This is a genomic window from Microlunatus aurantiacus, assembly GCF_039536605.1.
Classification (GTDB): Bacteria; Actinomycetota; Actinomycetes; order Propionibacteriales; family Propionibacteriaceae; genus Microlunatus; species Microlunatus aurantiacus.
The window spans coordinates 569452-625628 of sequence record NZ_BAAAYX010000002.1 but is presented as its reverse complement, the minus strand read 5'-3'; the positions used below and the strand labels follow the sequence as shown (position 1 = coordinate 625628).

Annotated in this window: 54 protein-coding genes, 2 tRNA genes and 1 pseudogene (2 of these 57 only partly in view); 23 read left to right on the top strand and 34 right to left on the bottom strand. The window is 71.7% G+C overall.

Annotated elements, in window-relative coordinates; genetic code table 11:
• The 4 genes from ABD714_RS03065 to ABD714_RS03050 form a co-directional block, all read left to right on the top strand.
• A protein-coding gene (locus ABD714_RS03065) for a lysoplasmalogenase (RefSeq protein ID WP_344810791.1) crosses the window boundary here: on the top strand, window positions 1-574 show its 3' portion. The gene continues 92 nt to the left of window position 1, outside the view; 574 of the gene's 666 nt are visible here — the last part of the coding sequence; its start codon lies off the left edge, out of view; the stop codon is at window positions 572-574.
• A 5-nt stretch (window positions 575-579) separates the two neighbouring features.
• Window positions 580-1467 (top strand): aldo/keto reductase, encoded by an 888-nt coding sequence (locus ABD714_RS03060; protein ID WP_344810790.1) that lies wholly within the window; start codon window positions 580-582, stop codon window positions 1465-1467.
• Window positions 1468-1473: 6 nt separating this feature from the next.
• Window positions 1474-3078, top strand: coding sequence for a phytoene desaturase family protein (locus ABD714_RS03055; protein ID WP_344810789.1), 1605 nt, complete (start codon window positions 1474-1476; stop codon window positions 3076-3078).
• Window positions 3079-3149: 71 nt separating this feature from the next.
• A tRNA-Lys gene (locus tag ABD714_RS03050) sits at window positions 3150-3225 on the top strand.
• Between the two features lie 69 nt (window positions 3226-3294).
• Here ABD714_RS03050 and ABD714_RS03045 read toward each other — a convergent pair.
• A complete protein-coding gene (locus ABD714_RS03045) occupies window positions 3295-3759 on the bottom strand; it encodes an SRPBCC family protein (RefSeq protein ID WP_344810788.1) in 465 nt (154 codons plus the stop codon).
• 111 nt (window positions 3760-3870) lie between these two features.
• Between ABD714_RS03045 and ABD714_RS03040 the strand changes: the two genes are divergently transcribed.
• Together ABD714_RS03040 and ABD714_RS03035 are read left to right on the top strand one after the other, a co-directional pair.
• On the top strand, window positions 3871-4881 hold the full coding sequence (locus tag ABD714_RS03040; RefSeq protein ID WP_344810787.1) for an aldo/keto reductase family protein: 1011 nt from the start codon (window positions 3871-3873) through the stop codon (window positions 4879-4881).
• Window positions 4882-5004: 123 nt separating this feature from the next.
• Entirely contained in the window at window positions 5005-5634 is a 630-nt protein-coding gene (locus ABD714_RS03035; RefSeq protein WP_344810786.1) for an IMPACT family protein, read from the top strand.
• Between the two features lie 134 nt (window positions 5635-5768).
• On the opposite strand, the gene ABD714_RS03030 is transcribed toward ABD714_RS03035, so the two are convergent.
• From ABD714_RS03030 to murI, 14 genes are all read right to left on the bottom strand, one after another.
• Window positions 5769-6689, bottom strand: coding sequence for a carbohydrate ABC transporter permease (locus ABD714_RS03030; protein ID WP_425562326.1), 921 nt, complete (start codon window positions 6687-6689; stop codon window positions 5769-5771).
• Entirely contained in the window at window positions 6689-7768 is a 1080-nt protein-coding gene (locus ABD714_RS03025; RefSeq protein ID WP_344810785.1) for a carbohydrate ABC transporter permease, read from the bottom strand. The genes ABD714_RS03030 and ABD714_RS03025 overlap by 1 nt, the downstream gene beginning before the upstream one ends.
• 93 nt (window positions 7769-7861) lie before the next feature.
• Window positions 7862-9172 carry an ABC transporter substrate-binding protein gene (locus tag ABD714_RS03020; protein ID WP_344810784.1) on the bottom strand — a complete coding sequence of 437 codons (1311 nt, stop codon included), beginning with the start codon at window positions 9170-9172 and terminating at the stop codon, window positions 7862-7864.
• Window positions 9173-9406: 234 nt separating this feature from the next.
• Window positions 9407-9745 carry a GroES family chaperonin gene (locus ABD714_RS03015; RefSeq protein ID WP_344810783.1) on the bottom strand — a complete coding sequence of 113 codons (339 nt, stop codon included), beginning with the start codon at window positions 9743-9745 and terminating at the stop codon, window positions 9407-9409.
• A gap of 25 nt (window positions 9746-9770) precedes the next feature.
• Window positions 9771-10085: a DUF3618 domain-containing protein gene (locus tag ABD714_RS03010; protein ID WP_344810782.1), complete on the bottom strand. Its 315-nt coding sequence runs from the start codon at window positions 10083-10085 to the stop codon at window positions 9771-9773.
• A 95-nt stretch (window positions 10086-10180) separates the two neighbouring features.
• Window positions 10181-10262 (bottom strand) — tRNA-Leu (locus ABD714_RS03005).
• Window positions 10263-10302: 40 nt separating this feature from the next.
• Complete coding sequence (locus ABD714_RS03000; protein WP_344810781.1) at window positions 10303-10782, bottom strand: peroxiredoxin; 480 nt, start codon at window positions 10780-10782, stop codon at window positions 10303-10305.
• Between the two features lie 185 nt (window positions 10783-10967).
• On the bottom strand, window positions 10968-11759 hold the full coding sequence (aqpZ, locus tag ABD714_RS02995) for an aquaporin Z (protein WP_344810780.1): 792 nt from the start codon (window positions 11757-11759) through the stop codon (window positions 10968-10970).
• Between the two features lie 104 nt (window positions 11760-11863).
• The gene (locus ABD714_RS02990; protein WP_344810779.1) at window positions 11864-12370 is read right to left on the bottom strand and encodes a dihydrofolate reductase; all 507 of its coding nucleotides are present in this window, start codon (window positions 12368-12370) and stop codon (window positions 11864-11866) included.
• Between the two features lie 4 nt (window positions 12371-12374).
• The gene (locus ABD714_RS02985; protein WP_344810778.1) at window positions 12375-13196 is read right to left on the bottom strand and encodes a thymidylate synthase; all 822 of its coding nucleotides are present in this window, start codon (window positions 13194-13196) and stop codon (window positions 12375-12377) included.
• Window positions 13193-13831, bottom strand: coding sequence for an RdgB/HAM1 family non-canonical purine NTP pyrophosphatase (rdgB, locus tag ABD714_RS02980; RefSeq protein ID WP_344810777.1), 639 nt, complete (start codon window positions 13829-13831; stop codon window positions 13193-13195). The genes ABD714_RS02985 and rdgB overlap by 4 nt, the downstream gene beginning before the upstream one ends.
• A 24-nt stretch (window positions 13832-13855) precedes the next feature.
• The gene (rph, locus tag ABD714_RS02975; RefSeq protein ID WP_344811269.1) at window positions 13856-14587 is read right to left on the bottom strand and encodes a ribonuclease PH; all 732 of its coding nucleotides are present in this window, start codon (window positions 14585-14587) and stop codon (window positions 13856-13858) included.
• Between the two features lie 56 nt (window positions 14588-14643).
• Window positions 14644-15432, bottom strand: a complete 789-nt coding sequence (locus ABD714_RS02970; RefSeq protein ID WP_344810776.1) for an MBL fold metallo-hydrolase — start codon at window positions 15430-15432, stop codon at window positions 14644-14646.
• 27 nt (window positions 15433-15459) lie between these two features.
• Complete coding sequence (murI, locus tag ABD714_RS02965) at window positions 15460-16290, bottom strand: glutamate racemase (RefSeq protein ID WP_344810775.1); 831 nt, start codon at window positions 16288-16290, stop codon at window positions 15460-15462.
• A 71-nt stretch (window positions 16291-16361) separates the two neighbouring features.
• Between murI and ABD714_RS02960 the strand changes: the two genes are divergently transcribed.
• Both ABD714_RS02960 and ABD714_RS02955 read left to right on the top strand, forming a co-directional pair.
• Complete coding sequence (locus ABD714_RS02960) at window positions 16362-16946, top strand: TIGR03086 family metal-binding protein (protein WP_344810774.1); 585 nt, start codon at window positions 16362-16364, stop codon at window positions 16944-16946.
• A 23-nt stretch (window positions 16947-16969) separates the two neighbouring features.
• Window positions 16970-18124: an alkaline phosphatase family protein gene (locus ABD714_RS02955; protein WP_344810773.1), complete on the top strand. Its 1155-nt coding sequence runs from the start codon at window positions 16970-16972 to the stop codon at window positions 18122-18124.
• A 27-nt stretch (window positions 18125-18151) separates the two neighbouring features.
• Here the strand turns inward: ABD714_RS02955 and ABD714_RS02950 are convergent, their stop codons facing one another.
• From ABD714_RS02950 to clpS, 5 genes are all read right to left on the bottom strand, one after another.
• Window positions 18152-19099 (bottom strand): PLP-dependent cysteine synthase family protein, encoded by a 948-nt coding sequence (locus ABD714_RS02950; protein WP_344810772.1) that lies wholly within the window; start codon window positions 19097-19099, stop codon window positions 18152-18154.
• A gap of 27 nt (window positions 19100-19126) precedes the next feature.
• Window positions 19127-19399 (bottom strand): MoaD/ThiS family protein, encoded by a 273-nt coding sequence (locus ABD714_RS02945; protein ID WP_344810771.1) that lies wholly within the window; start codon window positions 19397-19399, stop codon window positions 19127-19129.
• Between the two features lie 91 nt (window positions 19400-19490).
• A complete protein-coding gene (locus ABD714_RS02940; RefSeq protein WP_344810770.1) occupies window positions 19491-19931 on the bottom strand; it encodes a M67 family metallopeptidase in 441 nt (146 codons plus the stop codon).
• A 189-nt stretch (window positions 19932-20120) separates the two neighbouring features.
• The gene (locus ABD714_RS02935; RefSeq protein WP_344810769.1) at window positions 20121-20693 is read right to left on the bottom strand and encodes a DUF2017 domain-containing protein; all 573 of its coding nucleotides are present in this window, start codon (window positions 20691-20693) and stop codon (window positions 20121-20123) included.
• Between the two features lie 28 nt (window positions 20694-20721).
• Window positions 20722-21048, bottom strand: a complete 327-nt coding sequence (gene clpS, locus ABD714_RS02930) for an ATP-dependent Clp protease adapter ClpS (RefSeq protein ID WP_344810768.1) — start codon at window positions 21046-21048, stop codon at window positions 20722-20724.
• 55 nt (window positions 21049-21103) lie between these two features.
• On the opposite strand from clpS, the gene ABD714_RS02925 reads away from it, so the two are divergent.
• The 4 genes from ABD714_RS02925 to ABD714_RS02910 all read left to right on the top strand — a co-directional run bounded on the left by ABD714_RS02925 (window position 21104) and on the right by ABD714_RS02910 (window position 24953).
• The gene (locus tag ABD714_RS02925; protein ID WP_344810767.1) at window positions 21104-22474 is read left to right on the top strand and encodes a nicotinate phosphoribosyltransferase; all 1371 of its coding nucleotides are present in this window, start codon (window positions 21104-21106) and stop codon (window positions 22472-22474) included.
• Window positions 22475-22481: 7 nt separating this feature from the next.
• Window positions 22482-23060 carry an isochorismatase family protein gene (locus tag ABD714_RS02920; RefSeq protein WP_344810766.1) on the top strand — a complete coding sequence of 193 codons (579 nt, stop codon included), beginning with the start codon at window positions 22482-22484 and terminating at the stop codon, window positions 23058-23060.
• 146 nt (window positions 23061-23206) lie between these two features.
• Complete coding sequence (locus ABD714_RS02915) at window positions 23207-24025, top strand: SAM-dependent methyltransferase (RefSeq protein ID WP_344810765.1); 819 nt, start codon at window positions 23207-23209, stop codon at window positions 24023-24025.
• Window positions 24026-24074: 49 nt separating this feature from the next.
• Entirely contained in the window at window positions 24075-24953 is an 879-nt protein-coding gene (locus ABD714_RS02910; protein WP_344810764.1) for an oxidoreductase, read from the top strand.
• A 13-nt stretch (window positions 24954-24966) separates the two neighbouring features.
• Here the strand turns inward: ABD714_RS02910 and ABD714_RS02905 are convergent, their stop codons facing one another.
• Entirely contained in the window at window positions 24967-26163 is a 1197-nt protein-coding gene (locus ABD714_RS02905) for a homogentisate 1,2-dioxygenase (RefSeq protein ID WP_344810763.1), read from the bottom strand.
• Between the two features lie 65 nt (window positions 26164-26228).
• On the opposite strand from ABD714_RS02905, the gene ABD714_RS02900 reads away from it, so the two are divergent.
• The gene (locus ABD714_RS02900; protein ID WP_344810762.1) at window positions 26229-26741 is read left to right on the top strand and encodes a hypothetical protein; all 513 of its coding nucleotides are present in this window, start codon (window positions 26229-26231) and stop codon (window positions 26739-26741) included.
• 6 nt (window positions 26742-26747) lie between these two features.
• On the opposite strand, the gene ABD714_RS02895 is transcribed toward ABD714_RS02900, so the two are convergent.
• Complete coding sequence (locus tag ABD714_RS02895) at window positions 26748-27131, bottom strand: MmcQ/YjbR family DNA-binding protein (protein ID WP_344810761.1); 384 nt, start codon at window positions 27129-27131, stop codon at window positions 26748-26750.
• Window positions 27132-27148: 17 nt separating this feature from the next.
• On the opposite strand from ABD714_RS02895, the gene ABD714_RS02890 reads away from it, so the two are divergent.
• Together ABD714_RS02890 and fahA are read left to right on the top strand one after the other, a co-directional pair.
• The gene (locus ABD714_RS02890) at window positions 27149-28051 is read left to right on the top strand and encodes a hypothetical protein (RefSeq protein ID WP_344810760.1); all 903 of its coding nucleotides are present in this window, start codon (window positions 27149-27151) and stop codon (window positions 28049-28051) included.
• Window positions 28048-29250: a fumarylacetoacetase gene (fahA, locus tag ABD714_RS02885; RefSeq protein ID WP_344810759.1), complete on the top strand. Its 1203-nt coding sequence runs from the start codon at window positions 28048-28050 to the stop codon at window positions 29248-29250. The genes ABD714_RS02890 and fahA overlap by 4 nt, the downstream gene beginning before the upstream one ends.
• 45 nt (window positions 29251-29295) lie before the next feature.
• Here fahA and ABD714_RS02880 read toward each other — a convergent pair whose 3' ends face one another.
• Together ABD714_RS02880 and hppD are read right to left on the bottom strand one after the other, a co-directional pair.
• A complete protein-coding gene (locus tag ABD714_RS02880) occupies window positions 29296-30177 on the bottom strand; it encodes an RDD family protein (protein ID WP_344810758.1) in 882 nt (293 codons plus the stop codon).
• Between the two features lie 22 nt (window positions 30178-30199).
• Window positions 30200-31405: a 4-hydroxyphenylpyruvate dioxygenase gene (gene hppD / locus ABD714_RS02875; RefSeq protein ID WP_344810757.1), complete on the bottom strand. Its 1206-nt coding sequence runs from the start codon at window positions 31403-31405 to the stop codon at window positions 30200-30202.
• Window positions 31406-31508: 103 nt separating this feature from the next.
• Between hppD and ABD714_RS02870 the strand changes: the two genes are divergently transcribed.
• Together ABD714_RS02870 and ABD714_RS23020 are read left to right on the top strand one after the other, a co-directional pair.
• On the top strand, window positions 31509-32003 hold the full coding sequence (locus ABD714_RS02870) for an Lrp/AsnC family transcriptional regulator (RefSeq protein ID WP_344810756.1): 495 nt from the start codon (window positions 31509-31511) through the stop codon (window positions 32001-32003).
• Window positions 32000-33042, top strand: a pseudogene (locus ABD714_RS23020) (serine/threonine-protein kinase). Before ABD714_RS02870 ends, ABD714_RS23020 begins: the two are co-directional and overlap by 4 nt.
• A gap of 3 nt (window positions 33043-33045) precedes the next feature.
• Here ABD714_RS23020 and ABD714_RS02855 read toward each other — a convergent pair.
• Both ABD714_RS02855 and ABD714_RS02850 read right to left on the bottom strand, forming a co-directional pair.
• Entirely contained in the window at window positions 33046-34809 is a 1764-nt protein-coding gene (locus tag ABD714_RS02855; RefSeq protein WP_425562325.1) for a DEAD/DEAH box helicase, read from the bottom strand.
• A gap of 63 nt (window positions 34810-34872) precedes the next feature.
• Entirely contained in the window at window positions 34873-36291 is a 1419-nt protein-coding gene (locus tag ABD714_RS02850) for an MFS transporter (protein ID WP_344810753.1), read from the bottom strand.
• A 206-nt stretch (window positions 36292-36497) separates the two neighbouring features.
• Between ABD714_RS02850 and ABD714_RS02845 the strand changes: the two genes are divergently transcribed.
• On the top strand, window positions 36498-36827 hold the full coding sequence (locus ABD714_RS02845; protein ID WP_344810752.1) for a DUF3039 domain-containing protein: 330 nt from the start codon (window positions 36498-36500) through the stop codon (window positions 36825-36827).
• Between the two features lie 36 nt (window positions 36828-36863).
• Here the strand turns inward: ABD714_RS02845 and ABD714_RS02840 are convergent, their stop codons facing one another.
• On the bottom strand, window positions 36864-37655 hold the full coding sequence (locus tag ABD714_RS02840) for a hypothetical protein (protein WP_344810751.1): 792 nt from the start codon (window positions 37653-37655) through the stop codon (window positions 36864-36866).
• Window positions 37656-37752: 97 nt separating this feature from the next.
• Between ABD714_RS02840 and ABD714_RS02835 the strand changes: the two genes are divergently transcribed.
• On the top strand, window positions 37753-38265 hold the full coding sequence (locus tag ABD714_RS02835; protein WP_344810750.1) for a SixA phosphatase family protein: 513 nt from the start codon (window positions 37753-37755) through the stop codon (window positions 38263-38265).
• A 102-nt stretch (window positions 38266-38367) separates the two neighbouring features.
• On the opposite strand, the gene ABD714_RS02830 is transcribed toward ABD714_RS02835, so the two are convergent.
• The 5 genes from ABD714_RS02830 to ahcY all read right to left on the bottom strand — a co-directional run bounded on the left by ABD714_RS02830 (window position 38368) and on the right by ahcY (window position 47955).
• Window positions 38368-39243, bottom strand: coding sequence for a DUF559 domain-containing protein (locus ABD714_RS02830; RefSeq protein ID WP_344810749.1), 876 nt, complete (start codon window positions 39241-39243; stop codon window positions 38368-38370).
• 179 nt (window positions 39244-39422) lie between these two features.
• A complete protein-coding gene (locus tag ABD714_RS02825; RefSeq protein ID WP_344810748.1) occupies window positions 39423-40310 on the bottom strand; it encodes a transglutaminase family protein in 888 nt (295 codons plus the stop codon).
• Window positions 40307-42931 (bottom strand): circularly permuted type 2 ATP-grasp protein, encoded by a 2625-nt coding sequence (locus ABD714_RS02820; RefSeq protein ID WP_344810747.1) that lies wholly within the window; start codon window positions 42929-42931, stop codon window positions 40307-40309. The genes ABD714_RS02825 and ABD714_RS02820 overlap by 4 nt, the downstream gene beginning before the upstream one ends.
• Window positions 42928-46284 carry a transglutaminase family protein gene (locus ABD714_RS02815; RefSeq protein ID WP_344810746.1) on the bottom strand — a complete coding sequence of 1119 codons (3357 nt, stop codon included), beginning with the start codon at window positions 46282-46284 and terminating at the stop codon, window positions 42928-42930. Before ABD714_RS02815 ends, ABD714_RS02820 begins: the two co-directional genes overlap by 4 nt.
• Window positions 46285-46488: 204 nt before the next feature.
• Window positions 46489-47955: an adenosylhomocysteinase gene (gene ahcY / locus ABD714_RS02810; RefSeq protein WP_344810745.1), complete on the bottom strand. Its 1467-nt coding sequence runs from the start codon at window positions 47953-47955 to the stop codon at window positions 46489-46491.
• Window positions 47956-48367: 412 nt separating this feature from the next.
• Here ahcY and ABD714_RS02805 point away from each other — a divergent pair, with 412 nt between their 5' ends.
• Entirely contained in the window at window positions 48368-49900 is a 1533-nt protein-coding gene (locus tag ABD714_RS02805) for a protein kinase domain-containing protein (protein WP_344810744.1), read from the top strand.
• A gap of 31 nt (window positions 49901-49931) precedes the next feature.
• On the opposite strand, the gene ABD714_RS02800 is transcribed toward ABD714_RS02805, so the two are convergent.
• On the bottom strand, window positions 49932-50603 hold the full coding sequence (locus ABD714_RS02800; RefSeq protein WP_344810743.1) for a phosphatase PAP2 family protein: 672 nt from the start codon (window positions 50601-50603) through the stop codon (window positions 49932-49934).
• Between the two features lie 83 nt (window positions 50604-50686).
• The gene (locus ABD714_RS02795) at window positions 50687-51709 is read right to left on the bottom strand and encodes an aldo/keto reductase (RefSeq protein WP_344810742.1); all 1023 of its coding nucleotides are present in this window, start codon (window positions 51707-51709) and stop codon (window positions 50687-50689) included.
• Window positions 51710-51828: 119 nt separating this feature from the next.
• Between ABD714_RS02795 and ABD714_RS02790 the strand changes: the two genes are divergently transcribed.
• The 3 genes in view from ABD714_RS02790 to ABD714_RS02780 are tightly spaced (at most 4 nt apart) and all read left to right on the top strand, a layout consistent with a single transcriptional unit that may run on beyond the window.
• Window positions 51829-54006 carry a peptidase S8 gene (locus tag ABD714_RS02790; RefSeq protein WP_344810741.1) on the top strand — a complete coding sequence of 726 codons (2178 nt, stop codon included), beginning with the start codon at window positions 51829-51831 and terminating at the stop codon, window positions 54004-54006.
• Between the two features lie 4 nt (window positions 54007-54010).
• Window positions 54011-55108 carry a phosphotransferase gene (locus ABD714_RS02785; protein ID WP_344810740.1) on the top strand — a complete coding sequence of 366 codons (1098 nt, stop codon included), beginning with the start codon at window positions 54011-54013 and terminating at the stop codon, window positions 55106-55108.
• Window positions 55096-56177 carry the 5' portion of a T3SS effector HopA1 family protein gene (locus tag ABD714_RS02780; protein ID WP_344810739.1) on the top strand. The gene runs 34 nt beyond the window's last position, so 1082 of the gene's 1116 nt are visible here — the first part of the coding sequence; its start codon is at window positions 55096-55098; its stop codon lies off the right edge, out of view. Before ABD714_RS02785 ends, ABD714_RS02780 begins: the two co-directional genes overlap by 13 nt.

Below are 56177 nucleotides of genomic sequence, written 5' to 3'. Positions count from 1 at the left end.
GGTCGCCCTGGGCTGCCGGGTGCTGCTGATGCCGCTGCTCGCCTGGCTCGTGTGGGTCACCGTCCCGGTCCGGACCCGGCTGGTGATCTTGCTCCTGATCGCCCTCGGTTTCTCCTGGCTGGGCGATCTCAGCTCGGCGGTGCTGATCAAGATCGCCTTCTTCCTGGTGGCCCAGATCGTCTACGTGGTGGCGTTCCGGCCGTACTGGCGGCAGAGCCTGATCTCGCGTCCAGCGCTGGCGGTCGCGTACGGCACCGCCCTGTCCGCCCTGGTCGCGCTGGTCGCCTCGGCGGCCGGTCCGCTGACGGTGCCGGTCGGGGTCTACGGCGCCAGCCTGGCCGTGATGGCGGTGCTGGCCACCGGAGTGGGCCGCCTCACCGGTCTGGGCGGCGTGCTGTTCCTGGTCTCCGACCTCGTGCTCGCGGTGGAGCTCTTCGTCGCGCCGGGCGTGCTCCCGTACGCGCTGTTCGCGAACATGGCGCTCTACCTCCCGGCGCAGCTGCTGATCACGCTCGGGGTGCTCCGCCGGGTCGCCACAGAGGTCGGACCGCCGGTGCCCGACCGGGTAGCGTGACGCGCATGCAGACCCGCACCCTCGGCCCCTTCACCGTCTCCGCCATCGGGCTCGGCGGGATGCCGATGTCGATGAACGACGACAACGTCTTCCCCAGCGAGACCGACGCCATCGCCACGATCCACGCCGCCCTCGACGCCGGCGTCACCTTCATCGACACCGCCGACATCTACGCCCCGTCGTGGGACACGATGGGCCACAACGAGGTGCTCATCGGCAAGGCGCTGAAGGCCTACGGCGGCAGCCTGGACGGCGTGGTGGTCGGCACCAAGGGCGGCATCACCCGGGGTGAGGGCGAGACCTGGGGCCGGGACGGTTCACTGGCCTACCTGCGATCGGCGGTGGAGAAGTCGCTGCGCAACCTCGGCGTCGAGCAGATCGATCTCTACCAGTGGCACCGCCCGGACCGCTGGCAGGTCTACGGCGAGGTCATCGGCCACTTCAAGACCCTGCAGGACGAAGGGCTGATCAAGGCCATCGGCATCTCCAACGCCAACGTGGAAGAGATCCAGGTGGCGATCGACGTCCTCGGCGAGGGTGGCCTCACCAGCGTCCAGAACGAGTTCTCGCCGCGGTTCCGCTGCAGCACCGACGAGCTCGAGCTCTGCGGTGAGCACGGGGTGGCCTTCCTGCCCTGGAGCCCGCTGGGCGGCACCGGTGGCGGCGGCCGCGAGGTGGGCCAGCGGTTCGGCACCTTCGGCGAGATCGCCGCCGACCACGGCGTGAGCCCGCAGCAGGTGGTGCTGGCCTGGGAGCTCGCGCTGGGTGAGCACGTCATCCCGATCCCCGGCGCGCGCCGGCCGGCGTCCATCACCGACTCGGCCCAGGCGACCCACCTGGTGCTGAGCGCCGAGGAGATCGAGCGCTGCTCGGCCACTCCCGGCACCCACTGACCGACGATGAGCTCCGCGCCGCCGACGGTCGCCGGCCCGGCCCCGGACCATGATCGGGACCGGGCTCCGGACACGGACGTGCTGGTCGTCGGCGGCGGTCACAACGGCCTCGTGGCGGCCGCCTACCTCGCCCGGGCCGGGGTCGCCGTCACCGTCCTGGAAGCCGGGGACCGCTTCGGCGGAGCCGTGGCGAGCGCCCGGCTCTTCGCGGGGGTGGACGTCAGCCTGTCCCGGTTCTCGTACCTGGTCTCCCTGCTGCCGCAGCAGATCATCGACGACCTCGGTCTGGACCTCGAGCTGCGGTCGCGGCGGATCGCCTCCTACACCCCGACCGCCGACGGCGGGTTGTTGATCGAGCGTCAGCCGGGTGAGGCGACGCGAGCGTCCTTCGCCGCCGGACCGGGTTTGGCGGCGTACGCGGCGTTCCAGGCGCTGGAGGCCGACCTGCACCGGTTCGCCACCGCGCTGGCCCCGACCCTGACCGCCCCCCTCCCCCGGGCCGCTGACGTCCGCGCGGCCGTCGGCGACCAGCTGTGGAGTGACCTGGTGGAGCGGCCGATCGGCGAGCTGGTCGAGCGCACGGTCACCGATGACCATCTCCGCGGCATCGTGCTGACCGACGCTCTGATCGGCACCTTCGCCGGCGCGCACTCCCCCGAGCTGGCCCAGAACCGCTGCTTCCTGTACCACGTGATCGGCAACGGCACCGGCGAGTGGAAGGTGCCGGTCGGCGGGATGGGCACCGTGGCGGTGGCGCTGGAGTCGGCCGCCCGGGCGGCGGGGGCCGCGCTCCGGACCGGTGCGGAGGTCGTCGCGGTCGAACCGCACGACGGGGGCGTGACCGTGCGGTTGGCCGACGGCGAGCACCTCACCGCCCGGACGGTGCTGGCGAACTGCGCCCCGGCCACGCTGGCCGGCCTGCTCGGTGGCGCCGCTGCCCGACCCGAGGGTGCCCAGGTCAAGATCAACATCGTGCTCCGTCGACTGCCGGCGTTCCGGTCCGGGATCGACCCCGCCACCGGGTTCGCCGGAACCCTGCACCTGCACCAGTCCTACCGCGAGCTCGAGGAGGCGTACGCGTCCGCGGCGGCCGGCCGGACCCCCCACCCGCTGCCCTGTGAGAGCTACTGCCACTCGCTGACCGACCCGTCGATCGTCTCTCCCGCCCTCCGCGAGCAGGGGTACCACACGCTGACGATCTTCGGGCTGCACACCCCGGCCCGGTTGTTCGACCATGATCACGACGCCGTCCGGGACCAGGTCCTCCGGGCCGCGCTGACCTCGCTGGAGTCGGTGCTGGCCGAGCCGCTGGACGACTGCATCGCCCGTGATGCGCACGGCGAGCCCTGCATCGAGGTGATGAGCCCGCAGGACGTCGAGCGCGAGGCACGACTGCCCGGCGGCCAGATCTTCCACGGCGATCTCGACTGGCCCTGGCTGGCCGACGACGAGGAGGCCGGCACCCCCGCTCGGCGCTGGGGGGTCGCCACGTCACACCCGGCGATCCTGCTGTGCGGCTCGGGCGCCCGACGCGGCGGCGCGGTGAGCGGTCTGGGCGGACACAACGCCGCCATGGCCGTGCTGGAAGCGAGGGACCGAGCTGAGGCGTGACCACGGTCACCACAGCGAGACCGGAACGGATTTCGTGGACCGGTGCGGGCTTTGCTAATGTTTCTCTTCGCGCGCCGCTAGCTCAATTGGCAGAGCAGCTGACTCTTAATCAGCGGGTTGGGGGTTCGATTCCCTCGCGGCGCACCATCCAGAACCACGCAACCGCCGAGCCACAGGCTCGGCGGTTTCGCGTTTCCCGGGTACGCGCTCGACGACTCAGCCGCTGACGGCCGCCGCGAGCTGGGCCAGGGAGCCCTCGAGCTCGTCCTTGCTCACCAGCGGGAACGAGATCGTCTTGAGCAGCTGCTTGTCGGTGACCGCTGACCAGTCGTAGGTCAGCGACACGTCCGTCTGGTCGGGCCCGGTCGGCGTCAGCTCGTAGACCCACTGCCACCCGGGCGGCTCCTGACCGGCGGGAGCGGTCTGCCAGGCCAGCAGCTGGTTGGGCTGGAAGCCCGTCACGTGGTTGTCGGTCTGGTACTCCCCGCCCATGTGGTCCCCGGCCATGTTCATCCGGAAGCTGTCACCCACCCCGCTGATCCGCTGCGGGTGGTCGGCCGAGCGGACGAAGCCGGAGCCGTCGAACTCCGCATGGCGGTCGGGGTTGGTCAGCAGGTCGAACACCTGCGCCGGGGCGACGTCGATGCTGCGCTGGACGGTGATGGAGGTGTCGTCGGTCATGCTTGACAACGTACACACCTCAGCCCCGCCGTCTCCGCCCTCCGCGGTGGCCGCAGCCGGGCACACCGGCCGGCGAGTTGCGTGAGAACGTTCACGGAGTAGGTTGAAACGATGCACTTTCGTTATCTCGGCAACTCCGGACTCAAGATCTCGGAGATCACCTACGGCAACTGGCTGACGCACGGCTCGCAGCTGGAGAACGAGCAGGCCACGGCCTGCGTCCACGCCGCGCTCGACGCCGGCATCAGCACCTTCGACACCGCCGACGTCTACGCCAACACCAAGGCCGAGACGGTTCTCGGCGAGGCGCTCCAGGGCCAGCGTCGCGAGTCGCTGGAGATCTTCACCAAGGTCTTCGGTCCGACCGGGCCCAAGGGTCACAACGACGTCGGCCTGTCCCGCAAGCACATCATGGAGTCGGCCACCGCCTCGCTGCGCCGCCTGCAGACCGACTACATCGACCTCTACCAGGCCCACCGGTACGACTACGAGACGCCGCTGGAAGAGACCATGCAGGCGTTCGCCGACCTGGTCCGGCAGGGCAAGGTGCTCTACGTCGGCGTCAGCGAGTGGACCGCCCAGCAGCTGCGGGACGGCGCAGCCCTGGCCAAGGACCTCGGTTTCCAGCTGATCTCCAACCAGCCGCAGTACTCCGCGCTCTGGCGGGTCATCGAGGCCGACGTGGTGCCGACCAGCCGCGAGCTGGGGATCTCCCAGGTCGTCTGGTCCCCGATCGCCCAGGGCGTCCTCACCGGCAAGTACGTGCCGGGCCAGGCGCTGCCGGAGGGGTCCCGGGCCACCGACGACAAGGGCGGCGCGGACATGATCTCCCGCTGGCTGCGCGACGACGTGCTGGAGCGGGTGCAGCAGCTGAAGCCGCTCGCCGCCGACGCGGGTCTGTCGATGGCGGCCCTGGCTGTGGCCTGGGTGCTGCAGAACGACAACGTCGCCACCGCGATCATCGGTGCCTCGCGCCCGGAGCAGGTGCACGACAACGTCGCTGCGGCCGGGGTGACCCTCCCCGCGGAGCTGCTGAGCAAGATCGACGAGGTGCTGGACCCGGTGATCGAGCGCGACCCCGCTCGGACCGAGGACAGCTCGCCGAAGACCCGCGAGGTCTGACCCACCACCCCGGCTGACGCCCCCTTTCACCTGCTCACGCCCCCCTTGCGAAGGGGGCGTGACGACGTGAAAGGGGGCGTCAGCCGGTTTCTGGGGCGGGGTGCACCGGCTAGCCTGCAGGCCGTGGAGTCCTACCTCGTGCCGGCCCGCGAGGCGACGGCGGAGCTCGAGGTGAAGCGGTCCCGGTTCCGGTGCCGGCTCGTCCGGGTCGAGACCGACGAGGCCGCCCGGGCGGTGATCGCCGAGGAGCGCGGCACGCACGGCACCGCGGGACACCACTGCTCCGCCTTCGTCCTCGGCCCCACCGCGACCACCGTGCGCAGCAGCGACGACGGCGAGCCGTCCGGCACCGCGGGACCGCCCATCCTCGACGCCCTGCGCGGGGCCGGTCTGAGTGACGTCGTCGCGGTGGTCAGCCGCTGGTTCGGGGGGACGCTGCTCGGCACCGGCGGACTCGTGCAGGCGTACGGTGACGCCACCCGAGCCGGGCTGGAGCTGGCCGGACGGCGGCGCCGCGAGCTCCGTCACCGACTGGAGGTCACAGTCGACTTCGGGGCAGCGGGGCGGTTGGAGGACCTGTTGCGCCGCGAGGCCGCCGGCGTCGAGGTGGACTACCACTCCACGCACGCGACCCTCCGAGCCGCCGCTCCCGCCCGGTCGCTGGACCGGCTGCAAGCCATGATCATGACCGCGACCGGTGGCACCGCCGAGCTCCGCGCGCTCGATCCGCGCTGGGTCGACCTCACGCGCTGACGCCGGACCATCCGGACGCGAACGGGGCCGCCCGGAGGTGACCAGGGCCGCCCGGGACGCGAACGGGCCGCCCGGACGTGACCAGGGGCGGCACCCTGGTGGGTACCGCCCCTGAGCAAGGTGCTACGCGTGCGCTACTTCACGCCACCGGCCGTCAGACCGGCGACGATGCGGCGCTGGAAGATCAGCACCGCCAGCAGCAGCGGCACGGTGACGATCACACCGGCGGCCATGATGGTGCCGTACGGGGTGTCGAAGCCGGTCGTGCCGGTGAACTTGCTGATCGCCACCGTCGCCGTCTGGATCCGGGGATCGGGAGCGAAGGTCAAGGCGATCAGGAACTCGTTCCAGGCCGCGATGAACGTGATGATCGCGGTCGTGAACACACCGGGAGCAGCCAGCGGGATGATCACCTTGCGGAACGCCTGTCCCGGGGTGCACCCGTCGACCATCGCCGCCTGCTCGAGCTCGACCGGCAGCTGCCGGAAGAACGCGGTCAGGTTCCACACCGCCAGGGGCAGCGCGAAGGACAGCGAGGGCACGATCAGCGCCTGGTAGGTGTTGATCCAGTACGGGAACCAGCCGAACGGCGGGGTCGAGCTGAACATCTTCAGCAGCGGGATCAGCAACGTGATGCCGGGGAACATCGAGCAGGCGATGATGACGCCGAGCACGATGGCCTTACCCCGGAACGCCAGCCGGGCCAGCGCGTACGAGGCGACCATGCCGATGATCAGGGTCAGGATCGTGGTCGTCCCGGCGACGATCACCGAGTTGAGCAGGGCCCGCCCGAAGTTGTTGCTGCCCGCGAAGACGCCGATGAAGTTCTGCACCGACGGCGGGTTGGGCAGGAACTCCGTGCTCCGACCCTCGGTGGGCTGCCGGAAGGCGCTGACGATCATCCAGTAGAACGGGAGGATGCAGTAGATCACGATCACTGCCATCCCGACGTAGGAGGCAATCATCCCGATCCGGGCCTTGTTGCTCTGCTTCGGATGGGCGAGCTTGGCGACCTCGTCGGCGGAGGTGTGCTCCTCCACGGTGGTGGTGGACATCAGTGGTTCCCCCCCGTCATCTCGAGCGTGGCGGCTGAGCCGGCGCGCTCCTCGCTGTCGACGCTGCGGCCCTTGCGCTTCTTCTTCTTCTTCTTCGGGGGCGCGTTGTCACCCACGACGTCGGCGCCGAGCAGCTTCACGAACAGGTAGGCGATCAACATGATGTAGAGGAACAGGATGATCGAGTACGCCGAGGCCTGTCCGTAGCGTTGCTGCAGCGCCTCCTGGTAGGCGAAGATCGACAGCGTCTCCACGTAGTACTTGCCCTGACCGACCATGCCCCAGGGCAGGTCGAACATCCGCATGGTGTCGAGAGTGCGGAAGAGCACCGCCACCACCAGGGTCGGCTTGACCATCGGCAGCGTGATCCGGGTGAACTGCTGCCATGCCGTGGCACCGTCCACCTTGGCCGCCTCGTAGACCTCCGCCGGAATCGTCTGCAGACCCGCCAGGGTCAGCAGGCCGATGAACGGGGCGGTCTTCCACACGTCGGCGATGACCACGGCCCAGAAGGCGGGGTTGTCGTCGGCGAGCCAGAGGATCTGGGTGCCCAGCACCCGGTTCATCACCCCGGCCTCGTCGAAGATCAGCTTCCACATCAGTGCCGAGACGATCGTCGGGATCGCCCACGGGACGAGGATGCCGGCCCGGACCACACCGCGGCCCTTGAAGGCCTTGGACATGATCAGCGCCATCGCCACGCCCAGCACGGTCTCCAGCAGCACGCAGACGACCGTGAACAGGGAGGTGTTGATGAAGGCGTTCCAGAACCGGTCCATCGAGCCATAGGCCCCGACCACCTGGTTCTGGCCGCCGAAGATGGCGGTGTAGTTCTGCAGACCGACGAACTGCTCGCCGCCACCCACCAGACCGGTGACCGGGTCGACGCCGTCGTTGACCCGGAAGAACGACTCCCGGATGGACAGGATGATCGGGATGCCGACGACGACGAGGATCACCAGCAGGGTCGGCGACAGCAGGATCCCGGCCAGGCGTCCCTGGCCGTCGCTGAGGGCGTTCTTCCGCCTCTTCGGCGGCACTCCAGACGACTTGTTCTCAACAGCAGTGGCTGTTGCCATTCCTCCCTACCTCTCTCCTGAGTCGCGTCCAGCGCAGGGCGGGCGAGCTGCCCACCACTGCGCTGGACGCGACAACGGAACGGATCAGACGAGCTACTTGATCAGGCCCTCGAGCTTGGTCTGCAGCTCGGACAGGGCGGCGTCACTGGTCGTCTGCCCCTGCAGGGCCCCGTACGCAGAGTCCTGGATGGCCAGGGTCACGTCGCCGTACTTGACGGCCACCGGCCGCGGCTGAGCGGTCTCGATCGACTTCAGCAGGATCGGCATGTAGGCGAACTTCTTGGTGACGTCGGCATCGGTGTACAGAGCGGTCCGGGTGGGGGCCGCCGAGGTGGCGATGACGTTCGACTTCTGGATGTCCTGCGAGGTCCACCACTTGATGAAGTCGGTTGCGGTGCCCTTGTTCTTGGCGTACTTGCTGATCGCCATGTTGTGGCCACCGAGGCTGGAGACACCGGCGCCGGACTCACCCGGCAGCGGCGCCACGTCGAACTTGCCGACGATCTTGGACGAGCCGTCGTCCTTGCTGGCCAGCGAGTACACGTACGGCCAGTTGCGGTGGAAGATCAGGTTGCCGTCCTGGAACGCCTGGCGACCCTGCTCCTCCTGCCAGGTGATCGCACCCTTGGGGATGGTGCCGTCCTTGAACCAGTTGACCATCCGGTCCAGCCCCGCCTTGGCCTCCGGGGTGTTGACGTTGGCCTTGCCGTCCTCACCGACGATGACACCACCGGCGGAGTTGACGTTCTCGGCGAAGTTCACCGTGAGGCCCTCGTACTTGTTGTACTGGCCGGCGAAGCAGTTGAGCTTGGAGTCGTTCTCGCCCTGCTTGATCTTGTCGCAGGCGGACTTCAGCTCGTCCCACGTGGCCGGAGCCTGCAGGTCGTACTTCTCCAGCAGGTCCTTGCGGTAGTACAGCAGACCGCCGTCGGAGGAGGCCGGGTAGGCGTACAGCTTGTTGAAGTACTTGGCGGTGTTCACCGTGGCCGGCAGGAAGTCGTCGGTCGGGAACTTGTCGGCGGGCAGCTCGTCGACGATCTGGTTGGCCGCGAACTCCGCCGTCCACACGACGTCGACGCTCAGCACGGTCATCTTGTCGGACTTGATCTGCGCGTTCTGCAGCATCTGGGCGCGCTGCTGGTCGGCATTGTCCGGGAGCTCCTGGAGCGTGACCTTCTCGTCCGGGTGCTCGGAGTTCCACTGAGCGATCAGCTTCGGGACGTTGCCCGAGGTGTCCTTGCCCTGGACGTAGGTGATCGGGCCCTTCTGGTCGTACGCCGCGTCGGCGGAAGCGCCGCCGCCCGGCGTCGTCTCGCTGCTGCCACCACAGGCGGCCACCGCCAGGAGGGCGGTCAGGGAGCCGGCCGCGATCGCGATCCGGCGCGCACGTCGTGCGAAAGCCATGCATGCCTCACTTCGTTGTCGTGACACCGATGTCTGTGGGTGCCGTCGGGTCACAGTAGGCGTCAAGCAACACGAACGTAATAGAACCCACAGGTGGCGTTAAGGATTGTTATAGAGGGCTAGCACACCGAACCGGTTCAGGGAAAGAGCGCTCTCAGCCGGGGGAACGTTCACAATTCGTGCAAGCGCTGGTGCACAGATCTTTCGGTCGGCGGTGTTACCTCGCAGGTCCGGTCACAGGTAGAGACCGGTCTGACCGTCGGGCAGACCCTCGGTCGCCACGGCGTGCAGATCGCGCTCCCGGAGCAGCACGTAGTCCTTGCCCCGGACTTCCACCTCGGCCCGGTCGTCGGGGTCGAACAGCACCCGGTCCCCCACCGAGACACTCCGGACGTTGGCTCCCGCCGCCACCACCGAGGCCCAGCCGAGCCGCTTGCCGATCGCCACCGTGGCGGGGATGACGATGCCGCCGCCACTGCGGCGCTCACCGGACTCGCCATCGGTCGAGACCAGGACCCGGTCGTGGAGCATCCGGATGGGGAGCGCGGCCGAGCCCTCGGTGGCGGTGCTCATCGGATCGACCTCGGGCTCACAGCGTTCAGCTCCGGCCGCGGCGGACGAGCCCGCGCACGACGGCCAGGAACACCAGACCACCCACCACCGCGCCGGCCACCGCCAGCACCCGGTTGCTCCGCAGGTCACCCCGGGCGTTGAAGACCAACGCCTTGGCGGCGTCCACCTCGTTGCCGACGAACTGCTTCACGCTGTCGATCTGACGCTGCTTGATCCGGTTGGGGTGGACCGTGTCGATGAGGTCCTCCGCAGAATGCGCCAGCCGGAGCCGGGCAGCGGCCAGGTCGGCCTCGATCTGCTCGGGCGTCCTGGTCGGCTGGGTGCTCTCGTTCGAAGCCACGTCTCTCCTCGTCATCGGAACTCGCCCTCAGGGTATTGCAGTGTGGTCGGCACGCGCTCCTCCCTCCGCGCTCGGCCGGTCGTCGGGATGTTCGGTGCCGAAGGAGGGACTCGAACCCTCACACCCGAAGGCACAGGAACCTAAATCCTGCGTGTCTGCCAGTTCCACCACTCCGGCCGGATCCGGCGCCCGCCGCCCGGGGGCGGGAGCGTCGGTCTCAGATCTTGAGGTCGCGCTTGAGCTTGTCGACGTGGCCCGACGCCTTGACGTTGTACTGCGCCACAGCCACCGTGCCGGTGCCGTCATCGGCCACGTCGACCACGAAGGTGGACCGGATGACTCCTTCGACGAGCTTGCCGTAGAGCATCTTGCTGCCGAAGGCCCCGTACGCGGTCAGGGTCTCCTTGTCCGGGTCGGCCAGCAGCGGGAAGGCCACGGACTGGGCCGTCTTGAACTGGGCGAGCTTGTCGGGGCTGTCGGGCGAGATGCCGACGACGGCCAGCCCGGCGGAGTCCAGGTCGTCGACGGCCGCCGTGAAGTCGATGGCCTGCGTGGTGCAGCCCGGGGTCATCGCCGCCGGGTAGAAGTAGACGATCACCTTGCCACCCGCGTAGTCGGCCAGGGAGACCTGGTTGCCGTCGGCGTCGGTCAAGGTGAAGGCGGGGGCGACATCGCCGGGTCCCAGTCGATCGGTCATGATCACCACCCTATCCAGACTCCGGCCGGCAGCGATCCCGCCGGGACCCGCCGGGCGTCACCGGTCACGGCCCGGAACACAGGGGAACAGACCCGGAGCACGAAGCGCAGGAGCACAGCAGCCGAGGGCTGCTGTGCTCCTGAGGTGCTGGCGGAGGACGACCCGGAAGGTCGCCGTCTCCGGGATCAGTCGGTGGCGGGCTTCGCGGTGCCGACGCCCGGGTTGTTGCCGACGCCCTCGTCGACCGCGTTCGTGGCGGCGGTGATCGTGGCGTAGGTCGCACCGGCGATCGCCGCACCGATGATCGGGGCCACGATGAACAGCCAGACCTGGCTGAGGGCCGCACCGCCGGCGAACCAGGCGACACCGAGCGAACGAGCCGGGTTGACCGACGTGTTGGTCACCGGGATGGACACGAGGTGGATCAGGGTCAGGCCCAGGCCGATGGCGATCGGGGCGAAGCCCTTGGGCGCCCGGTCGTCGGTCGCCCCCAGGATGATGTAGAGGAAGACAGCGGTCAGCACGACCTCGACCACCAGGCAGGCCACCAGCGAGTAGCCACCCGGGGACCGGTCGCCGTAGCCGTTGGTGGCGAACCCGCTCTCCACCGCGCTGAAGCCGGGCTTGCCGCTGGCGACCAGCAGCAGCACGGCGCCGGCGGCGGTGGCCGCGACGATCTGGGTGACGATGTAGGGAGCCAGCAGCTTCGGGTCGAACCGCTTGGCGATGGCGAGACCGATGGACACGGCCGGGTTGAAGTGGCCGCCGGACACGTGCCCGAAGGCGAACGCCCCGGTCAGCACCGTGAGGCCGAAGGCCAGGGCCACACCGACGAACCCGATGCCGAGCTGGACGTTGTCGGCGTCACCGCTGAGGAACTTGGCGGCCAGCACGGCGGACCCGCAACCGCCGAAGACGAGCCAGAAGGTGCCGAGAGCCTCGGCGCCGAGCTTGGCGCTCAGCGGGGTGTCGTTCATGGGAACAGTTCTCCTCGAGCAGGTCCGCCCACCGCGGACCGTTCGGCAGGAGACTATGACCGCCGCTCAGGAAGCCCCGATCCACCACTCCGCAAGAACCCGCACTATCCCGTTCGTCGTCGAAATGTGACAAAGGCGAAACCCTGCCGCTCTTCGCGGGCCGTCTCGACCCACTCGGGGCCGATGTCGGGGAACCGGACGTCCCCCTCGGGCTCCGCGGCCACCTCGGTGATCTCCAGCGTGTCCAGCCGGTCCCAGGCGGCGGCGTAGACCTGGCCGCCGCCGGCCACGAAGATCTTGCTCGGCGCCGTCTGTGCCGCCTGCGCGAAGGCGGTGGGCAGATCCGTTGCCACGGTGACGCCGTCGGCTCGCCACCCCGGATCGCGGCTGATCACCACGGTGGTCCGACCCGGCAGCGGCCGGCCGATCGAGTCGTACGTCTTGCGGCCCATGATCAGCACGTGGCCCATCGTGATCGCCTTGAACCGGGCCCAGTCCTCGCCGATCCGCCAGGGGATGTCGTTCCCCGCGCCGATCACGCCGTTCCGCGCGACCGCGGCGATCCCGATCACCTCCGGCCGGTCCACGCCGGCCCCCCTCGGCTCGCTCATTGCCTCAGACCGCGATCGGGGCCTTGATGCCCGGGTGGGGGTCGTAGTTCTCGATCACGACGTGCTCGAGACCGAAACCGTCGATCTCGGTGACGGCGGGGTCCAGCCGCAAGACAGGCAGCGGCCGGGGCTCGCGCTCCAGCTGCCGCCGGGCCTGGTCCAGGTGGTTGAGATAGAGGTGGGCGTCACCCAGGGTGTGGACGAAGTCGCCGACCGCCAGGTCGCACACCTGGGCGACCAGGTGGGTCAGCAGCGCGTACGAGGCGATGTTGAACGGGACACCCAGGAAGATGTCGGCCGACCGCTGGTAGAGCTGGCAGGACAGCCGTCCGCGCTGGTCGTCGCTGCCGGCCGGGGCCGGTGCGACGTAGAACTGGAACATGGTGTGGCAGGGCGGCAGCGCCATCTGCTCCAGGTCCCCGACGTTCCAGGCGCTGACCAGGTGCCGGCGCGAGTCCGGGTTGGACTTGAGTCCGGCGATCACGGCGGCGATCTGGTCGACGTGGCCGTCGTCCGGAGTCGGCCAGGAACGCCACTGGTAGCCGTAGATCGGACCCAGCTCGCCGGAGTCGTCGGCCCACTCGTCCCAGATCGTGACGCCCTGCTCGTGCAACCACGCGACGTTGGTCGACCCCTGCAGGAACCACAGCAGCTCGGCCACCACCGAGCGGACGTGCACCTTCTTGGTGGTCAGCAGCGGGAAGCCCTCGGACAGGTCGAAGCGCATCTGGTAGCCGAAGACGCTCCGGGTGCCGGTGCCGGTGCGGTCGGCCTTCTCCACCCCGTGGTCGATCACGTGCTGCAGCAGATCCAGGTACGTCTTCACGGGTGGGTCCTTCCGGTGGTGTCGCCGGCGCCGAGCCAGCCCTGCAGGTCGAGAAGGATCGCCCGGACCGCGCGACCCCGGTGGCTGATCGCGTCCTTGGCCGCGGGATCGAGCTCGGCGGTCGTCCGCTCCTGCCCGTCGGGCACGAACAGCGGGTCGTAGCCGAACCCGTTGTCTCCCCGTGGGGCGGTCAGCAGGCGCCCGTCGACCACGCCGTGGCGCACGACCCGCCGACCGTCCGGGGCCACCATCGCCATCGCGCAGACGAACTGCGCCGTCCGGTGCGGATCGGGGACGTCGTCCAGCTGGCGGAGCAGCAACGCGTTGTTGTCGGCGTCGGTCGAGCCCGGTCCGGCCCAGCGGGCCGAACGCACACCAGGCATCCCGTTGAGCCGGTCGACCGCGATCCCGGAGTCGTCGGCGAGCGCGATCCGGCCGGTCCGCGTCACTGCGGCACGAGCCTTGATCAAGGCGTTGCCCTCGAAGGTCGTCTCGGTCTCGGCCGGCTCGGGGTAGTCGGGCAGGTCGGCCAGACCCAGCACGGTCACGGGCAGGTCGGCCGCCTCGACCAGCCGCCGGAGCTCGGCGAGCTTCTTGCCGTTGTGGGTGGCCAGCACCACCTCGGTCGTCGTCATCGGTCTCCCCGGTCCACGCGCCGGTCAGCCGGCGAGGGCGGCCTGCTGGAGCCGGGTGAGCTCCGCGCAGCCGGCGGCCCCCAGGTCCAGCAGCCGGTCGAGGGTGGCCCGGTCGAACGGTCGGCCCTCAGCGGTGCCCTGCACCTCGATGAACTCCCCGGTGCCGCTCATCACGACGTTCATGTCGGTGTCGGCGCCGGAGTCCTCGGTGTAGCAGAGGTCCAGCAGAGGTGTGCCGCCCACGACCCCGACCGACACCGCGGCCACCGAGCCGGTCAGCGGGTCGCCGGCCAGCAGGTTGCGGCGGCGCAGCCACTCGACCGCGTCGTGCAGCGCGACGTAGGCGCCGGTGATGGAAGCCGTGCGGGTGCCGCCGTCGGCCTGCAGCACGTCGCAGTCCAGCACGATGGTGTTCTCCCCGAGGGCGCGGTAGTCGATCACCGCGCGGAGGCTGCGGCCGATCAGCCGGCTGATCTCGTGCGTGCGACCGCCGATCCGGCCCTTGACCGACTCACGGTCGGAGCGGGTGTTGGTCGCGCGCGGCAGCATCGCGTACTCGCTGGTGACCCAGCCGAGGCCCGAGCCCTTGCGCCAGCGCGGCACGCCCTCGGTCACGCTGGCGGCCACCAGCACCCGGGTCGACCCGTACGACACCAGGACCGAGCCCTCGGCCTGCTCCAGCCACCCCCGGGTGAAGCTCACCGGTCGCAGCTCGTCGTCCCGGCGCCCGTCGGCCCGTCCCCCCGACCGCTCGATCGTCCCCGCCTGATCCGCCGTGCCCGCCTGGTGTCCTGTGCTCACAGGGCGCAACCTTAGGCGCTCGCGCCGACAGTCCAGCGCACGCCGGGCGCCGCGAGCTCGACCGGGCGGCGGGTGACCCGGCGGGCTTCGTCCCGTACCTGCTCGGGGTCGTGCCACGGCGGGATGTGGGTCAGCACCAGCACGCCGACCCCGGCGGCGTCGGCCACGGCGGCGGCGTCGGCCCCGGTCAGGTGCAGGTCGCGGGGGTTGTCCGCCGCGCCGAGGAAGGCGGCTTCGGACAGCAGCAGGTCGGCTCCGCGGGCGAGCTCGGCCAGCACCGGTGTGGGCCCGGTGTCGCCGGTGTAGACCAGGCTGCCGCCGCCGGGGGTGTTCTCGTCGACCCGGAGCGCGTACGCCTCCACCGGGTGCGCCACCCGGGCCACGGTGACGGTGAAGGGTCCGACGGTCTGCTCCGCGGCCCAGACCCGGTGCTCGAACCACTCCGCGATGGACAGCCCCGGCTCGGTGGCGCCGTCCACCTCGTACGCGCGCTGCAGCCGTTCGGGGGTGCCGCCCGGCCCGTAGAGGGGGATCCGTCGCCAGGGTGCGGTCGGGGCGTAGCGGCCGGCGACGTACAGACCGCAGACGTCCACGCAGTGGTCGGGGTGCAGGTGGCTGAGCGCCACGGCGTCGAGATCGGCCGGGTCGAGGTAGCGGTAGAGCGCACCGAACGAACCGGGACCGAGATCGAGCAGCAGGGAGAAGATCCGGCCCTCGTACGGCGCCTGGACGAGGTAGCTGGAGGCCGGCGAGACCGGTCCCGACACCGAGCCGCTGGCCCCGACGATCGTGAGCTGCACGGGCACGACTCTAGACAGCAGGCGGTGTCAGGGCCGGGGGGTGGCGGCGAACTGGTCCACCGAGGAGATCAGCTCCTCCCCCATCAGCCGGCGCCCGATGCCGGCGAAGGCCTCGGGATGACCGGTCGTCCAGAACCGGTGCGTCGCCTCGCGGGGCCGGTCCCGGCCGAGGCCCCGGCGGGTCAGGGTGGCGTACACGTCCTTGGCGCACTCGTCGGCGCTGGAGACCAGGGTGACCCGGTCGCCCAGGACGTAGGACAGGACGCCGGCGAGCAGCGGGTAGTGGGTGCAGCCCAGGATCAGGGTGTCGATGTCGGCGTCGCGCAACGGCTGCAGGTACTCCTGGGCGCAGGCCAGCAGCTCGGGGCCACCGGTGGTGCCGGCCTCGACGAACCCGACGAACCGCGGGCAGGCCCGGGTCAGCACCTCGACCTGCGGGGCGGCGGTGAAGGCGTCGTCGTAGGCCTGGGAGGTCGCGGTCGCGGTCGTGCAGATCACCCCCACTGGACCCCCGCGGGTGGCGGCCACGGCCCGGCGGACGGCGGGCCTGATCACCTCGACGACGGGCACGTCGTAGCGCTCCCGGGCGTCGGCCAGCACCGCCGCGCTGGCGGAGTTGCAGGCGATCACCAGCATCTTGACACCCTGGTCGACCAGGTGGTCCAGGCACTCCAGGGCGAACTCGCGGACGTCGGCGATCCGCTGGTCCCCGTACGGCGCGCGGGCCGTGTCACCCAGGTAGACCACGTCCTCGTACGGCAGCTGGTCGATCACCGCGCGGGCCACCGTCAACCCACCGAAGCCGGAGTCGAAGATGCCGATCGGGGCCGCGGCGCGGTCCGGGTCTGGCTGGGTCACGGCGGGACAGCCTACGCACCCGGGTGACCGAGGTGGCAGGCTGGCGCTGCCGTCGACGAGGAGCGCTACCCATGACCCTGGACCTGACCCAGCCCGCCGAGCAGATCGCGAGGCTCGCCGCCGGCGTGACCGACGACCAGCTGGGCGACCCCACCCCCTGTCCGGAGATGACGGTCGGCACGCTCCTGGCCCACCTGGCCGGTCTGGCCGAGGCCTTCACCGATGCCGCCGCGAAGGTGTCCGGGCCGACCACCGGCACGCCCCCGACCGCAGCGACCCCGGTGCTGCCGGACGACTGGCGGACGCTGATCCCGGCCCGGCTGGAGGCGCTGGTCACGGCCTGGCGGCAGCCGGCGGCCTGGGCGGGCGAGACCACCGTCGGCGGCGTGACCATGCCGGCCACCGACATCGGCTACGTGGCCAACAACGAGCTGGTCGTCCACGGCTGGGACCTGGCCTCGGCCACGGACCAGCCGTTCGAGGTCGCGGAGGCCAACCTGGACGCGTCCTGGGTGATGGTGTTCAACACCCCTGACGACCCGGACGCCCGGGCCGGTCTCTTCGGCCCCCGGCTGCCGGTCGCGGAGAGCGCGCCGCTGCTGGACCGGGTCCTGGCCGGAGCCGGCCGCGATCCGTACTGGTCGCCAGGAGCCTGAGGCCGCACCCGGCCGGGGGCAGCATGAGGACCACCGGAGTCGCCGTCCTCACGAGCGTCGTCCTGCTCGTGGGCGGCGCGGCCTGCAGTCCTGCGGGGGACGACGCCCCGTGGCCACCGTCGACCCCGGCACCGTCCGCCACCAGCACCCCGGCACCGTCCGCCACCAGCACCCCGGCACCGTCCGCCACCAGCGCGCCGGCCCAGCCGTCGGCAGCCCCCGGGTCGCCGACCGTCGGCCACGTCGTCGCCATCTCCGTCGACGGGCTCAATCCGCGAGCGATCACCGAGCTCGGGCCGTCGGGCACCCCGACCTTCCACCGGCTGATGCGGGACGGCGCCTGCACGCTGGACGCACGCACCGAGCGCGAGCAGACGCGCACCCTGCCCAACCACACCGGCATGCTCACCAGCCGACGGATCGAGGCCGGCCGGGGCGGGCACGGGGTCACGTACAACACCGACAGCAGCACGCGGACGGTGCACGAGTCGGCCGGTGAGTACGTCTCCAGCGTGTTCGACGTCGTCCACGACCACGGCGGTTCGACCGCGCTGTTCGCCACCAAGACGAAGTTCGCCCTCTACCGACGCACCTGGAACACCAACGGCGGTCGCGATCGCGTCGGCGCCGACGACGGCACGGAGAAGATCGACCGGTTCGTGGTCGACACCGACGACGCCCGGCTGGTCGCGAGGCTGAACACCTACCTGCGGGACCGGCCCGGCGAGTTCACCTTCCTGCACATCGCCCTACCCGACGTGGTCGGCCACGACGAGGGGTTCATGAGCGATCGGTATCTGACCGGCGTGCGGGCGACCGACGAGCTCGTCGGCACCGTGATCGACACCATCGCCGGACAACCCGACCTGCAGCGCGACACCGTCGTCCTCCTCACCGCCGACCACGGCGGCGACGGTCTCTCGCACTCCGACCAGACCAAGATCGCCAACTACCAGATCCCGTTCTGTGCCTGGGGTCCGGGAGTCCCGGCGGGCCGCGACCTGTATGCGATGAACGACACCCGCCGCAGCCCCGGCACCGCGCGCACCACCTACGACGGTCCGCAGCCCATCCGCAACGGGGATCTGGGGAACCTCGCCACGGACGTGCTCGGTCTGCCGGAGATCCCCGGCTCGGAGCTCGACGCCGACCACGATCTCGTGATCTTCGGCAGCTGACCTGCGATCAGCCGGTGGCTTACGGCCCTATGCCCAGACCTGGCCGTCCAGGAAGTCCTCGGCGGAGTCCAGATCGGCGGTGTACGCGCCGGTGGACAGGTACTTCCAGCCGCCGTCGCAGATGATCAGGGCGATGTCGGCCGTCTGGCCCGCCTTGGCCGCGCGGACGCCCTGGGCGAGCGCGGCGTGCACGATGGCACCGGTGGACAGACCCGCGAAGATGCCCTCCCGGTCGAGCAGTTCGCGGACCCGGCGGACCGCGTCGCGGGAGCCGACGGAGAAGCGGGAGTCCACGTACTGCGGGTCGTAGAGCTCGGGCACGAAGCCCTCGTCGATGTTGCGCAGGCCGTAGACCACCTCGCCGTAGCGCGGCTCGGCAGCGATGATCTTGACCTCGGGCTTGGTCTCGCGGAAGTAGCGACCGATGCCCATCAGCGTCCCGGTGGTGCCGAGTCCGGCGACGACGTGCGTCACCTCGGGCAGGTCGGCGGCGATCTCCGGTCCGGTGGTCAGGTAGTGCGCCTCGGCGTTGGCCGGGTTGCCGTACTGGTAGAGCATCACCCAGTCCGGGTGCTCCGCCGCCAGCTTCTTGGCCACCGCGACGGCCTCGTTCGACCCGCCCGCGGCGGCGGAGGAGACGATCTCGGCGCCCCACATGGCCAGGATCTGCTTGCGCTCGATCGAGGTGTTCTCCGGCATCACGCAGATCAGCCGGTAGCCGGCCAGCTTCGCGGCCATGGCCAGCGAGATGCCGGTGTTGCCGCTGGTCGGCTCGAGGATGGTCGCCCCGGGACGGAGCGTCCCGTCCGCCTCGGCCTTCTTGATCATGCTCAGCGCGGCCCGGTCCTTGATGGAACCGGTCGGGTTGCGGTCCTCGAGCTTCGCCCACAACCGGACGCCCTCAGCGGGCGACAGCCGTGGGAGTCCGATCAGGGGGGTGTGACCGACCGAGTCGGCCAGGGAGTCGTAGCGCACGCTGGGACCGGTGCCGGGGGCGGCGGGTCAGCCGCCGGCGACGGCGGGCAGCACGACCACGACGTCACCGTCGGCGGTCGGCGCCTCGAGGCCACCGGTGAACCGGACGTCCTCGTCGTTGACGTAGACGTTGACGAACCGACGCAGCGCCGACTCGTCGACCAGCCGCGCCTTGAGACCGGGGTAGCGACCCTCGACGTCGTCGATCACCTGCGCGAGCGTGGTCCCGTCGCCCTGGACGGCCTTCTCACCCTGGGTGTAGGTCCGCAGGATCGTGGGGATCCTCACTTCAACGGCCACGTTCGTCGTCTCCTCGGTCGGTCCGCCGGCCTGGAGCCGGTGGGGTCGGTCTTGCGCGGTGCTCCTGGCACAACCGCTGTGGCGTCGATCGTTATTCCGACGCGGTCGGGTCGCCGCCGGTGATCTCGATCTCCTCCTCGGTCACCACGCCGTCGAGGATCCGGTACGACCGGACCTCCGCCGGGCCGTCCGCGGCGCCGGTCTCGGCCACCGACACGAGCAGGTAGTGGGCCTGCGGCTCGGCGGCGTAGGAGATGTCGGTGCGCGACGGATAGGCCTCGGTCGAGGTGTGCGAGTGGTAGACCACGACGATCTCCTCGTCCTGGTCGTCCATCTCGCGGTAGAGCGCCAGCTGCTCGGCCGGATCGAAGCGGAAGAAGGTCGGCGACCGGTCGGCGTTGGTCATCGGGATCAGCCGCGCCGTCTCGTCCGATCCCTCCGGACCCGCGATCACCCCGCAGGCCTCGTCGGGGAAGTCACGCCGAGCGTGGGCGACGATGGCGTCCACGTACGCCTGGGAGATCCGCAACACGCCCGCCAGCGTAGGGCGGGAGGCCAAGGACTGAGACGGCTGACCGCACTCCGGACTGTGCTGTCGTCACTCGCTGTTCGCTGCGCGCTCAGGACTCTGTCTTCCCTCCTCGCTCGCAGACGAAAAGCGTGTCTGCTGCTCGTCGGTCCAGACAGAGCCGCGCTCCGCTCACGGCCGCTCGCGACGGGATCACAACGCTGCTATCAGAGTCTCCTGGGCGAACCCGAGCCAGTCGTACACGCTGACCATGTAGGACCGCGGGTCGTCGTCGGGCAGCTGCGACATCTCCTCCGCCGATTCGGCGTCGGTGATCCCCAGGCGCACAGCGACCGCGATCCGGACGCTGGTCAGGGTGCGCAGCCAGGCCTGGACCTCCTCGGCCGGCACCCGCAGCTCGACGGTGCCGAGGTCGGTGGTGGCGAGCCGGGCGAGCACCACCTGGGCGTCGGTCACCTTGGTGGTCTTCAGCTCACGCTCGGTGAACCGCCGGAAGTCCGACGAGGCGGCGTCGTCGTGGGGGTAGGCGTTCGGGAACAGCCGCTGCAGCACCGGGTCCTCATGCGCCTCGGGCTGGTCGGGGTCGCTGGCCAGGTCCTGGGCCCACAGCTCGAACGGGTCGTCGGACTGCGGCTGCGCGTACGTCTCCGGATCGCCGTCGCTGATCATCTCGACCAGCTGGCTGACCAGGGAGGACAGCAGCTCCACCTCGTACGGGCTGAGGCGGGTGACCGCGGCCCCGCTCTTGCGCCGGAACTTCTTCACCGTGCGCCACCCGCGGGTCGGGCGGGGCTCACTGGTCCGCCTTGTCCAGGGTCGCCCACAGCCCGAACTCGTGCATGGCCGCCACGTCGCGCTCCATCTCCTCGCGGGACCCGGTCGAGACCACGGCCCGCCCGTCGTTGTGCACCTGCAGCATCAGCTTGTGGGCCTTGGACTTGCCGTAGTGGAAGTAGGTCACGAAGACGTGCGTCACGTACGACATCAGGTTGACGGGGTCGTCCCAGACGATCGTCACCCAGGGGATGTCGAGGACGGTGTCCTCCAGCGGGCGCTCCACGACCGCGGTGCTCCCCGCGGGCGTCACCTGCCCGCCCTCGGTTTCGGGCATGCCGGCCATTGTCGCAAACTCCCTGGACAAGACCGAAACCCGTCGCGGGTCTAGGTTCGGTGCCGTGAGTCTCTCCAGCCAGTGGGGTCCGAGCGAGATCCCCACCACCGCCCTGCTGACCGACCACTACGAGCTCACCATGCTCCGCGCGGCGCTGCAGGCGGGCACAGCCAACCGGCACAGCGTGTTCGAGCTGTTCGGTCGCCGGTTGCCCACGGGCCGCCGTTACGGCGTGGTCTGCGGGGTCGGTCGTGCGCTGCGCGCCCTGCGGGCGTTCCGGTTCGACGACGAGTCGTTGCGGTTCCTGCGGGACACCGACGTGGTGGACGCGGCGACCTCGGACTGGTTGGCCGACTTCCGCTTCTCCGGCGACATCTGGGGCTACCCGGAGGGCGAGGTCTACGTCCCCGGCTCGCCGCTGCTGATCGTGGACAGCACCTTCGCCGAGGGGGTGGTGCTGGAGACGGTCCTGCTCAGCATCTACAACCACGACTCCGCGATCGCCTCGGCCGCGTCCCGGATGACCGCGATGGCCGGCGACCGCCCCTGCATCGAGATGGGGTCGCGGCGCACCCAGGAGCTCGCCGCCGTCGCGGCGGCCCGGGCCGCCTACATCGCGGGGTTCGAGGCGACGTCCAACCTGGAGGCCGGTCGGCGCTACCACGTCCCGACCCGGGGCACCTCGGCCCACTCGTTCACCCTGCTGCACGGCGACGAGTCCGAGGCCTTCCGGGCCCAGATCGCCGCCCTCGGCGAGGACACCACGCTGCTGGTCGACACGTACGACGTGATGAACGCGGTCCGGCTGGGGGTCGAGCTCACCCACGGCCGGCTGGGGGCGGTCCGACTCGACTCGGGCGACCTCGGGCTGCTGGCCACCCAGGTGCGCGAGCTGCTCGACTCGCTCGGGGCGAAGCAGACCAGGATCATCGTCACCTCCGACCTGGACGAGTGGAACATCGCCGCGCTGTCCGGGGCACCGGTCGACGGCTACGGGGTGGGCACCGCGCTGGTCACCGGCAGCGGGCACCCGACCTGCGGCTTCGTCTACAAGCTGGTGGCCCGGGCCGACTCCGACGAACCGGACGCGCCGCTGGTGTCGGTGGCCAAGAAGAGCATCGACAAGGTGAGCGTCGGCGGCCGCAAGTACGCGCTGCGCCGCCTCGACGACCACGGTGTCGCCGAGCTGGAGCTGATCGGCATCGGCGCGCCACCGAGCGGCGACCACAACGACCGGGACCTGCTCGTCCCGCTGGTGAGCAAGGGTGAGGTCGTCGGCGAGGAACCGCTCGAGGCGGCCCGGGAGCGTCACCTCCGCTCGCGCGCCGAGCTCCCGCAGGAGGCGCTCAAGATGTCCCGCGGCGAGCCGGTGATCGACACCGCCTACCTCGACGACCACGGCCGGCTGGACAACCCGTACGCCCCGAGGGTGTGAGGCCACGATGACCAGGGCCCTGATCGTGGTGGACGTGCAGAACGACTTCTGCGAAGGCGGGTCGCTCGCGGTGGCCGGCGGTGCCGACGTCGCGGACCGGATCGCGGAGCTGATCGCGTCCGACCACTCCTACGACCAGGTCGTCGCGACCCGCGACCACCACGTCGACCCCGGTGACCACTTCGCCGACCAGCCCGACTTCGTCGACTCCTGGCCGGCCCACTGCGTCGCCCACACCGCCGGGGCCGAGCACCATCCCCGCCTGGCCGGGGCCGCGTTCGCAGCGGTCTTCGACAAGGGGGCGTACGCCGCGGCCTACTCCGGCTTCGAGGGGACCTCGGCCGACGGTGCGTCGTTGGCCGACTGGCTCCGGTCCCGTGGCGTCCACCGGGTCGACGTCTGCGGAATCGCCACCGACTACTGCGTCAAGGCCACGGCCCTGGACGCCGTCCGGCACGACCTCGCCACCACCGTGCTGCTGGACCTGACGGCCGCCGTCGACCCCACACGCACCGACGACGTGGTCGCCGAGCTCACCGGAGCCGGTGTGCAGGTGGTCGGTACCGGCTCCGTCACGTCGACGTAGTCAACCGGCGATCCGGCGACCTCTCCTTGGTCGTCGCTCGTAATCCTCCGTTCGGTCACCCCCGACGAGGACCGGTCGGCTGTCCACCACCGGACCCCTGTGTGACGGTGGTCACTCGGGCGTAGAGTGCGGAACAGGGGGCAACCATGGACGTCGCAGACCTGGTTCGAGGGCACTACGGCGGGGTCGACCTGCACGCCGGGATCCTCGCCGGACTCACCGCAGCCGGCGTCGACGCCGACCGTCTCACGGTCGACGATCTGAGCGCCGTCGATCAGCTGCACGCAGGCTTCTCCGGAGCCACCCGGCATCTGCTCGGCCACCTGGACCTCCGTCCCGACACCCGGCTGCTCGACGTGGGCTGTGGCATCGGCGGCCCCGCCCGGCTGGCCGCCGCCGAGTTCGGTTGCCGGGTGACCGGGGTGGACCTGTCGCCCGATTTCGTCGCCACCGCCCGATCGTTGACGACGCTGGTGTCGCTGACCGATCGCGTCGACTTCCGCGTGGCCAGCGGCGAGGACCTCGGTGTCGACGACGCCTCCTTCGACGCGGCGATGATGGTGCACGTCGGGATGAACATCCCCGACAAGGCCGCTGTGTTCACCGACGTCCGACGCGCGTTGCGCGACGGTGGAACCTTCGCGGTGTTCGAGCAGATGCGGGTCGGCGACGGAGACCTCCCCTATCCCCTGCCGTGGGCCGAGGACGACCGCTCCTCGTTCGTCGCGAGCCCGGCGGAGTACGCCCGGGACCTCGGGTCGGCGGGCTTCTCGGTGATCGTGACCGAGGACCGGACGGCCGAGACCTCCGGCCCACCCGGTCCCCCCGGACCGCCGCACGGCTCGCCGAGCCTCAGTCCGATGGCGGTCTTCGGGCCCGAGTTCGGACGACGGATCGGCAACAACATCGCGGCCACCCGAGCGGGTCTGCTGGCTCCCGTCCTGATCCTGGCCGAGGCGATCTGAGGCCTCGGAGAGCCCGGGTCCGCTACCGGCCTGCGCCTACGGTGGGGGCATGACACGTTGGTCCACGGACGCCATTCCCTCCCAGGCCGGTCGCACGGTGATCATCACCGGCGCCACCAGCGGCATCGGCTTCGCCGCCGCGAAGGTGCTGGTCGACAAGGGGGCCCGCGTCGTGCTGGCCGTACGCAACCAGACCAAGGGGGCCGACGCGGTGGCCCGGCTGGGGGGCCGCGCCGAGGTGCGGTCGCTCGACCTGGCCGACCTGAGCTCCGTCCGCGCCTTCGCCGAGGCCTGGGACGGGCCGATCGACCTGCTGATCAACAACGCCGGGGTGATGGCCGTCCCGCTCGGCCGGACCGCCGAGGGCTTCGAGCTCCAGCTCGGCACGAACCACCTCGGTCACTTCGCCCTGACCAACCTGCTGCTCCAGCACCTGACCGACCGGGTCGTCAGCGTCAGCTCCAGCGCGCACCGGATGGGTCACATCGAGCTCACCGACCTGAACTGGGAGCGGCGGTCCTACAAGCAGTGGCCCGCGTACGGGCAGTCGAAGCTGGCCAACCTGCTGTTCGTGCTGGAGCTGGAGCGCCGGCTCTCCGCGACCGGCTCGGACGTCCGTGCCCTCGCCGCCCACCCCGGCTTCGCCCGCACCAACCTGCAGGGCCACAGCGGCAACGCCTGGGCCGACCGCGCGACGATGGTCGTCACGAAGGTCGTCGGGCAGTCCGCCGCCCAGGGTGCCTGGCCCACGCTGTTCGCCGCGACCGAGGACCTGCCCGGCGCGTCGTACGCCGGCCCGGGTGGCTTCGCCGAGGCCCGCGGGCTCCCGCAGCTGGTCGGGCGGACGCCGGAGGCCAGCGACGCCGAGCTGGCCAAGCAGCTGTGGACCGCCTCGGCAGAGCTGACCGGGGTCGACTTCCCCCTCTGAGCCCTCCGACCTGTCAGCGGCGCAGCGCGCGGTCCCAGCTGCCGGCGTACCGACCGTCGTCGCTGGCCACGGCCCCCGGGCCGAGCTCGAGCGGCCGGAAGGTGTCGACCATGACGGCCAGCTCGTCGAAGTAGTGCTTGCCGATGGACGCCTCCGCGGCTCCGGGCTGCGGCCCGTGGCTGTGCCCGCCGGGGTGCAGGGTGATCGACCCGATGGCGATCCCCGATCCCTTGCGGGCCTCGTAGTCGCCGCCGCAGTAGAACATCACCTCGTCGGAGTCGACGTTGGAGTGGTAGTACGGGACCGGGATGGCCAGCGGGTGGTAGTCGACCTTGCGCGGTACGAAGTTGCAGATCACGAAGTTGCTGCCCTCGAACACCTGGTGCACCGGCGGCGGCTGGTGGACCCGCCCGGTGATCGGCTCGAAGTCGTCCACGTTGAACGTGTACGGGTAGAGGCAGCCGTCCCAGCCGACCACGTCGAACGGGTGGCTGCTGGCCATCACGATCGACCCGACGATGCCGCTCGGTCCACGACCACGGTGCTTGGTGTAGATCTCCACGTCGGTGCCCTCGGCGAGCAGCGGCTCGGTCGGCCCGTGCAGATCGCGCTCGCAGTAGGGACTGTGCTCCAGCAGCTGCCCGTACTTCGACAGGTAGCGCTTCGGCGGGCCGATGTGGGAGCCGGCCTCGATCGCGTACGCCTTGACCACGCCGTCGGGGAGCCAGCGGTGCACGGTGGCCCGCGGCAGGAGGACGTAGTCGCGGTCGCGGAAGCTCAGCGCCCCGAACACCGTCTCCACCGTGCCGGAGCCCGACTCGATGTAGACGCACTCGTCGCCGGTGGCGTTGCGGTAGAGCGGTGACGGTGCCGAGCCGACCACGTAGCTGATCCGTACGTCGGGGTTGCCCAGCACCAGCACCCGGCCGGTGACCAGATCGGTCGCCCCGGGCTCGGCACCGGCGAACAGCTCCGGCAGTCGCAGGTGCAGGGGTCGCAGCGGGTGGTTGGCCACGGTGGTCAGGTCCGGGAGCGTCCAGTCCCGGGCGCCGCTCATGGCCGACGGGATGCCCCGGTGGTAGAGCAGCGACGAGTCCGAGGAGAAGCCTTCCTCGCCCATCAGCTCCTCGGCGTACAGCGTGCCGTCGAGCTGGCGGAACACGGTGTGACGCTTCGGCGGGATCTCCCCCACGCTGCGGTAGAAGGCCATACCTGACGATACCGCCGCCCCCGGAGACCCCCGGTGTGACCGCGCGATGGCCGAAGATGGTCCTCATGTCGTCACCGGAACCCGTCGTCGAGTCCCGTCCGCGGCGGCCCGCCCCGCGTGATCTGCAGCGGGTGCTGCTCACCTACCTCAGCGTCGCCTGCGCGCTGCTGTGCGGACTGCCGGTCCTGGTCGGGGGCTGGTTAGCGGCCGGCCAGTGCAGCAGCGAGGGGTTCCGCTGCCTGGGCTGGTTCCTCTACGGGATGCTGTTCGCGGCACTGGTGGCTGCGGTCACGCTGCCACTGTGGACCCGCCGGTACGGGCTGGGTCTGGTCTGCGCCGCACTGACCCTCGCGTTCGTCCTGGTGCCCCTGGTCCTGGGCGACGGCAGCCCCAACGCGGGCACCGCCTTCCTCGGCCCGGGGCTCGCCGCCTGGGTCACCGACCCTCGGACACCGGCCTCCACCGGCCCGCTGGCGCCCCCGGCGACGCCGCCCTCGGCCATCCGCCACTGGCTCCCGCGCGGGGTCGCGGTGGTCGTGCTGCTGATCGTGATCCCGCTGCTGGGCCGGGTGATCTGAGGTCGCTCAGCCGCCGTCCAGCTCCCGCCGCACGGTCATCGGCGCCACCGTGCGGAAGGCGTCGGTGACGATGGCTCTCAGCTCACCGTCGTCCACCGTGACCAGGTGCACTCCCAGCCACCCGCGGTGCCCGACGTAGGGCGGGCGGAAGAAGCGGTCCGGCTCGGTCTCCACCATCTCGGCCTGGACCCCGTCCGGGGCGGCGCACCAGATCGCCAGTCGGCCGTCGCCGTGGTGGTCGTCGAGGAACATCACGAAGCACGTCTTCTCGCGGATGAAGAAGGCCGGGCCGCCGTGGCTCGGCCGCTCCGAGGTCTGCGGCAGCGCCAGGCAGGCCGAGCGGAGCCGAGCCAGCTGCGCTGCGACGCCGTCGGTGGTGTACGCGGGCACAGGCCTATTGTGCAGGCGTGGACGCGATGGATGCCCTGTTCGCCGGACTGGTCGACGACGCCGCCGTGTTCCCGCCCGGCAACGCCAGCGTGGCCGACGCCGTCCACCGGCACCGGGAGCACCGGGCTGCCTGGTACGCGCCGGTGATCGGGCCTCTGGTGGTGCCGGACACCGAGCTGGCCGCGCTGTCCCGGGCGGTCGCCGACAGCGGGACCGGGCCCGACGACGAGCGGCTCGCCGTCAGTGTGGTGATCAGCAGCGGTGCCGGCGGCCTGGTCGCCCTGGCCCGCCGCGACCTGCCCGGGCTCGAGGTCGTCGCCGCGGAGATCGCCCTGCGGGACCTCGACGACCTGCCCGGGAACGCCGGCCGGGTGGTGGCCGCGGCCGAGGAGCTGGACCCCGAGGCGGTGTCCGTGTTCGTCGAGGTGCCGTACGGCCACGGCTGGATCGGCGCTGTCGAGGTGATCGAGGCCGCGAGCCTGTACGGCAAGATCCGGACCGGGGGCCTCGAGCCGGACGCCTTCCCGACCGCCGACCAGCTCGCCCGGCAGCTGTCCGTGCTGATCGAGGCCGACCTGCCGTTCAAGGCCACCGCCGGGCTGCACCGGGCCTGGCCGAACCGGGTCACCGACGAGCGCGGTCAGACGCTGCACCAGCACGGCTTCGTCACGGTCCTGATGGCGATCGAGGCGTTGATCGACGGAGCCGGCACCGACGCCGCCGTCGACCTGCTCGCACTCGACGACCCGGGCCGGATCTTCACCGCGCTGCAGGGGTGGGACGTGCCCGCCGCGAACCGGGTGCGGCGCCGCTTCCGCAGCTTCGGCTGCTGTGGGGTCACCGAGCCGGTCGACGACCTGGTCGCCCTGGGCCTGCTGCGGGCACCGGAGTCACACGAGTCGTCGGACGCCGGCCGATGAGCTGGTTCGAGGTGCCGGCCGGCGCGCCCTTCGGGACCGCGGAGCTGCCGTACGGGATCTTCTCGACCGACGAGACCCCGCGCCGGGTCGGGGTGGCCGTCGGTGACCGGGTGCTGGACCTGGCCGCGGTGGGCGAGGCGGCCGGTCTGGACGCCGACGTGTTCCGGCAGCCCAGCCTCAACCCCTGGATGGGACTCGGCCCGGCCGCCTGGGCCGAGGGCCGTGGGTTGCTGCAGTCGCTGCTGGCCGACGAGTCCGGGCGGGACGTGGTCGAGCCGCACCTGCTCCCCCTCGACGCGGTGACCCTGCACCTGCCGATCGAGGTCGCCGACTACGTCGACTTCTACGCCAGCGAGCACCACGCCGCCAACGTGGGGGCGATCTTCCGGCCCGGCGGGCCGCCGCTGACCCCGAACTGGAAGCACCAGCCGATCGGCTACCACGGACGGGCCGGCACGGTGGTGCCCACCGGGACCCCGGTGGTCCGACCGAACGGCCAGCGCAAGGCGCCCGACGAGGATGCCCCGACCTTCGGCCCGAGCCGGCGGCTGGACATCGAGGCCGAGCTCGGCTTCGTGGTCGGGGTGGGGTCGCCTCAGGGGACGTCGGTCGGGGTGGACGCGTTCGCCGACCACGTGTTCGGCGTGGTGCTGCTCAACGACTGGTCGGCCCGTGACCTGCAGGCGTGGGAGTACGTGCCGCTCGGTCCGTTCCTGGGCAAGAGCTTCGCCACCTCGATCTCGGCCTGGGTGCTGCCCCTGGCCGCCCTGGAGCCGGCCCGCCGGCCGCTGCCCCGCCAGGACCCACCGCTGCTGCCCTATCTCCAGGGGGACCTGTACGGCTACGCCATCGAGGTCGAGGTGTGGCTGAACGGGCTGCTGGTCAGCACCTGCCCGTACGCCGCCCTGTACTACTCGCCGGCGCAGATGGTCGCCCACCTGACCAGCAACGGAGCCTCGCTGCGCACCGGGGACCTGCTGGGCTCGGGGACGATCTCGGGCCCGGCCCCCGACCAGCGCGGCTCCCTGCTGGAGCTGACCTGGAACGGTTCCCGCCCGCTGCTGCTGGACGGCGAGGAGCGGACGTTCCTGGCCGACGGCGACGAGGTGGTGCTCCGCGGCCGAGCCCCGGCCGCCGACGGCGGGATCCTGGCGCTGGGGGCTGTCACGGGCGTGATCGAGCCGGCCCCCGCTCGCTAGGTGGGGATCTGTCACCGACGTCGCTGAGCATCTCCCGCCCCGGAGTTAGCGGATCTTGACCACCTGGGTCTTGGCGGCCACGTCGTGCAGCGCCTGCTTCTTCGGGTTCCACAGCGGCATCAGCGCGTCGATGATCCGCACCACGACCAGGAAGGTCTGCAGGTTCGGCACCGTCCACACCAGGGCCCGGACCACCACCGTCGACCAGCCGAGCCTCTCGGTGCTGCGGCCGTGGTCGACCGGCACCACCCGCAGACCGGCCACGAGCTTGCCCGGGGTGGCCGAGCGCCAGCGCAGGAACAGCACCAGGTAGAGCGTGTGCACGACGAACCCCACCGCCAGCAGGACGAGCTGGTCGGTGCCGGTGAGCAGCGCGTTCACGTCCGGCTGGGCCGGCATCGGCTGCCCCGCCTGGGCGGCCGCCATAGCGGTCTGGAAGTAGTCGCCCAACGCGGTGGCCAGCCGCAGGTAGATGGGGAGCGCGAGCAGCGACGAGATCACGCCCACGATCAGCCCGTCCAGGGCGATGGCCAGGGCGCGCCACCACCAGCCGGCCAGCGGCACCCCGTCCTCGGTGAGCGGGACCGGCTTGGCGGCGTAGGCGCCGCCCTGCTGACCGTACGGCTGCTGCCCGTAGCCCTGCTGACCGTACGGCTGCTGCCCGTAGCCCTGCTGACCGTACGGCTGCTGCCCGTAGCCCTGCTGACCGTACGGTTGCTGATCCTGCGGCGCCTGGGGCGACCAGGCCGGACCCGCGGGGGCGGCGGGCGGCGGCACGTTCTCGTTCGGACGCGTGGTCCGCGACCACTGCCAGCCGTCCCAGTAGCGCTCGTTCGCCCGGTTGAGGGGATCGGGGTACCAGCCGCTGGGGGCGGCATGGCGCCCCGGTGGGACCGGGGGCGAACCTACGGGGATCTCAGACGACACGAGCCCAATTTAGTGGGTGGGTTCAGAGGTTGCCGCGCCGTTCCTGCTCCCGCTCGATCGCCTGGAACAGGGCCTTGAAGTTGCCCTTGCCGAAGCCGAGCGATCCGTGCCGCTCGATCAGCTCGAAGAACACCGTCGGCCGGTCCCCGATCGGCCGGGTGAAGATCTGCAGCAGGTAGCCGTCCTCGTCCCGGTCGACCAGGATGCCGCGCTCCTGCAGCGTCTCGATCGGCACCCGGACCTCGCCGATCCGGCGCCGCAGCTCGGGGTCGGTGTAGTAGGAGTCGGGGGTGGCCAGGAACTCCACGCCGGCCGCCCGCAAGGTGTCCACCGCGGCCACGATGTCGTCGGTGGCCAGGGCCAGGTGCTGAGCGCCGGGCCCGACGTAGAACTCCAGGAACTCATCGATCTGGCTCTTCTTCTTCGCGATCGCCGGCTCGTTCAACGGGAACTTCACCCGGTGGTTGCCGCTGGCCACCACCTTGCTCATCAGCGCCGAGTAATCGGTGGCGATGTCGTCGCCGATGAACTCGGCCATGTTCGTGAAGCCCATCACCCGGTGGTAGAAGTCCACCCACTCGTCCATCCGGCCGAGCTCGACGTTGCCGACCACGTGGTCCAGCGCCCAGAACACCGGCGGGCGATCGGCGACCAGTGTGTCGTCCTGGGCGACGTAGCCGGGCAGGTAGGGGCCGGTGTAGCGCGACCGGTCCACCAGGGTGTGCACGGTGTCCCCGTACGCCGCCATGGTGGCCGTCCGGATCGTGCCGTGCTCGTCGCTGAGGTCGTGCGGCTCGACCAGCACCCGAGCACCGACCTTCACCGCGTGCGCCACGCAGACGTCCACGTCCGGCACCTCCAGGCTGATGTCGGACACGCCGTCGCCGTGCCTGCGGTGGTGGTCCAGCAGCGGGCTGTCCGGCGCCACCCCGCCCATGATCACGAACCGGCAGCCGCCCGAGGTCAGCACGTACGCCTTGTGGTCCCGCTGACCCGTCTCCGGACCGGCGTAGGCGACCAGCCGCATCCCGTACGCGGTCCGGTAGTGCAACGCCGTCTGCGTGGCGTTGCCGACCACCCACACCACGGCGTCCCACCCGATCACCGGGAAGGGGTCGTGGGAGGCGTCGTACTCCACCAGCCCGATCAGCTGGCGCAGCTGCTCGGCGTCCAGGTGGGCGAGCTTCTCCTCGTTGGTCAGCACGGCATCGGTCAGCACATCGGTCATGACTCGAAGGATGCGGAGGTGTGACAATGTGCGCAATCAGGCCGTGACAGACTGGACAACCTGATCAGCGGGCGACGATCGGCTTCGACGGCGAAGGGACACCATGACCACTGAGACACCCGTCACACTGGATCGCCTCGACCGCGCCATCGTGGCCCTGTTCGCGGGCGAACCGCGGATCGGCGTGCTGGAAGCCAGCCGCCGCCTGAAGGTGGCCCGCGGCACCGTCCAGGCCCGGTTGGACCGGCTCGAGCGGACCGGGGTGGTCACCGGCTGGGGACCGGACATCTCCCCGGAGGCCATCGGCTACGGCGTGACCGCCTTCGTCACCATCCAGATCGCGCAGCACTCGGGCCGCGAGGCGCTGACCCTCCGGCTGGAGGACATCCCCGAGGTCCTGGAGTGCTGGACCATCACCGGCAGCGGGGACCTCTGGTGCCGGATCGTGGCGCACAGCAACGCCGACCTGCAGCGGGTCATCGACCTGATGGTGAGCGAGGACCGGGTGGTCCGCTCCTCCACGCTGATCGGGCTGTCGGAGGCGATCCCCTACCGCACGGGGCCCCTGGTCGCCGCCGCGGCCCCGACGACCGCATGACGTCCGGCGACCCGGTGGCGCCGACCGCGATCGGCCGCTACCCGGTGATCCGCCGGCTCGGGGCGGGGGCGTTCGCGACGGTCTGGCTGGCCCGCGACACCGAGTTCGACGTCGACGTGGCGGTCAAGGTGCTGGCCGACGACTGGGCCGCGGACCCGGCGATCCGCGAGCGGTTCACCACCGAGGCGAAGCTGCTGCGCCGGATCGGCGACCGCCGCATTGTGCACGTGTACGACATCGGCACCCTGCCCGACGGGCGGCCCTACTTCGTGATGGACCACCTGGACGGCGGCACGTTGGAGGACCTTCGCCGCTCCGGGGTGGAGCCGGCGGAAGCGCTGCACCTGTGCGCCGAGGCGGCCGTGGGTTGGAGGTGCTGCACCGTCACCACGTGGTGCACCGCGACGTCACTCCGGGCAACCTGCTGCTGAGTCACCGTCCGGACGGCACCCGCACCGTGGTGGTCGCCGACCTCGGGGTGGCGCGCTCGGTGGTGGACTCCTCCGCCGGCGCGATGATCGTGGGGACGCCGTCGTCGATGGCACCGGAACAGGCGGCCGGCGGGGCGGTCGACGCGCGCGCCGACGTCTACGCCCTGTGCGTGGTCGCGTACGCCCTGCTGGCCGGCGCGCCGCCGTTCCCGGTGCGCACCGTCGCGGACCTGACCGGGCGGCCGGCCGGCCTCGCGCCGCCCCCGCTGGCCGAGCGCCTCGGGGCGCCCGCGACCCTCGACGGGCTGTTCCGGTCGGGTCTGGCCACCGATCCGCACCGGCGACCGCCGAGCGCCGCCCTGCTGGCCGACGCGTTCGACCAGCTGGCCGCCGACCTGGCCCGCGTCCCGGGACGGAGCGGGGAGCCGAGGGGCGCGGTCGCGCAGCCCGGACCACACCCACGTCCACCGGTGGTTCCGGCCGCGACCCCGGCACCGTCGGCCCCGACCCGGGTCGGGCGGTCGTCGGTCTTCTACATCGGGATGACAGTCCTGGCGATCCTGCTCTTCGCCGCCTTCCTGGGCGTCGTCATCGCGCTCAGCCTCTGACGGTCAGGCACCCTTCTTGCGGGTGATCGCCCAGTGCCGGATGTGGTCGATCCGCTGCTGGAGCTCGTCCGCCCCGGCCACCGCCGACGGCGGGCCGCCGCAGGCGGCGCGGAGCTCGGCGTGGATGACGCCGTGCGGGGTGTCGGTGCGGTGGTGCCAGGCGGCGACCAGCCCGTTGAGCTCCTTGCGGAGGTCGCGGAGCAGCTGGTGGGTGCTCCGCTCGGCGTGCTCGGGGCGGGGGGCCCGGCTGGCGTGGTCGGCCTGACGGCGGCGGAGCAGGTCCTTCACCTGGTCCGGTTCGAGCAGACCCGGCAGCCCGAGGTAGTCCTGCTCCTCCGCGCTGCCCGACTGGGTGGTCAGCCCGAAGTCGGCCCCGTCGAAGACGACCCGGTCGAAGTCGGCCTCGCTGCCCAGGGCGGCGAACGTGCCCTCCGGCAGATCGGCCTCGGTCTGCGTCAGCTCGGCCGCGGCCAGCAGGGCCGCCTCGTCCGGCTCGGACCTGGCGGCCAGCACGTGGTCACGCTCGCGCTCCATCTCGGCGGCGAAGCTGAGCAGCAGCGGGACGCTGGGCACGAAGACCGACGCCGTCTCCCCGCGGGCGCGGGCGCGGACGAACCGGCCCACCGCCTGGGCGAAGAACAGCGGGGTCGAGGTGGTGGTCGCGTACACGCCGACCGCGAGCCGGGGCACGTCCACCCCCTCCGACACCATCCGCACGGCGACCATCCAGCGCTGGTCGCCCTCGGCGAAGGCGGTGATCTTCTTGCCCGAACCGGGGTCGTCGCTGAGCACGACAGTCGGCTTGCGGCCGGTGATGGCCTTGAGCAGGTCGGCGTACGCCCGGGCGCTGGTCTGGTCGGTCGCGATCACCAGCCCACCCGCGTCGGGCATGTGGCTGCGCACCTCGGTCAGCCGGGTGTCGGCCGCCTGCAGCACCGCCGAGATCCAGGACCCGTTCGGGTCCAGGGCCGTCCGCAGGGCCTGCGCGGCGAGGTCCCTGGTCATCGGACCGCCCAGGCGCGCGTTCACCTCGTCGCCGGCGCTGGTCCGCCACTGCATCTCGCCCGAGTAGGCCATGAACAGGACCGGGCGGACGATCTGGTCGGCCAGCGCCTGCGCGTACCCGTAGGTGAAGTCGGCGACCGACCGCAGACCCCCGTCGCCCGTCGGCTCGTAGCGCACGAACGGGATCGGGTTGGTGTCGGACCGGAACGGTGTCCCGGTCAGCATCAGCCGCCGGGTCGCCGGGTCGAACGCCTCGCGCACCGACTCGCCCCAGGACAGCGCGTCCCCGGCGTGGTGCACCTCGTCCAGCACCACCAGCGTCTTGAACCCCTCCACCCGGATCCGCAGGGCCAGCGGGTTGGCCGCCACGCCTGCGTACGTCAGGGCGATGCCGTTGAAGTCCCGGGCCGCCTTGCCCTGCCGGACGCCGAACTGGGGGTCGATGGCGATGCCGACCCGGTCGGCGGCCTCGGCCCACTGGGTCTTCAGGTGCTCGGTCGGGGCCACGATGACGATCCGGTCCACGACCCGCTTGGCCAGCAGGTTGGCGGCCACCGTGAGCGCGAAGGAGGTCTTGCCGGCGCCCGGGGTGGCCACGGCCAGGAAGTCCTTGCGCGGGTCATCGAAGTAGGCGTGCAGCGCGGCCGTCTGCCAGGCCCGCAGCTTGGTGGCGGTGCCCCAGGCGGCGCGGTCCGGGAAGGCCGGTGGCAGTCCCGTGACCGCCAGATCGGTCGCGTCGCACGACGGTTGGGGCCTACTCACCGGGGCGAGTGTAGTCGCGGGACGGGCGGGTTCCGGTGACGCGCCACGCCGCCGAGGGACCGGTCACGCGGCCGAGGAGTCGTTGCGTACGGGGCCGATCCGCAGCGAGCTGGCGGTCGCCGCGAGACCGACCACGATCATGGCCGCGAGCAGCGCGCCGAAGGTCAGCGGCAGGTTCCCGGTGTCGTGCAGCGCGGCGAAGATCGACCCGGTGAGCCCGACGAAGAGCCCCGATCCGAGCGCGTCGCCCACGTTCAGGGAAGCCCCGTTGCGGCCCTGCTCGCCTGCCGGGGTGAGCGTCATCACCGCCAGCCCGGTGCTCGCGGTGGCCAGCCCCATGCCGAAGCCGGCGAACAGCCAGCCGAGCCCGACCAGCCCGAACCACAGCTGCGGCAGCACCGCCGCCACCAGGCAGATCGCGATGCCGAGGGTGACCGACAAGGTCCCGTACGTGATCAGCCGGTCCCGCCGGGTCCGCAGCCAGGACTGGGACTGCAGCCAGGACGCGGTGGTCCAGCCGAGGGCACCGACGGTGAGCATGGCGCCGGCCACGACCAGCGGGACCTGCCGCTGCTCGACCAGCATCAGCGGCAGGAACGCCTCGGAGCCGAAGAACGCACCGGGCAGCAGCGCACGCACCCAGATCACCGCGGTCAGCCCCGGACGCCAGCGCAGGAACCCGGGCGGCATCAGCCGCGGCAGCGAGAGGGCCAGACCCACCAGCCCGGCCGCGAACAGGCCGAGAGCGAGCAGGTCGAGCCGCTGACCGGCCAGCTGGATGGCCGCCGCGGCCAGGGCCACCACGCCCGCGGCCCACAGCGGGGCCGGTCTCGCCGCGCCGGAGCCCTCGACGGCCGGCTCCGGTGGGGTGAAGTTCCGGATCAGGATGAGCAGGGTCGGGGTGGACACGATCGCCCCGAAGGCGACCAGCGGCAGCACGGCGAAGAACACCCAGTGCCAGCTCAGGGTCTCGGTCAGCCAGGCCGAGATCGGCGGGCCGACGAAGGCGGGCAGCACCCAGGCGGTGGAGATGTAGGTGAACATCCGCGGGCGCTGGCGGGCGTCGAAGGCATGGGCGATCAGCACGAAGGCAGCGGTGTTCATCACGCCGCTGCCCAGCCCCTGGACCAGTCGGCCGCCGATCAGCTGAAGCATGTGCTCGGCGGTGCCGGCGACCACCAGACCGACCGCGAAGATCGCCATCCCGACGAACAGCGGCTTGGCCGGACCGATCCGGTCGGCGAGGCGGCCGGCGACCACGGTGGCGAACAGCATCCCGATGACGAAGGCGGAGAACGCCCACGCGTAGTACTCGAAGCCGTTCAGGTCGCGCGCCGCCACCGGCATCGCCGTGGCCACGGCGATCGACTCGAAGGCGATGGCCACCACTGTCGTGCAGATGCCGATGGCCAGGGCGCGACGGGAGACGGGCGCGCCGTGGGCGGGAGCCGTCGGCGTCGGCTCGGTGTGGTCGGTGGACATCCGGTCCATCCCATCACTCCGCCGCCCGGTTGTCAGATCGGGTGAGCCCGGTTGTCAGATCGGGCTGAGCCCGGTTGTCAGATCGGGCTGAGCCCGGTTATCGGATCGGGCTGAGCCCGGTTGTCGGATCAGCTGAGCGGGGGACCGGGCGGGGCCGACTCGGCGCGTGGCTACCGCGGACGGCCCCGGCTTCCTAGACTGGTCGGGTGACCCAGCAGCAGCTCAGCCCCGGTGCGGAGACGATCCTCGACGAGCGGACCGAGTTCCGCGTCGACGACGGCGACCACGAGCGCTTCTCGCACTACGTGCCCAAGGACAAGCTCACCGAGGCGATGGTGATGGGGACGCCCGTGGTGGCGCTGTGCGGCAAGGTCTGGGTGCCGAGCCGTGATCCCCAGCGCTTCCCGGTCTGCCCGGAGTGCAAGAACATCTGGGAGGGCCTGCCCGCCAATGGCAAGGGCAAAGGGGGCAAAGGCGGCGACGGCAAGGGTGGCGACGGGAAGGGTGGCGACGGGGGCCAGGGCGGGGACGCCTGACCGTCGCCGCGCGAGACCCCCGGTCTTTCGCGGGGGTCAGCAGAACGAGCCGTACACCTGCCGGGCCACGGCGTTGCCCTTCGGCGGCTCGACCGCGCAGTTCACCGTGCCGATGGTCGGGTCCGCTTCGGCGGTGAACCGCCAACGCTGCTCCTGACCTGCGCAGTCGACGATCACGTCGGCGCTGAGCAGCCCGGACGCGCTGTACAGGACGTACGTGCCGGTGGCGTTGTAGGGGCGCCTGTTCGCGTCGGTGCCGGTGTCGGGCGGCTCGGGCCGGGTCAACAGCACCGTGTTCTTCGAGGAGCCTTCGATCAGGTCGGCGATCTTCTTGACCGTCGCCTGGTCGTCGATCGTGGTCACGGCGTCCGGGGCGGTCAGGACGGGAGTGGCGAAGTCGGTCTGCTCGCGCGTGCCGGGGGTCAGGTTGCGTCCGTCGGACACGACGGTGACGACCTCGGTGGTCCGCCGGGGTTCGACGGCCGAGCGCTCGATCCGGATCGGGGTCACGCTCGAGCAGGACACCTGGGCCACGCTGGGTGTGCCGGAACCGCCCGGGGTGGCCGTGCCACCCGGCGTCGCGGAGTCCCCCGGGCTGGCCGACCCGGACGGAGTCGCGCTGAGATCGGGGCTCGCGGTGCCCGTCCCGCCCGGCGAGGCCGTGCCCGAGGCAGTGGCCGACGGGCTGGTCGGCAGCATCGGGGGCTCAGCACGACCACACCCGGCCAGCAGCAGCGTCGCGGCCGCCGAGAGGGCCGCGGCCAGCAGGATCGGACGGCGGATCGTCGACGGGTGCCCGCCGCGGCGGCGGTGCGAGGGGGTCGGCATAGTGGGGAGCCTAGAACCCGCGGGCCCGCTGCTGTGGTGCGGGTCACAGTCACTGATCGCCGGTGCCGTGCACCCGAACGCCGAGAGGGCCCCGCCGATGGCCGACCACCTGCTCTACCTGCTCCGCCACGCGAAGTCCGACTGGGAGGAGCCGCTCACCGACCACGAGCGCCCGCTGGCCCCTCGCGGCGTCCGCGACGCGGGGGCGGTCGGGCGGCTGCTGGCCGTCCGCGGCTGGCGACCCGACCTCGTCCTGTGCTCGACCGCCGTCCGCACCGTGCAGACCTGGCAGCGGGCCACGGCGGCGGGCGCCGAGGCCGGCGAGGTGCAGCTGACCGACGCCATCTACGAGGCGTCGACCAACCGCCTGCTCGGCCTGGTCCAGCAGACCCCGGAGACGGTGGGCAGTCTGATGCTGATCGGTCACGGCCCGGGGCTGCCGGGTCTCGCCGTCACCCTCGGGTCGCGACCCGGACCCCGGGCGGCGTGGGCCCGGATGGACGAGAAGTACCCGACCGCGGGGCTGACCGTGCTCCGACTCCCCGGCCCGTGGGCCGCCACCCTCCCGGGCACCGCCGAGCTGGTGGCGTTCGAGGTCCCGCGCGGCTGACCCTGCCAGGGCAGATCTGCGTCGAACTCAGCTCGACCTGAGCCAACGGGGCTCGACCCGCCGCGCGCGGTGCAGGTCGAGCTGCGGATGACGCAGGGACGCCTAGCGAAGGCGCCGTGCCCCCAGCGCGTGACGGAGCGTCCGGATGACGTAGTCGGGCTCCCGGGTCAGCATCAGCCAGGTGAAGCGGACGATGAGCCAGCCGTCGAGCACGAGGGCGTTCTGACGGGCACGATCGGACTCGAACACGTCGGGCTCGCAGTGGTGGGCCCGACCGTCGATCTCGCCGGCCACGCGTTCTCTGTCGAAGCCGACATCCAGGAAGTAGGTCGCACCCCCCACGTGGACCTTGCGGTTGGCGACCCAGCCGGTGATCCCCTCGCTCCGCAGGAGACGATGCGCTTGGCGTTCGGCGTGCGACCACGGTTCGGCGCGCGAGTCGAGCAGCACCCGGCGGCGATCGACGTTGCCGGGACGCTGCGGCGTCGTGCGCAGAGCGTCGTACAGCGTGGCCAGGGTCACCTGACGACTGTGGAGCGCGACGTCGATCGGATCGGTGAACTCGGTCGTGGCTAGCTCGAGTGCCGTCAGGGCAGGGGTTGTCAGGCGCACCGGTCCCGCGCTCGTCACCAGCTCCGCGGGTATGCGACGGCGGGTGAACGCGAAGCCCGGCTGGGGTCGGTGCTGTGTCACCGAAGCAACCTGCAGCGTCGACGGTGGGGCAAGCTTCGGCCAGAAGGTGAGCATGGCCGCCCCCTGCGCCTGCACGACGGCGTTCGGGTCCCACCGGCAGACCGCCGCCATCCGAAGCACGGGATCCTCGGCGTGGGCGCGATCGGCGTAGACGCCGGGAAGCACCCGGGCGATGCGGCCCCGAGTGCAGGCCCGGGTCAGGGCATCGTCCAGGGTGGGGTGCTCGCGACGCAGCACCAGGTGGTCGCGGCCGAGCAGGTGGTCGATCTCGTCATCAGGGCGCATATCTGCACCCTGGGGACGTCGACGCTTTTCGACCGCCCGGATCGGCGCCCTGTGGACAACCCGGTGACGTCGCTCGCCCTGTGGACAACACAGAAGTGCGTCGAACTCAGCTCGACCTGGGCGAATCGGGCCCGACACGCCGGGCAGAGCCCAGGTCGAGCTGCAGCTGACGCAGGTAGCTAGTCCAGCGGCGCCATGTCGACGCTGACCTTCATCTGGGACTTCTTCGCCTCGGTGAAGATGACGCCCTTGACCGGGGTGACGTCGGCATAGTCGCGGCCCCAGGCCACGGTGGCGTGGGAGGCGTCGATGAGCCGGTTGTTGGTCGGGTCCAGGTACATCCAGCCGTTGCCGGGGACCCAGCACCCCACCCAGGCGTGGGAGGCGTCCGCGCCGACCAGTCGCGGCTTGCCGGGCGGGGGCCGGGTGGCCAGGTAGCCGCTGACGTACCGACCGGCCAGCCCGAGACTGCGCAGCCCGGAGACCATGAAGTGGGTGAAGTCCTGGCAGACCCCGGTCTTGTTCTCCAGCAGCTCGGCCACCCGGGTGGCGACGGTGGTCGACCCGGACTTGTAGGTGAAGTCGGCGTAGACCCGGTGCATGAGCTCGGTGACGGCCTCCCCCACCGGCCGGCCGGGTGGGAAGGACACCTCGGTGTACTCACGGATCCCCGGCGGGATGTCCACCATGGTGGAGGCGAAGACGAAGTCGATCGCCTGCCAGGCGTCCGGGTCGCGCTCGGCTGCGGTCCCCGGTACCAGCGGGCGCGCCTGCTCCCACGGCTGGCCCAGGGCCTCGACGTCGTAGCGGGGCGGCTCGATCTCGATCTCCGACGTGGCGGTCACCACCAGCTCGGTGTGCGGCTCGACCACGTGGAAGTAGGACTTGGTGTTGCCGTAGAGGTCGATGTGGCGGAACATGTCCGCCGCGCCGGGGTCGACGGTCACCTCGTGGGTGAGGCAGCGCTGCCAGTCCAGGTCCCGCGGGCGCAGGTGGAACTGCCCGTAGCTCCCGGTGACGTCGTCGTCGTAGGTGTAGGTGGTGATGTGCCGCACCCGGTACCTCATGCCCCACCTCCGGAGCCCCACATCGGCTGCAGGGTCGGCGGCAGCTGCTGGTACTGGTCGCGGATGGCCACGGACAGGTCGCGGAGCTGCGCGGACAGCCCCTCCAGGTACGCCCCGAGGGCCGCGCGCCCGTCCCGGGACGGTCCCTCCGCCGAGCCGAGCAGCTCGGCCAGGTCGACCTGGCGCACCTGCAGCGCGAACGCGTCCGCCAACCGCAGCGGTCGAGCTGTGGGCGAGGCGTTCGGGATCGCCCGCAGGTCGCCCAGGATGCGCTCCGCCTGGTAGGCGACCGATCGCGGGTTGCGCACGTCGGTGACCAGCAGCTCGACGGCGGCCTCCACCCGGTCCCGACCGCGGTAGCGGCGGCGGAAGGTGACGATGGACTCCGACGCGGTCAGCACGGCGTCGACGACCAGCCGCTCGGTGTCCCACGACCGCTCCGCGCAGACGGTCGCCTGCAGCAGCGCCAGCACCTGCAGCGCCCGCTCCAGGCCCCGGCCGGTGTCGAGCATGTACCAGCCGGCGTCGCGGACCATGTTCTCGCTGACGATGCCGGCCAGGGCCAGCAGCCCCGACAGGATCCGCTCGCTCGCGTCGGTCAGCTGCAGCCCCTGGTCGTACGGGTTCGCGGCCAGCGCCGCCGACGCGCGCTCGATGTCGGCCAGCACCATCCAGACGTCGTCGGACAGCTGGTCGCGCACGCCCTGGGCGGCCAGTGACAGCGCGCTCAGCGACTGGGCCGCGGTGCCCGACCGGTGCCGGTCCAGCAGCAGCGACCGCAGCTCCGGCATCATCTCCCGGCCGGACGTGAGGAAGCCCGGGTACGTGGTGGACACCCGGGTCACCGCCCGTTCCAGCACCTCCAGCGCCCGTCCCTGGGTGACGTCCAGGTCGGTCTCGATGGCCACCGTCCGGGTGGCCAGGACCAGCCGCAGCAGGTCCTCGGCGCGCTCGGCGTAGCGACCGAACCAGAACAGGTCCGACAGCACCCGCGGGACCATGGCCGCCGAGGCCGCGTCGACCGGGGCGGCCAGGTGCTCGCCCTCGCCGCGGACCCGGACGCCGGTCGGTCGGCCCGAGATGATCGGGTGCTCGCTGACCACCCAGACGTCCTTGGCGAGGCCGCCACCGGGCGCTGTCACCAGCGCGCCCCGCGACTGGTCGGCGTCGTCGCTGACCCGGGCCAGACCGCCGAGCATCGCCGTGTAGGACGCCCCGTCCCGGACGGCGAACGAGCGCAGCACCACGTTCCGCGGCACCAGGCGGTCGTCGGCGGTGGTGGGGGTGGACGAGAGGTTGAGCACCTGCTGGGCCACGAAGCGGTGCGGGTTGGCGCGGATCATGGCCAGCACCTGCTCCCGCTTCTCCTTCGACAGGGCGACCGCCCGGACGCTCCGGCCCCGGCCCCGGCTGGTCGGCCGGATCACCAGGTCGTCGAGGTGCTGGGTCGCGTAGCGGAGCGAGTCCGGGTCACCGCACCACCACGTCTGCACCGACGGCAGCCGCAGCGGCTGGCCCAGCAGCCGCTCGCACAGGTCGGGCAGGTACGGCATCAGCGCCGGGTTCTCCACGATCCCGGAGCCGATGGTGTTGACCACGCTGACGGTGCCGTGCCGGACGCACTCGACCAGACCGGCCACCCCCAACCGCGAGCCGGGGCGCAGCTCCAGCGGATCGGTCCAGATCGAGTCGACCCGCCGCAGGATGACGTCGACCTCCTCCAGCTTGCCCAGCACCCGCATCCAGACCCGGCCGTCACGGACGGTGAGGTCCCGCCCCTCGACCAGCGGGAACCCGAGCAGCGAGGCCAGGAACGCCTGGTCGAAGGCGGTCTCGGACAGGGTGCCCGGACTGAGCACCACCACCCGGGGGTTCTCCACCCGGGCGGGCGCGGCGTCGACCAGCGCGGTCCGCATCGCCTGGAAGAACGGGGTCAGCCGGTGCAGGTGGGCGGCGTGGTAGACCTCCGGCATCACCCGGGACACCACCCGCCGGTTCTGCATGGCGTAGCCGGCCCCGGACGGCGCCTGGGTGCGGTCCGACATCACCTTCCAGCGACCGTCGTCGTCGCGCCCCAGATCGACCGCGACCATGAACAGCGACGGGCTGACCGGGGCGCCGACCATGGTGCGCAGGTACTCGTCGTGGTCCAGCACCGCGGGCACCGGCAGGTGCCGGCCCGCCAGCAGCTTCTGGGCGCCGTAGAGGTCGGCGACGATCGCGTCCAGCAGCTCCGACCGCTGCACGACTCCGGCCTCCAGCGCGGACCACTCGCGCTCCTGCAGCACCAGCGGCAGCGGGTCCAGGCGCCAGGGCAGCTGTTCGGCGAGCGGCTGCGGCTCGTGGGGCCGACCGGGAGGTGGCGCGCTGTGGTCGGCGAAGGTGACCGTCGCCGCCGGCCCGGGGGTGTAGGTGACGCCGTCGTCCTCGAGCAGCCGCGCGACCTCCCACTGGGCGCGCCGCAGGTCGGCCCCGCGGTAGGACCGGAGACCGTCGGCCAGACCGGCCCAGCCGTCCCGGATGCCGCCCTGGGGTCCGGCGAACTCGTCGTAGCCGGGTGCCCCGACCGCGAACATGTCCGGCTGGACCTTGCTGGCCAGGTAGTGCTCGAGGACCGTCATCCGCGGCCCCACCGCCGAGGTGTCCGACGGCGCAGGTCGAGCGTCAACGGGTACTCGTCGACGTCACCGGCCCGCCACGCGTCACGCTGGGCGAGGCCGTCGACGTCGATCGCTCCGGTGCTGTGACCCATCGCCTCGAACCGACGGGAGCGCCGCGCCTCCGCCTCCTTGGCGTTGACCGGCGGGTGGTCGTACGACCGGCCGCCCGGGTGGACGACGTGGTAGGTCGCACCCCCCAGCGACAGCCGGTTGCCGAGGTCGACCACGTCGAAGACCAGCGGGGTGTCGATCTCCAGGGTCGGGTGCAGCGCCGACCAGGGCTTCCAGGCCTTGTAGCGGACACCGGCCACGTAGGTCCCCGGTGTCCCGGTGGGCTGCAGCGGCACCGGCCGGCCGTTGCAGGTGACGGCGTAGCGGGTGGTGTCGAAGCCGGAGACGAGCACCTGGACCCGCTCCACCGAGGAGTCGACGTAGCGGGCGGTGCCGCCGGAGCTGGACTCCTCGCCGAGCACGTTCCAGGGCTCGATCGCCGAGCGGAGCTCCAGGGTGGCGTCGCCGATCTGGCTGATACCGATCCGCGGGAACCGGAACTCCAGGTACGGGTCGAACCAGGCCAGGTCGATGTCGATCCCGTGCCGGCGCAGGTCCGCGACCACGTCGGCCAGGTCGCTGGCCACGAAGTGCGGCAGCAGGAACCGCTCGTGCAGGCGGGTGCCCCAGCGGATCAACGGCGCGCGGTACGGCTCCAGGGCCGACCGGGCCAGGATCGAGCGGACCAGCAGGGCCTGCACCAGGGCCATGTCCGGGTGCGGCGGCATCTCGAAGCCCCGCAGCTCGAGCAGCCCGAGCCGCCCCCGGGAGGAGTCGGGGCTGTACATCTTGTCGATGCAGAACTCGGCCCGGTGGGTGTTGCCGGTGATGTCGGTGAGCAGGTGCCGCAGCGCCCGGTCCACCGCCCACGGCCGGTGGTCCCACTCGTCCTCGGGCCGGTCGACCAGGCGCTCGACCTCGGAGAAGGCGATCTCCAGCTCGTACAGGGTCTCCGGCCGGCCCTCGTCGACCCGGGGGGCCTGGCTGGTGGGGCCGACGAACCGCCCCGAGAACAGGTACGACAGGGACGGGTGGTGCTGCCAGTAGGTGAGCATGCTGACCAGCAGGTCGGGTCGCTTGAGCAGCGGCGAGGAGGCCGGCTCGGCGCCCCCGAGGGTGATGTGGTTGCCCCCACCGGTGCCGCTGTGACGGCCGTCCAGACCGAACGTCTCGGTGCCGAGCCGGCAGCGCCGGGCGGTCTCGTACAGGTGGGCGGTGAGCTCGGCGAACTCGGTCCAGCTGGAGGTCGGGTGCACGTTGACCTCGATCACGCCGGGGTCGGGGGTGACCATCAGCACCCGGGCGCGGGGGTCCGGCGGTGGGCCGTAGCCCTCGAAGACGACGGGCACCCCGACCTCGCGCACCACCGCGTCGAGCAGACCGATCAGCTCGGCGAACTTCTCCAGCTTCTCCAGCGGCGGCAGGTAGAGGTGGACGATCCCGTCCCGGGCCTGCACCACCAGGGCGGTCCGCGACGGGGTCTCGTCGGGGTCGACGACCACGGCTGCCGGGGTGGACGCCGAGAGCTCGGCGCCGGAGCGGGTGTAGTCCTCCTCCCCCTCGAACTCGGGGTCCTTCCAGTTCACCGAGGACAGCGGCATCCGCGCGCCGGCCGGGGAGTCACCCGGCAGCAGCACCAGCCGGCCCCGGCGGAACCGCCACCGGGCGCTGGCCCAGCCGTTGCCCCACCAGGCCGGGGTGAGCGGCAGCGCCCAGGCGGCCGGGACCGAGAGGTCGGCGTCCAGGGCCGACACCAGGTCCGGCTCGGTGCGCACCGGGTCGTCGCCGGTGGCCGGTGGCTCACCCTCGGGCTTGGCCACCTCGGCGGCCAGGGCGGCGAACGGGTCCTCGTAGCAGGCCTGCAGGGCGTCGGTGGGCAGTCCGAGGCGCTCGGTGACGAGCCGGGCGACGCGTTCGGCAGCCGCGGCCGCCTGCGCCTGGGCGGCGGTGTCGTCGGACGTGGGTCCGTCGAACGGGTTGGCCAGCAGCGCCGGATCGGACCACAGGGCTTCGCCGTCGGCCCGCCAGATCAGGCCGATCTGCCACCGCGGGAGCGCCTCCCCGGGATACCACTTGCCCTGGCTCCGCTGGATCAGACCGCCCGGCGCGAGGTCGGCGAAGAGCCGGACGGCCAGCTCGTCGGCCAGCTTCCGCTTCTCCGGGCCGTCCGCGGCGACGGTCCACTGGGGAGACGTCATGTCGTCGATGGAGACGAAGGTCGGCTCGCCGCCCATGGTCAGGTCCAGACCGAGGTCGGCGAGGATCTTGTCCACCGAGACCCCCACCTCCTGCAGGTGCGCGACCTGCCCGGGGGTGTACGGCTTGGTCACCCGCGGGTCCTCGTGGAAGCGCGTGACGGTGTTGTGGAACGCGAACTCGACCTGGGTCGGCTCGGTCGCGCCGCTGATCGGCGAGGCGTGGCTGGGGTGCGGGGTGGCGGCCAGCGGGATGTGGCCCTCGCCGGCGAACAGCGCCGAGGTCGGGTCCAGACCGATCCAGCCCGCGCCGGGGACGAACACCTCGGCCCAGGCGTGCAGGTCGGTGAAGTCCTCCTTGGGTCCGCCCGGACCCTCCAGCGGCTCGGTGTCGGAGGTGAGCTGGACCAGGTAGCCGGAGACGAAGCGGGCGGCCAGCCCGAAGTGCCGCAGGGCCGCGACCAGCAGCCAGGCCGAGTCCCGGCAGGAGCCGATGGCCCGGGTCAGCGTCTCGTCCGGGCTCTGCACGCCCGGCTCCATCCGCACGGAGTAGGCCACGTCGCCGTAGACGGCCGCGTTCAGGGCGACCAGGAAGTCCACGATGGGGATGGCCGGGCGCGACCCGTCCGGTCCGGACCGGCCGACCGGCAGCCGGTCCAGCCACGCGCTCAGCACGGGTCCGAGCCCCAGTCCCGGCGCGTCCTCCACCGGGGCCAGGTAGGGGTCGAGATCGGTCCGCAGCCCGTCGGAGTACGTGAACGGGTAGGTCTCGGCGTAGTCCTCGACGAAGAAGTCGAACGGGTTGATGACCTCCAGGTCCGCGACCAGGCCGACCGTGATGTCGAGCTCGTCGGCCTTCTCGGGGAACACCACCCTGGCCAGGTAGTTGCCGAACGGGTCCTGCTGCCAGTTCAGGAAGTGGTTCGCCGGCGAGATGGTCAGCGAGTACGCCTCGATCGGCGTCCTCGTGTGCGGCGCCGGCCGCAGCCGGATGACGTGTGGCGCGATGTCGATCGGCCGGTCGAACCGGTAGGTCGTACGGTGCTCCAACGCGACCTTGATGCTCATTCGGTCATCCAACCGCACGCGTGTGACGGGCTGGTTTCCGTCCGTCCTGTCATCCGATCACCCATCCTGGTTGGCCCCCGACTCGGAGCGCCCCTGATCGCAGGAGCGAGGAGGGACGGACATGCTCTTCGTCCGTCCCGACGAGCGACGACGACAGGGGCCGCGAGCTCCGAGCCGCGTCCGAGCGGAGCGAGGACGGACGACTCAGTACCGGTACTCGTCGGACTTGTACGGACCCTCCACCGGGACGCCCAGGTAGCCGGCCTGGGTCTCGGTCAGCTCGGTCAGCCGGACACCGAGAGCGTCCAGGTGCAGCCGGGCCACCGCCTCGTCGAGGTGCTTGGGCAGCGTGTAGACCCCGACCGGGTACTGCTCGGTCTTGGTGAACAGCTCGATCTGGGCCAGCACCTGGTTGGTGAAGGAGTTGCTCATCACGAAGCTGGGGTGGCCGGTGGCGTTGCCGAGGTTCATCAGCCGGCCCTCCGACAGCACCAGGATCGTGTGGGCCGCGTCGGTGTCGGCCTCGAAGGTCCACAGGTCGACCTGCGGCTTGATGTTGGTCCGCCGGACGCCCGGGGTCCTGGTCAGTCCCGCCATGTCGATCTCGTTGTCGAAGTGGCCGATGTTGGCCACGATCGCCTGGTGCTTCATCCGGCTCATCTGGTCGGCCGAGATGACGTTGAAGCAGCCGGTGGCGGTGACGTAGATGTCGGCGACCGGCAGCGCGTCCTCGAGGGTCAGCACCTGGAACCCGTCCATCGCGGCCTGCAGGGCGCAGATCGGGTCCACCTCGGTGACGACCACGCGGGCACCCTGGCCACGGAGAGCGTCCGCGCAGCCCTTGCCGACGTCGCCGTACCCGCAGACGACAGCGACCTTGCCGCCGATCAGGACGTCCGTGGCCCGGTTGAGACCGTCGATCAGCGAGTGGCGGCAGCCGTACTTGTTGTCGAACTTGGACTTGGTGACCGAGTCGTTGACGTTGATGGCCGGGAACAGCAGCGCCTGCTGGCGGTGCATGTCGTAGAGCCGGTGGACGCCGGTGGTGGTCTCCTCGGTGACCCCCTTGAGCGCGTTGGCCACGGCCGTCCAGTCGTAGCCCTCGTCGATCGTGCGCCGGAGCAGCTTCAGGATCACCTGGAACTCCTCCGGGTCCTCGTCGGTCGGCTCGGGCACCTCGCCGGCCTTGAGGAACTCGACGCCCTTGTGCACCAGCAGGGTGGCGTCGCCACCGTCGTCGAGGATCATGTTGGCGAGCTCGTCACCGGGCCAGGTGAGGATCTGCTCGGTGCACCACCAGTACTCCTCCAGCGTCTCGCCCTTCCAGGCGAAGACGGGGACACCACCGGGGTTGTCGGGGCTGCCGTCCGGGCCGACGACGATCGCCGCGGCCGCGTGGTCCTGGGTGGAGAAGATGTTGCAGCTCGCCCAGCGGACCTCCGCACCGAGCGCGACCAGGGTCTCGATCAGCACGGCGGTCTGCACCGTCATGTGCAGCGATCCGGCGATCCGCGCGCCGGCCAGCGGCTTCGACTCCCCGAACTGGGCGCGCATCGCCATCAGACCGGGCATCTCGTGCTCGGCGAGGCTGATCTCCTTGCGACCGAACTCGGCGAGGCCCAGATCGGCCACCTTGTAGTCGGTCGCGGACAGGACTGGGGAAACCGTCATGCTCTGCAGCCTAGGCCGCGCCGGGTGAGCCGACCAAAGGCGACGCGGGCGTGGGACCGTCCGATCGGCTGGACGGGCGGTCGCTGTGCCTCCGATCACGCCCGCCGCAGGTCAACCGCCCGCCCGGATCGCTGTTCGGCGAGGCGTCCGGATCCGGGCTCGCCGGGCCGGCCGGGCCCGCTCAGCCGTCCGGCCGTTGGGCCGCCGACGACGAGAAGGTGAAGGACCACCCGTTTACGTTATAATCTTGTTACCTTCTGCCCTCGGATCTGTGGTCCGGGTCATCGCGGTCGGGCGCAACCTCCGGGACCACCCGGGTGTCGCCTCGGTCGGACGAAGCCGGTGGCAGGATCCGTTCGCCAGGTCCTCGTGCGCGGAGTCGTCGTCAGAACCGCCCAGGAGTGAGGTCACCGTGCCCGAGACCCGTTACCAGATCCGCGAGCTGCTGGGCCGCGGCGGGACCGCCGAGGTCTACGTCGGTGTCGACACCCGCTTGGGGCGGCCCGTGGCCATCAAGCGGCTCCGGGGCGAGCTCGCGGCCAACCCGGTGCTGCGGACCAGGTTCCGGCGCGAGGCTCTGGCCGCGGCCCGCCTGAACGACCCCGGCATCGTGGCGGTCCTCGACACCGTCGAGCTCGAGTCCCGTAGCGGCGGGGCTCCGAGCCCGGTCATCGTGATGGAGCTGGTCGAGGGACCCACCCTGCGCGCGGCGCTGCGCGACGGTCCGCAACCGTCCCGGGACCGTGCGCTCGAGATCGTGGACGCCATCCTGGGCGCCCTGGCCGCCAGCCACCAGGCGGGCATCGTCCACCGCGACATCAAGCCGAGCAACGTCCTGCTCACCGCCGGTGGGCAGGTCAAGGTCGCCGACTTCGGCATCGCGCGCACGCTGTCCGACGACTCGGCGACCCTGACCCAGTCGGCCACCGTGCTCGGCACGCCCCACTACATGTCCCCCGAGCAGGTCCGGGGCCTGCCGGTCGACCACCGCAGCGACCTCTACGCCGTGGGCTGTGTCCTGTACGAGCTCCTCGTCGGCCGACCGCCGTTCGCCGGCGACACCCCTCTCAGCATCGGCTTCCAGCACGTGGCCGAGCCCCCACCCGTTCCCAGTGCCACCCATCCCGCACTGCCGGCGACGCTCGACACGATCGTGCTGCGAGCGCTGCAGAAGAGCCCGCAGGACCGTTACCAGTCCGCCGCCGACATGCGGGCCGACGTCGCCGCCGCCCGGGCCGGCCGTCCGGTGCAGACGGCGGCGAGTCCGACACCGCCGGACGACGAGGGCACCGCCCCACGAGCCCACCACCGATCCCCGGTCCGGACGACACCGCGGGTCAGCGCGGCGTGGGCTCTGGCGTTGGTGGTGCTGGTGCTGGTGCTGACCGGTGTGGCCGGCATCGGGTACCTCCGGTCGTCGTCACCCGCCGCCACGGGCGCCACGTCGACCGTCGGGATCAGCACCGGCCCGACCACCCTGACGGTCCCCGACCGGCTCCTCGGCGCCACCGTCTCGGTGGCCCGCCAGCGCCTGCAGGATGCCGGCTTCACCAACGTGACCAGCCGGGAGGTGCGCGCGGACGACACCGGGAAACCCCCGGGCACCGTGCTCGCCGTCGACCCGGCCGAGGGACGCGCGGTGCCGCCGGAGACGTCGATCACCCTGAGCTACACCGGGGACAGCTCCACCGCGGACGGGACCCCGACGACGGAGGGCTCCCCCGGGCCGACGGACCCCGCCTCCCCCACCGCCTCGTCCCCGAGCCCCGCTGCGACCAGCCGGGCGGGCGGCACCGGATCCGAACCGACCTCCCGAGCGGCGACGAAGGCGACGTCAGCGAAGCAGAAGACGGCGGACCGGGCCAAGGCGAAGACGAAGACGAAGAAGGCAGCGCCCGGACGGGCCGACCGGCCGAAGAAGGCGCACTCGACCTCCAGGAAGTGAGCACGGGCGCGCTGCCCTGCGCCGGCCGCCGTCAGTCCGCGGTCGCGGGCGTCAGCACCCGGTGCCGGTACCAGGCGTACGCGAGGAGGGCGCAGCAGGCACCGGCCGCCATCCCGACGGCCACGTCGGACACGTGGTGCATGCCTCGGTACAGCCGGCCGAAGGCGACCACGAGCGGCACCAGCACGCAGACCGCGCTGACGGCTCGACGCAGGGCGGCCCGCTCGATCCGGGACGCGAGCAGGAGGAAGGAGAGGTAGAGCGCTGTCGAGGCGCCCACGTGGCCGCTGGGGTAGCTGCTCATCGGCAGCAGGGACTCGAGCCGGTTCACCGAGGGGCGTTCCCGGTGGACCAGGGCGGTGACCGTCAGGTACAGGCCCAGCTGCAGCGTGATCGCCATCGCCGGGACGAGCGCCAGTCGCCAGTCCCGGCAGCGCCACAGCACGAACGCCGACACCAGGAGGCAGACCCCGACGATGGCCTGGGTGCTTCCCAGGAACGACCAGACCGAGGTGATCGCGTCCCAGGTACCGCTCCGGCGGTCCGCCAGCGCCTGGTTGACGGCGTCCTCCTCGGTCAGGGGCCCCGCCAGCGGACCGACCACGGCGAGACCGAGACCGACCACCAGGCCACACAGCACCACCACCGGGCCCAGGACCCGGACGACGAGATCCCTCACATCGGCCCAGCGGACGCGGTCCATGACGAGAACGTAACCCCACCGCCGGGACAACCCGAGGCCGACGTCACCCGGAACCCCCGACTCCCGCCCGGGATCCGGCACGCTCAGCCCAGGGACCGGCTGCGCTGGCCCTGCCCCATCTCGCCGTACGGGTAGTCGGTGGCGCCCAGGTCGCTGGCCGCGTCCAGGGCCGCGGTGTCGTCGGCGTCCAGGTGCAGGTCGGCCGCGGCCAGGTTCGCCTCCAGCTGCGCGACGGTGCGCGCGCCGAGGATGGTCGACGTCACGCCGGGCCGGTCGGTGACCCAGGCCAGTGCGGCCGCGGCCACGCTGACCCCCCGGCGGTCGGCGACAGCGGTCAGGGCGTCGATGATCCGCCAGGTCCGGTCGGTGCCGCGCCGGTCCCAGGCCTCCATCCCCCGCGCCGGGTTCTCGCCCAGCCGGGTGTCGCCGGTGGGCCGCTCGTCCCGCCGGTACTTGCCCGACAGGTAGCCGCCGCCCAGCGGGCTCCAGGGCAGCAGCCCCAGACCGGCGTCCTGGGCCGCCGGCACGATCTCCCACTCGATCTCGCGGACGATCAGGCTGTACTGCGGTTGCAGGGTGACCGGCCGGCTCGCCCCCAGCGCGACAGCCGTGTCGACGATCTTGGTCAGCTGCCAGCCGGTGAAGTTGGACAGCCCCCAGTAGCTGATCTTGCCGCTGCGGACGAAGTCGTCGAGGGTGCGGACCGTCTCCTCCAGCGGGGTCCACGGGTCGTACGCGTGCACCTGGTAGAGGTCGACCCGGTCCACCCCGAGCCGGCGCAGCGAGTCGTCCAGCGCCCGGGTGAGGTGGCGCCGGGACAGACCGAGACCGTTGGGCTCGTCAGCCATCCCGAAGCGTCCCTTGGTGGCCAGCACGACCCGGTCGGTGACGTCGCGCGGACGGGCGCCGAACCAGCTGCCGATGATCTCCTCCGAGACCCCGGCGGAGTAGACGTCGGCGGTGTCGACGAGTGTGCCGCCCGCCTCCAGGAAAGTGTCGAGGAGCTGGTGGGAGGTGGCGACGTCCGACTCGGCGCCGAAGGTCATGGTGCCGAGGCAGAGGTTGGAGACGGCGCAGCCACTGCGCCCGAGGGTCCGGTAGTCCATACCCCGTTTCTACCCGCCGGCTCGGACGGCGAAACCGGCACGTATCGGGAGCGGGCCCCGGAGTGTCCTCTGGGCAGGCACCTATCGGGGCGCCGCCTGTCCACACGGAAGGGGCAATCATGCCTACCTCGAAGTCCGGGTCGTCGCGCCGCAGCAGCGGCTCGGCCCGCCCGCGCGGCACCTCCGCCGCATCCTCCGCCGAGTTCGGCCCGGTCCTGCGCGGCGCCGACGGGATCGTCCCCGGGGAGGTCCTGCTCACCCTGCGGCCCGACGCCGCCGACGCCATGACGTCCTCGGTGCCGCTCCATCCGGCCGGCGTGCTCGGAGCCGCCGAGAACCTCGGTGTCGACGACCTCGATGCGGTGCTCGCCGAGCTCGGCGCGCACGACATCACCCGACTCGCCCCCTCCCCCGTCGGGATCGCCGGCGCGCAGGCCCTGCAGGGCAGTGCTCTCGGTCTGCTGGAGGGCCCGGACCACCTGCTCAGCCGGAGCTTCCGGGTGCGGATCGATCCCGCCGCCGACGTGGAGGCAGCGGTGGCCCGGTTGACCTCCGTCGACTCGGTCGAGCTGGCCGAGCCGAACCGCTGGCGCGAGACCATGATCACCCCGAACGACCCGCAGCTCGGCAGCCAGTGGGGCCTGACCAAGATCAACGCCCCGGCCGCCTGGGACATCAGCACCGGCTCCGGGTCGGTCGTGGTGGCCGTCGTCGACAGCGGTTGCGACCTCGATCATCCCGAGCTGGCCCCGCTGCTGGTCAGTGGCTACGACATGGTCGATCTCGGGACCAAACCCACCCCGCCCGCCGGCTGGCGGTTCGAGGGCGACTTCTCCGGCCGGGATGCGACCCCGGAGGACGAGGTGGGTCACGGCACGCACGTCGCCGGCACCATCGCCGCGGCCACGAACAACGGTCTGCAGGTGGCCGGCATCGGTTGGCAGACCACGATCATGCCGGTCAAGGCGCTGACCCGGATGGTGCGGATCAGCGACGGCCGGGTCTCCGGGGTCGGTTCGTCGGCCGACGTCGCGGCCGCGGTCCGCTGGGCCGCCGACCACGGCGCACACGTGATCAACATGAGCCTCGGTGCCGACGCGGCCACCAGCGTGGAGAGCAGTGCGATCGCGTACGCCATCGGCAAGGGGGTCGTGGTCGTGGCCGCCATGGGCAACGACGGGACCTCCAACCCCTCCTACCCGGCCGCCTATCCCGGTGTGGTGGCCGTCGGCGCCGTCGACAGCGCGGACAAGAAGGCGTCGTTCTCCCAGACCGGGGCGCACATCAGCCTGGTCGCCCCCGGCGTGGGGATCCTCTCCACCTACCTGGCCGGCGGGACGACGACCATGTCCGGCACATCGATGGCGACCCCGCACGTGGCCGGGGTGGCGGCGCTGATCAAGGCGGTCAAGCCGAGCGCCACCGGTCCCGAGATCGCCGCCATCCTCCGCGACACGGCCCGTCCCCTCACCGACGCCGCCGGCGACCCGGTCCCGAACGACGCGTACGGGCACGGCTGTCTGGACGCCCGCGCCGCCCTGGTCAAGGCCCGGGGGCCGGTGATCAACCCGACGATCACCGTCCGGCTGCGGACCCCGATCATCGCCTGCCCGCCCAGGACGATCCGGATCGACGAGTGCGGACTCGTCACCAAGATCGCGGCCATCTGCCCGCCGCTGACCCTGACCCGTCCGCCGCGCACGATCATCTGCCCGCCGGTCAGCGTGGTCTGCCCGACCACCACCCTGCCGACCACGATCAGGACGCTGCCCACCCGGCCGATCAACCGGGAGGCCGGGGCCGGCTACGACCCGTACGGTCTGCTCGGAGCGTCCGGCGAGACGGGCCAGCAGGCGGGGTCGACCGGCAGCTACGAGGAGGGCTTCGAAGCCGGGTACGCCGCAGCCGTGGCCGAGGTGACGCAGGCGATGGAGGCCACCGGAGTCGGGGCCGACGGGGGCGGCGAGGACGTCCAGGCCGGACCCGGCGACGACGTGTTCCGCCCGGTCCCGCGCTCCTGGGTGTCCGCCTGCCCGCCGCGGACCGTCGCAGATCCGCAGTGCTTCGTCATCCGGACGGTGAACTACGTGCAGTGCTCGCCCAAGACGATCGGCACCCCCTGGTGCCCCGTCACCTGGCCGATCACGACCACCCGCCTGACCACGACGTTGCCGCCGACGACCACGCTGCCGCCGACGACCACGGTCCCACCGACCGGTCCGTACCTGCCTGGTCCCGGTGGGTACGGCGAGGAGTACGGCTACGACCCGTACGGCCAGAACCCGTTCCAGGGCTGAGTCGATGCCGACCCAGGCGGCCGCACCCTCGGGTGCGGCCGCTCTCCTGGCCCGACCCGAGACACCGGTGCCTGTCGCCGCGCTGCTCGAGGTCGGGGTGCTCGACGAGCTCACCGCGGTGGGCGCCCTGGTCGAGGACATCTCGCGGGCTCACCCGGTCTGGCGGGTCCGGCTGGCCGACGGCCGCCGACTGGTGGTCAAGGCCGGGATCGGGCACGGCGGTCCGGACCTGGCGGTGGAGTGCCTGGTCTACCGGATGACGCGGTGGTGTGCGCCGCTCGCTGCAGCCCTGCCCGCTCCGCTGCTGGTCGACGAGGACCGGCAGCTGCTGGTGCTGGCCGACGTCGGCGGGGAGGACTGCCGGGGCTCGCTGGCTCAGCAGCTCGGGTTCCCGGCACTGATCGGTGGCGCGCCCCCGACCGGCGTGCTGAGCACCACCGACGCGGACGCTCTCGGTCGGTCGATCGGTGCGCTGCACCGGGCCACTGCCGGCTTCCCGCTCCCCCCGGCCCCGCCCCCGCTGGTCCTCGCCCTGGTCGCTCGGCCGCCGGGGTCGCCGGCCCCCACCACCCTCAGTCGCGAGGTCCACGACACCCTGGCCGCCCTGGACGGCCGCCCCGCGGTCGTCGAGGCCGTGACCGAGCTGCGCCGCCCGGTGACCGGTTGTCTGGTCAACCACGACCTCAAGTGGGACAACGTGGTGCTGAGCGGACCGGGTCGCGACCCGGTCCTGCTCGACTGGGAGCTCGCCGGCTCCGGTGACCCGGCCTGGGACCTAGGCTGCCTCCTCGCCGAGCACCTGGTCCGGCTCCCCAGCCCTGGGCCGGACGTTCCCGGGCCCGTGACGGGACTGGACGGAGCGAGTCGTGCCCTGCTCGACGGGTACGCCGAAGGGGCGCGGCCACGCCCAGCGATCGCGGCCACCCTGGCCCGCAGGGTCGTGCTGTCGGCCGGTCTGCGCATCGGGCAGCTCGCCCTCGAGGTGGCCTACACCCCGCAGGCCGGCGACGGCGATGCTGCGGCCCGGCTCACCGATCGGGCCGAGTCGGTCCTCCTCGCCCACACCCGCCTGACCCAGGAGGTCCTCGGATGCCTTTCCTGAAGCCGCCACCCGACCTGGGGTCCGGCCCGCGCGCGACCGTACGGGTGGATCCGCCGCCGACGGACCAGAGCCCGCCGCCCGCCGACCGGGGCGCGACGCGCGAGGACGCGGACGCGGGGCCGGACGACCCGGCGGAGCCTTCGGGCCGGGCCCTGGCCGAGATCCGCGCCGGACTGGCGTTGGTCGCGGCGGACGCCGAGGCGCGTCGGCTGCGGGCCGAGACCCGGACCCTCGCGGACCCGGACGGCGCGCTCGCCGGCTGGCTGTACGGACGCTGGTGGTGCGGTCTGACCGAGCCGGCCGCCTGGCCGGGCGCGGCCGAGAGGGCCGCCCACCCGGCCGAGGACGACCCGGCCCGCGGCGCTGCCCGGCTGGAGGAGGCCCGGCGGACGGTCGCGCCGACCTCGGACGGGTGGCTGGTGCTGGCCGCCGCCGGACAGGACCTGGTGGCTGCGTCTCTGGTCGAGCCGGACCACCACCGTCTCCGTACGGTGGTCGAGGCGGTGACCGCGTCGTCCCGGCCGGGGTGCCCGCCGCGCCCCGGCGACCTGGTCTCCCTGCAGCACGGCAGCGCGGGACTGGACCCGAGCGGGTCGTGGTGGTGGGCGCACGCAGGACGTCCGGAGGACACCGCAGAGGTGCCCCTGGACCGGTGGTACCTGCACGCCCGCGATCTCGCGTCGGCCGCGGCCGCGGTCCCGCTGCTGCTGGAGCTGGCCGCTGCCGTGGGCTGCGCGCTGTCGCTGAAGTGCCCGCCGACCGCGTACGGGTACGGACGCCGCGACGCGCTGGTCGCCTACCTCCCCTCGGCTGCCGCCCCGACCGCCGAGCCAGCCCTCCGCCGACGCGCCGACCGGCTGCTGCCCCTGCTCTCGCCCGAGGTGCCGCCCTGCACCCGGCGGCTGCTGCCGGGGGTGGCCACCGCCCAGGACCCGGGGGCGTCGGGTGCCGCGACCCCGGTCAGCTACGGTCAGCTCCGCTGCGCTCAGCTGGCCGCGGTGGCCGCCCGGTTCGCCGGCCGTGACCCCTCCGACGAGGCGCTGACCACGGCCCTGGCCGACCTGGGCGC

What these genes read in the sequence shown, in the direction of transcription:
- ABD714_RS03060 (WP_344810790.1), top strand. Translation starts at nt 580, where the DNA reads ATGCAGACCCGCACCCTCGGCCCCTTCACCGTCTCCGCCATCGGGCTC.
- ABD714_RS03055 (WP_344810789.1), top strand. Translation starts at nt 1,474, where the DNA reads ATGAGCTCCGCGCCGCCGACGGTCGCCGGCCCGGCCCCGGACCATGAT.
- ABD714_RS03045 (WP_344810788.1), bottom strand. Translation starts at nt 3,759, where the DNA reads ATGACCGACGACACCTCCATCACCGTCCAGCGCAGCATCGACGTCGCC.
- ABD714_RS03040 (WP_344810787.1), top strand. Translation starts at nt 3,871, where the DNA reads ATGCACTTTCGTTATCTCGGCAACTCCGGACTCAAGATCTCGGAGATC.
- ABD714_RS03030 (WP_425562326.1), bottom strand. Translation starts at nt 6,689, where the DNA reads ATGTCCACCACCACCGTGGAGGAGCACACCTCCGCCGACGAGGTCGCC.
- ABD714_RS03025 (WP_344810785.1), bottom strand. Translation starts at nt 7,768, where the DNA reads ATGGCAACAGCCACTGCTGTTGAGAACAAGTCGTCTGGAGTGCCGCCG.
- ABD714_RS03020 (WP_344810784.1), bottom strand. Translation starts at nt 9,172, where the DNA reads ATGGCTTTCGCACGACGTGCGCGCCGGATCGCGATCGCGGCCGGCTCC.
- ABD714_RS03015 (WP_344810783.1), bottom strand. Translation starts at nt 9,745, where the DNA reads ATGAGCACCGCCACCGAGGGCTCGGCCGCGCTCCCCATCCGGATGCTC.
- ABD714_RS03000 (WP_344810781.1), bottom strand. Translation starts at nt 10,782, where the DNA reads ATGACCGATCGACTGGGACCCGGCGATGTCGCCCCCGCCTTCACCTTG.
- aqpZ (WP_344810780.1), bottom strand. Translation starts at nt 11,759, where the DNA reads ATGAACGACACCCCGCTGAGCGCCAAGCTCGGCGCCGAGGCTCTCGGC.
- ABD714_RS02990 (WP_344810779.1), bottom strand. Translation starts at nt 12,370, where the DNA reads ATGAGCGAGCCGAGGGGGGCCGGCGTGGACCGGCCGGAGGTGATCGGG.
- rdgB (WP_344810777.1), bottom strand. Translation starts at nt 13,831, where the DNA reads ATGACGACGACCGAGGTGGTGCTGGCCACCCACAACGGCAAGAAGCTC.
- ABD714_RS02960 (WP_344810774.1), top strand. Translation starts at nt 16,362, where the DNA reads ATGACCCTGGACCTGACCCAGCCCGCCGAGCAGATCGCGAGGCTCGCC.
- ABD714_RS02955 (WP_344810773.1), top strand. Translation starts at nt 16,970, where the DNA reads ATGAGGACCACCGGAGTCGCCGTCCTCACGAGCGTCGTCCTGCTCGTG.
- clpS (WP_344810768.1), bottom strand. Translation starts at nt 21,048, where the DNA reads ATGGCCGGCATGCCCGAAACCGAGGGCGGGCAGGTGACGCCCGCGGGG.
- ABD714_RS02920 (WP_344810766.1), top strand. Translation starts at nt 22,482, where the DNA reads ATGACCAGGGCCCTGATCGTGGTGGACGTGCAGAACGACTTCTGCGAA.
- ABD714_RS02915 (WP_344810765.1), top strand. Translation starts at nt 23,207, where the DNA reads ATGGACGTCGCAGACCTGGTTCGAGGGCACTACGGCGGGGTCGACCTG.
- ABD714_RS02910 (WP_344810764.1), top strand. Translation starts at nt 24,075, where the DNA reads ATGACACGTTGGTCCACGGACGCCATTCCCTCCCAGGCCGGTCGCACG.
- ABD714_RS02905 (WP_344810763.1), bottom strand. Translation starts at nt 26,163, where the DNA reads ATGGCCTTCTACCGCAGCGTGGGGGAGATCCCGCCGAAGCGTCACACC.
- ABD714_RS02900 (WP_344810762.1), top strand. Translation starts at nt 26,229, where the DNA reads ATGTCGTCACCGGAACCCGTCGTCGAGTCCCGTCCGCGGCGGCCCGCC.
- fahA (WP_344810759.1), top strand. Translation starts at nt 28,048, where the DNA reads ATGAGCTGGTTCGAGGTGCCGGCCGGCGCGCCCTTCGGGACCGCGGAG.
- hppD (WP_344810757.1), bottom strand. Translation starts at nt 31,405, where the DNA reads ATGACCGATGTGCTGACCGATGCCGTGCTGACCAACGAGGAGAAGCTC.
- ABD714_RS02870 (WP_344810756.1), top strand. Translation starts at nt 31,509, where the DNA reads ATGACCACTGAGACACCCGTCACACTGGATCGCCTCGACCGCGCCATC.
- ABD714_RS02850 (WP_344810753.1), bottom strand. Translation starts at nt 36,291, where the DNA reads ATGTCCACCGACCACACCGAGCCGACGCCGACGGCTCCCGCCCACGGC.
- ABD714_RS02840 (WP_344810751.1), bottom strand. Translation starts at nt 37,655, where the DNA reads ATGCCGACCCCCTCGCACCGCCGCCGCGGCGGGCACCCGTCGACGATC.
- ABD714_RS02835 (WP_344810750.1), top strand. Translation starts at nt 37,753, where the DNA reads ATGGCCGACCACCTGCTCTACCTGCTCCGCCACGCGAAGTCCGACTGG.
- ABD714_RS02830 (WP_344810749.1), bottom strand. Translation starts at nt 39,243, where the DNA reads ATGCGCCCTGATGACGAGATCGACCACCTGCTCGGCCGCGACCACCTG.
- ABD714_RS02825 (WP_344810748.1), bottom strand. Translation starts at nt 40,310, where the DNA reads ATGAGGTACCGGGTGCGGCACATCACCACCTACACCTACGACGACGAC.
- ABD714_RS02820 (WP_344810747.1), bottom strand. Translation starts at nt 42,931, where the DNA reads ATGACGGTCCTCGAGCACTACCTGGCCAGCAAGGTCCAGCCGGACATG.
- ABD714_RS02815 (WP_344810746.1), bottom strand. Translation starts at nt 46,284, where the DNA reads ATGAGCATCAAGGTCGCGTTGGAGCACCGTACGACCTACCGGTTCGAC.
- ahcY (WP_344810745.1), bottom strand. Translation starts at nt 47,955, where the DNA reads ATGACGGTTTCCCCAGTCCTGTCCGCGACCGACTACAAGGTGGCCGAT.
- ABD714_RS02800 (WP_344810743.1), bottom strand. Translation starts at nt 50,603, where the DNA reads ATGGACCGCGTCCGCTGGGCCGATGTGAGGGATCTCGTCGTCCGGGTC.
- ABD714_RS02795 (WP_344810742.1), bottom strand. Translation starts at nt 51,709, where the DNA reads ATGGACTACCGGACCCTCGGGCGCAGTGGCTGCGCCGTCTCCAACCTC.
- ABD714_RS02790 (WP_344810741.1), top strand. Translation starts at nt 51,829, where the DNA reads ATGCCTACCTCGAAGTCCGGGTCGTCGCGCCGCAGCAGCGGCTCGGCC.
- ABD714_RS02785 (WP_344810740.1), top strand. Translation starts at nt 54,011, where the DNA reads ATGCCGACCCAGGCGGCCGCACCCTCGGGTGCGGCCGCTCTCCTGGCC.